The organism is Corticibacter populi, assembly GCF_004217315.1.
Lineage (GTDB): Bacteria > Pseudomonadota > Gammaproteobacteria > Burkholderiales > Burkholderiaceae_C > Lampropedia > Lampropedia populi.
Window position 1 is genome coordinate 693130 of sequence record NZ_SGWR01000002.1, and the last position, 57671, is coordinate 750800.

General features: G+C 66.2%; 48 protein-coding genes and 1 other RNA gene (2 of these 49 only partly in view). 25 read left to right on the top strand and 24 right to left on the bottom strand.

Annotation, left to right across the window (positions count from 1 at the left end):
* Window positions 1-441 carry the 5' portion of a FecR family protein gene (locus EV687_RS09300; RefSeq protein WP_162846642.1) on the bottom strand. Its footprint begins 633 nt before the window's first position, so the window shows 441 of its 1074 coding nt (coding positions 1-441); the start codon lies at window positions 439-441; its stop codon lies off the left edge, out of view.
* Window positions 442-512: 71 nt separating this feature from the next.
* Entirely contained in the window at window positions 513-1064 is a 552-nt protein-coding gene (locus EV687_RS09305) for an RNA polymerase sigma factor (protein WP_122230499.1), read from the bottom strand.
* A gap of 289 nt (window positions 1065-1353) precedes the next feature.
* On the opposite strand from EV687_RS09305, the gene EV687_RS09310 reads away from it, so the two are divergent.
* From EV687_RS09310 to EV687_RS09320, 3 genes are all read left to right on the top strand, one after another.
* The gene (locus EV687_RS09310; protein ID WP_122230497.1) at window positions 1354-2058 is read left to right on the top strand and encodes a Maf family protein; all 705 of its coding nucleotides are present in this window, start codon (window positions 1354-1356) and stop codon (window positions 2056-2058) included.
* 77 nt (window positions 2059-2135) lie between these two features.
* Window positions 2136-3677: a ribonuclease G gene (gene rng, locus EV687_RS09315; protein ID WP_122230621.1), complete on the top strand. Its 1542-nt coding sequence runs from the start codon at window positions 2136-2138 to the stop codon at window positions 3675-3677.
* 22 nt (window positions 3678-3699) lie between these two features.
* Entirely contained in the window at window positions 3700-4506 is an 807-nt protein-coding gene (locus EV687_RS09320) for a PPK2 family polyphosphate kinase (RefSeq protein ID WP_122230495.1), read from the top strand.
* A gap of 38 nt (window positions 4507-4544) precedes the next feature.
* On the opposite strand, the gene EV687_RS09325 is transcribed toward EV687_RS09320, so the two are convergent.
* Genes EV687_RS09325 through tauA form a run of 3 tightly spaced genes read right to left on the bottom strand, consistent with a single transcriptional unit; the run spans window position 4545 to window position 7364 of the window.
* The gene (locus EV687_RS09325; protein WP_122230619.1) at window positions 4545-5411 is read right to left on the bottom strand and encodes an ABC transporter permease subunit; all 867 of its coding nucleotides are present in this window, start codon (window positions 5409-5411) and stop codon (window positions 4545-4547) included.
* Window positions 5412-5451: 40 nt separating this feature from the next.
* Window positions 5452-6345, bottom strand: coding sequence for a taurine ABC transporter ATP-binding protein (locus EV687_RS09330; protein ID WP_122230493.1), 894 nt, complete (start codon window positions 6343-6345; stop codon window positions 5452-5454).
* Window positions 6342-7364 (bottom strand): taurine ABC transporter substrate-binding protein, encoded by a 1023-nt coding sequence (gene tauA / locus EV687_RS09335; RefSeq protein ID WP_122230491.1) that lies wholly within the window; start codon window positions 7362-7364, stop codon window positions 6342-6344. The genes EV687_RS09330 and tauA overlap by 4 nt, the downstream gene beginning before the upstream one ends.
* Before the next feature lie 368 nt (window positions 7365-7732).
* Between tauA and EV687_RS09340 the strand changes: the two genes are divergently transcribed.
* Entirely contained in the window at window positions 7733-11272 is a 3540-nt protein-coding gene (locus EV687_RS09340; RefSeq protein WP_122230489.1) for a hybrid sensor histidine kinase/response regulator, read from the top strand.
* Here EV687_RS09340 and EV687_RS09345 read toward each other — a convergent pair.
* Window positions 11250-11882 carry a response regulator transcription factor gene (locus EV687_RS09345; RefSeq protein ID WP_122230487.1) on the bottom strand — a complete coding sequence of 211 codons (633 nt, stop codon included), beginning with the start codon at window positions 11880-11882 and terminating at the stop codon, window positions 11250-11252. The genes EV687_RS09340 and EV687_RS09345 overlap by 23 nt on opposite strands.
* A 251-nt stretch (window positions 11883-12133) precedes the next feature.
* Between EV687_RS09345 and EV687_RS09350 the strand changes: the two genes are divergently transcribed.
* Window positions 12134-14308, top strand: coding sequence for a TonB-dependent receptor (locus EV687_RS09350; RefSeq protein ID WP_162846641.1), 2175 nt, complete (start codon window positions 12134-12136; stop codon window positions 14306-14308).
* Window positions 14309-14404: 96 nt separating this feature from the next.
* On the opposite strand, the gene acs is transcribed toward EV687_RS09350, so the two are convergent.
* From acs to EV687_RS09370, 4 genes are all read right to left on the bottom strand, one after another.
* Entirely contained in the window at window positions 14405-16351 is a 1947-nt protein-coding gene (gene acs, locus EV687_RS09355) for an acetate--CoA ligase (RefSeq protein WP_122230483.1), read from the bottom strand.
* Window positions 16352-16433: 82 nt separating this feature from the next.
* Window positions 16434-18101: a cation acetate symporter gene (locus EV687_RS09360; protein ID WP_122230481.1), complete on the bottom strand. Its 1668-nt coding sequence runs from the start codon at window positions 18099-18101 to the stop codon at window positions 16434-16436.
* On the bottom strand, window positions 18098-18409 hold the full coding sequence (locus EV687_RS09365) for a DUF485 domain-containing protein (RefSeq protein ID WP_122230479.1): 312 nt from the start codon (window positions 18407-18409) through the stop codon (window positions 18098-18100). The genes EV687_RS09360 and EV687_RS09365 overlap by 4 nt, the downstream gene beginning before the upstream one ends.
* 438 nt (window positions 18410-18847) lie before the next feature.
* Window positions 18848-20044, bottom strand: a complete 1197-nt coding sequence (locus EV687_RS09370) for a YncE family protein (RefSeq protein WP_130466481.1) — start codon at window positions 20042-20044, stop codon at window positions 18848-18850.
* A gap of 591 nt (window positions 20045-20635) precedes the next feature.
* Between EV687_RS09370 and EV687_RS09375 the strand changes: the two genes are divergently transcribed.
* Window positions 20636-21328, top strand: a complete 693-nt coding sequence (locus tag EV687_RS09375; protein ID WP_162846640.1) for a ProQ/FINO family protein — start codon at window positions 20636-20638, stop codon at window positions 21326-21328.
* A gap of 17 nt (window positions 21329-21345) precedes the next feature.
* Here EV687_RS09375 and EV687_RS09380 read toward each other — a convergent pair whose 3' ends face one another.
* Window positions 21346-22119, bottom strand: coding sequence for a LytR/AlgR family response regulator transcription factor (locus EV687_RS09380; RefSeq protein ID WP_122230473.1), 774 nt, complete (start codon window positions 22117-22119; stop codon window positions 21346-21348).
* A 26-nt stretch (window positions 22120-22145) separates the two neighbouring features.
* Window positions 22146-23264, bottom strand: coding sequence for a sensor histidine kinase (locus EV687_RS09385; protein ID WP_242612562.1), 1119 nt, complete (start codon window positions 23262-23264; stop codon window positions 22146-22148).
* A gap of 98 nt (window positions 23265-23362) precedes the next feature.
* On the opposite strand from EV687_RS09385, the gene argH reads away from it, so the two are divergent.
* Window positions 23363-24838 (top strand): argininosuccinate lyase, encoded by a 1476-nt coding sequence (gene argH / locus EV687_RS09390; protein ID WP_122230470.1) that lies wholly within the window; start codon window positions 23363-23365, stop codon window positions 24836-24838.
* Between the two features lie 219 nt (window positions 24839-25057).
* Window positions 25058-25696, top strand: coding sequence for an OmpW/AlkL family protein (locus EV687_RS09395; RefSeq protein ID WP_122230468.1), 639 nt, complete (start codon window positions 25058-25060; stop codon window positions 25694-25696).
* A gap of 49 nt (window positions 25697-25745) precedes the next feature.
* On the opposite strand, the gene EV687_RS09400 is transcribed toward EV687_RS09395, so the two are convergent.
* Both EV687_RS09400 and EV687_RS09405 read right to left on the bottom strand, forming a co-directional pair.
* Window positions 25746-26501 carry a uracil-DNA glycosylase gene (locus EV687_RS09400; RefSeq protein WP_122230466.1) on the bottom strand — a complete coding sequence of 252 codons (756 nt, stop codon included), beginning with the start codon at window positions 26499-26501 and terminating at the stop codon, window positions 25746-25748.
* 120 nt (window positions 26502-26621) lie between these two features.
* Window positions 26622-26930 (bottom strand): hypothetical protein, encoded by a 309-nt coding sequence (locus tag EV687_RS09405; protein WP_122230464.1) that lies wholly within the window; start codon window positions 26928-26930, stop codon window positions 26622-26624.
* 182 nt (window positions 26931-27112) lie between these two features.
* Here EV687_RS09405 and EV687_RS09410 point away from each other — a divergent pair, with 182 nt between their 5' ends.
* From EV687_RS09410 to EV687_RS09420, 3 genes are all read left to right on the top strand, one after another.
* Complete coding sequence (locus EV687_RS09410) at window positions 27113-28393, top strand: glutamate-5-semialdehyde dehydrogenase (RefSeq protein WP_122230462.1); 1281 nt, start codon at window positions 27113-27115, stop codon at window positions 28391-28393.
* A gap of 155 nt (window positions 28394-28548) precedes the next feature.
* The gene (gene argS, locus EV687_RS09415; protein ID WP_122230460.1) at window positions 28549-30222 is read left to right on the top strand and encodes an arginine--tRNA ligase; all 1674 of its coding nucleotides are present in this window, start codon (window positions 28549-28551) and stop codon (window positions 30220-30222) included.
* A gap of 68 nt (window positions 30223-30290) precedes the next feature.
* A complete protein-coding gene (locus EV687_RS09420) occupies window positions 30291-30944 on the top strand; it encodes an SPOR domain-containing protein (protein WP_122230458.1) in 654 nt (217 codons plus the stop codon).
* A gap of 69 nt (window positions 30945-31013) precedes the next feature.
* Here the strand turns inward: EV687_RS09420 and EV687_RS09425 are convergent, their stop codons facing one another.
* The gene (locus EV687_RS09425) at window positions 31014-32237 is read right to left on the bottom strand and encodes a serine hydrolase domain-containing protein (RefSeq protein ID WP_122230456.1); all 1224 of its coding nucleotides are present in this window, start codon (window positions 32235-32237) and stop codon (window positions 31014-31016) included.
* Between the two features lie 115 nt (window positions 32238-32352).
* Between EV687_RS09425 and EV687_RS09430 the strand changes: the two genes are divergently transcribed.
* Window positions 32353-32994 carry a TetR/AcrR family transcriptional regulator gene (locus EV687_RS09430; protein ID WP_207226419.1) on the top strand — a complete coding sequence of 214 codons (642 nt, stop codon included), beginning with the start codon at window positions 32353-32355 and terminating at the stop codon, window positions 32992-32994.
* 30 nt (window positions 32995-33024) lie between these two features.
* Here the strand turns inward: EV687_RS09430 and ruvB are convergent, their stop codons facing one another.
* Window positions 33025-34128, bottom strand: coding sequence for a Holliday junction branch migration DNA helicase RuvB (gene ruvB / locus EV687_RS09435; RefSeq protein WP_122230452.1), 1104 nt, complete (start codon window positions 34126-34128; stop codon window positions 33025-33027).
* 129 nt (window positions 34129-34257) lie between these two features.
* Between ruvB and rnpB the strand changes: the two genes are divergently transcribed.
* Window positions 34258-34586: RNase P RNA component class A (gene rnpB / locus EV687_RS09440), an RNA gene on the top strand.
* Between the two features lie 77 nt (window positions 34587-34663).
* On the opposite strand, the gene EV687_RS09445 is transcribed toward rnpB, so the two are convergent.
* Window positions 34664-36166: a helicase HerA-like C-terminal domain-containing protein gene (locus EV687_RS09445; RefSeq protein ID WP_122230450.1), complete on the bottom strand. Its 1503-nt coding sequence runs from the start codon at window positions 36164-36166 to the stop codon at window positions 34664-34666.
* A 184-nt stretch (window positions 36167-36350) separates the two neighbouring features.
* Here EV687_RS09445 and EV687_RS09450 point away from each other — a divergent pair, with 184 nt between their 5' ends.
* The 4 genes from EV687_RS09450 to rsfS all read left to right on the top strand — a co-directional run bounded on the left by EV687_RS09450 (window position 36351) and on the right by rsfS (window position 40379).
* Complete coding sequence (locus EV687_RS09450; protein WP_122230448.1) at window positions 36351-37070, top strand: YebC/PmpR family DNA-binding transcriptional regulator; 720 nt, start codon at window positions 36351-36353, stop codon at window positions 37068-37070.
* A 59-nt stretch (window positions 37071-37129) separates the two neighbouring features.
* Window positions 37130-38410 (top strand): phosphoribosylamine--glycine ligase, encoded by a 1281-nt coding sequence (gene purD, locus EV687_RS09455; protein ID WP_122230446.1) that lies wholly within the window; start codon window positions 37130-37132, stop codon window positions 38408-38410.
* Window positions 38411-38413: 3 nt separating this feature from the next.
* Window positions 38414-39412, top strand: coding sequence for an oxygen-dependent coproporphyrinogen oxidase (hemF, locus tag EV687_RS09460; protein ID WP_122230444.1), 999 nt, complete (start codon window positions 38414-38416; stop codon window positions 39410-39412).
* 193 nt (window positions 39413-39605) lie between these two features.
* A complete protein-coding gene (rsfS, locus tag EV687_RS09465; protein ID WP_122230442.1) occupies window positions 39606-40379 on the top strand; it encodes a ribosome silencing factor in 774 nt (257 codons plus the stop codon).
* 68 nt (window positions 40380-40447) lie between these two features.
* On the opposite strand, the gene EV687_RS09470 is transcribed toward rsfS, so the two are convergent.
* The gene (locus EV687_RS09470; protein WP_122230440.1) at window positions 40448-41059 is read right to left on the bottom strand and encodes a hypothetical protein; all 612 of its coding nucleotides are present in this window, start codon (window positions 41057-41059) and stop codon (window positions 40448-40450) included.
* 19 nt (window positions 41060-41078) lie between these two features.
* Window positions 41079-41552 (bottom strand): Crp/Fnr family transcriptional regulator, encoded by a 474-nt coding sequence (locus tag EV687_RS09475; protein ID WP_122230438.1) that lies wholly within the window; start codon window positions 41550-41552, stop codon window positions 41079-41081.
* Window positions 41553-41769: 217 nt separating this feature from the next.
* Here EV687_RS09475 and EV687_RS09480 point away from each other — a divergent pair, with 217 nt between their 5' ends.
* Window positions 41770-45402 (top strand): indolepyruvate ferredoxin oxidoreductase family protein, encoded by a 3633-nt coding sequence (locus tag EV687_RS09480; protein WP_122230436.1) that lies wholly within the window; start codon window positions 41770-41772, stop codon window positions 45400-45402.
* 82 nt (window positions 45403-45484) lie between these two features.
* On the opposite strand, the gene EV687_RS09485 is transcribed toward EV687_RS09480, so the two are convergent.
* The gene (locus EV687_RS09485) at window positions 45485-45922 is read right to left on the bottom strand and encodes a DUF1841 family protein (RefSeq protein ID WP_122230434.1); all 438 of its coding nucleotides are present in this window, start codon (window positions 45920-45922) and stop codon (window positions 45485-45487) included.
* Window positions 45923-46161: 239 nt separating this feature from the next.
* Here EV687_RS09485 and EV687_RS09490 point away from each other — a divergent pair, with 239 nt between their 5' ends.
* The 6 genes from EV687_RS09490 (at window position 46162) to EV687_RS09515 (ending at window position 52973) form a co-directional block, all read left to right on the top strand.
* Entirely contained in the window at window positions 46162-46668 is a 507-nt protein-coding gene (locus tag EV687_RS09490; protein WP_122230432.1) for a GspH/FimT family pseudopilin, read from the top strand.
* 8 nt (window positions 46669-46676) lie between these two features.
* Window positions 46677-47282 (top strand): type IV pilus modification protein PilV, encoded by a 606-nt coding sequence (gene pilV / locus EV687_RS09495; protein ID WP_162846639.1) that lies wholly within the window; start codon window positions 46677-46679, stop codon window positions 47280-47282.
* Between the two features lie 12 nt (window positions 47283-47294).
* Complete coding sequence (locus tag EV687_RS09500) at window positions 47295-48056, top strand: PilW family protein (RefSeq protein ID WP_122230428.1); 762 nt, start codon at window positions 47295-47297, stop codon at window positions 48054-48056.
* Between the two features lie 11 nt (window positions 48057-48067).
* On the top strand, window positions 48068-48937 hold the full coding sequence (locus EV687_RS09505) for a pilus assembly PilX family protein (RefSeq protein WP_242612563.1): 870 nt from the start codon (window positions 48068-48070) through the stop codon (window positions 48935-48937).
* A gap of 48 nt (window positions 48938-48985) precedes the next feature.
* Window positions 48986-52456, top strand: coding sequence for a PilC/PilY family type IV pilus protein (locus EV687_RS09510; protein WP_122230424.1), 3471 nt, complete (start codon window positions 48986-48988; stop codon window positions 52454-52456).
* Window positions 52457-52532: 76 nt separating this feature from the next.
* The gene (locus tag EV687_RS09515; RefSeq protein WP_122230422.1) at window positions 52533-52973 is read left to right on the top strand and encodes a type IV pilin protein; all 441 of its coding nucleotides are present in this window, start codon (window positions 52533-52535) and stop codon (window positions 52971-52973) included.
* A 45-nt stretch (window positions 52974-53018) separates the two neighbouring features.
* On the opposite strand, the gene EV687_RS09520 is transcribed toward EV687_RS09515, so the two are convergent.
* On the bottom strand, window positions 53019-53579 hold the full coding sequence (locus EV687_RS09520) for a GspH/FimT family pseudopilin (RefSeq protein ID WP_165392819.1): 561 nt from the start codon (window positions 53577-53579) through the stop codon (window positions 53019-53021).
* Window positions 53580-53790: 211 nt separating this feature from the next.
* Between EV687_RS09520 and EV687_RS09525 the strand changes: the two genes are divergently transcribed.
* Window positions 53791-54873 (top strand): homocysteine S-methyltransferase family protein, encoded by a 1083-nt coding sequence (locus EV687_RS09525; protein WP_122230418.1) that lies wholly within the window; start codon window positions 53791-53793, stop codon window positions 54871-54873.
* A 22-nt stretch (window positions 54874-54895) separates the two neighbouring features.
* Here the strand turns inward: EV687_RS09525 and EV687_RS09530 are convergent, their stop codons facing one another.
* The 3 genes in view from EV687_RS09530 to EV687_RS09540 are tightly spaced (at most 48 nt apart) and all read right to left on the bottom strand, a layout consistent with a single transcriptional unit that may run on beyond the window.
* The gene (locus EV687_RS09530) at window positions 54896-55948 is read right to left on the bottom strand and encodes an FHA domain-containing protein (protein WP_130466483.1); all 1053 of its coding nucleotides are present in this window, start codon (window positions 55946-55948) and stop codon (window positions 54896-54898) included.
* On the bottom strand, window positions 55936-57348 hold the full coding sequence (locus EV687_RS09535; RefSeq protein WP_242612565.1) for a S1 family peptidase: 1413 nt from the start codon (window positions 57346-57348) through the stop codon (window positions 55936-55938). The genes EV687_RS09530 and EV687_RS09535 overlap by 13 nt, the downstream gene beginning before the upstream one ends.
* A gap of 48 nt (window positions 57349-57396) precedes the next feature.
* A protein-coding gene (locus tag EV687_RS09540; RefSeq protein WP_207226420.1) for a hypothetical protein crosses the window boundary here: on the bottom strand, window positions 57397-57671 show its 3' end. Its footprint extends 835 nt past the window's final position; only the last 275 of its 1110 coding nucleotides appear in the window; the start codon falls outside the window, past its right edge; the stop codon is at window positions 57397-57399.

Here is a 57671-nt window from a genome sequence, read left to right on the forward strand (position 1 = left end):
GTCGGGCAGCGTCAACTCGCGCATTTCGCCACGGCCGGTCCGCAGACTGAGCCTGTCGGACGACGGCGGCCTGCCATGCAACCAGCCCAGGCTGCCGGCGGTCACTGCCACCCCGGCCACGCCCGCCAGTGCCAGGCCCCGGTGCATGAAAGCGCGGCGCGGCGCCGCTGCCATGGCCGGAGCGGCGCTGCCAGCCGCAACCCGGTCGGCCGCCACCTGGGCACGCAGCCTGTCGATGGCCGCGTCCGGCAGGGCATCCATCAGCCGCCAGTCCGCCTCCCAGCGGGCATAGAGTGCCTGGTTGCCCGCATGCGCGGCCAGCCAGCCCTCAAACGCCTGTTCGTCCTGTGCCGTCCAGCCCTGCGGCTCCTGGCGGCGCAGGAACCAGCGCACCAGTTCCTGGCGTCTCAGGGCGGCATCGTCATCGTGGGGAACGGGCATGGTGGATGGAGCGAAAGGCGGGTGTTCGGATTCTGTGCGTGACATCGGGCGCTGGAACTCAGGTGCTTGCATCAGACCCGCCTTGGCGGCACGTCAACGCAGCCAAGGCCTTCGTCCAGCTGTGCGAGCTGCTCCAGGCAAGCCTGCATGGCCACTTCCAGGTGCGTCTCCACCGTCTTGATGCCGATGCCCATGCGGGCGGCCACCTCGGCACGCCCCAGTCCCTCGATGCGATACAGCATGAAGGCCTCGCGCGGCCGCGCCGGCAAGGCGGCGATGGCGCGCTCGATCGCCTCGAGGCGCTGGCGCGCTGCGACGATGACTTCGGGCTCCTGGGTGCGGCAGCCGGGCCATTGTGCCAGTCCGTCCTCGCCCGCTTCTGCCTCGGCCGCCGGTTCGCGCAACTGCGCCTGCAGCACGCCGCGGCGGTAATGGTCGGTGAGCAGGTTGCGGGCGATCCGGTAGAGCAGCGCACGCGGGTTGCGAATGGACCGGGCCGGCTCGCGCGCCAGCGTGGCGTAGATGCGGACGTAGGTTTCCTGCGTCAGGTCGGCGGCCACGGCGCGATCGGCCACCTTGCGGCCCAGAAAATTCAGCAGCTCCCGGTAATAACGCTCAAACACGACGACGCCCAGCCCGCAGGAATGCCGGGGAACCCTCGCATTGGCATGGCGACTCCCGGCTGAAGATGGGCAGGTTGGCTATTGGCTGCTGGCTGGCCTGCGAATGCACGGCGGCCGTTATCGGCGCCCATGCGTGCGGCGCAGATTATAGGCGCCGGCTTGCGGCAGGCTGCGCCAGGCCTCCACAGCCTGCCGGGCGGCATGGATAGAATGGGTTCCTGTTGCCCATGCGCATCCATCTCATGGCTGTCGTCCCGGCCATTCCTTGCGACTTTCCCCATTCCCGACCATGCCAGGCATTTATCTCGCATCCCAGAGCCCGCGGCGCAGCCAGTTGCTGACGCAGATCGGCGTGGCGCATACCCTGCTGCTGCCAGACCCCGCCAGCGACATCGCCGAGGACCCGGAAGCGCTGGAAGACGTGCTGCCCGGCGAGTCGCCCGATGCCTATGTGCAGCGCGTGACCCTGCGCAAGCTCGACGCCGCTCAACAGCGGGCCCTGCGGCGCGCGCTGCCGCCCGCGCCCATCCTGTGCGCCGACACTACGGTGGAACTGGGCGGACAGATTCTGGGCAAGCCGGCCGATGCGACCGAGGCGCGGACCATGCTGGAGCGCCTGAGCGGCAGCACCCACCGGGTGCTGACGGCCGTGGCCGTCGCGCATGCCGGTCAGGTGCGGCAGGCGCTCTCGGTCTCCGAGGTGCGCTTTGCGCCCCTGAGCACTGCCGAGGTGCGGCATTACCTGGTTTCGGGCGAATGGCAGGGTAAGGCTGGCGGCTACGGCATCCAGGGTCTGGCGGCAGCCTTCGCCGCGCACATCAGCGGCAGCCATTCGGGCATCATGGGCCTGCCCCTGCATGAAACCTGGCAGTTGCTGCAAGCCCTGCGATGGCCGGGAACGGCGGCCGGGGTCTCCACCGACATCACCGGGACCGCCGAAGCCGCTGACACCATCGAAGCCACCGAAGCCCTCCCAACACAGGCCCTGTCATGAACCCGCAGAACGACACCCCGGCCGCCCCGGCAACATCGCCGGCCAACGATACCGACGCGATGGACGCCATGGACGCCATGGACGGGCAAGGCGCGGCCGCCGCCGCGCAGCCCCGTCATGCCCCCGAGCAGCACGACATCCTGATCAACTGGTCGCCCCAGGAGACGCGCGTGGCCGTCGTCGAGGGCGGCTCGGTGCAGGAGATCCACCTCGAGCGCACGCTCGAGCGCGGCCTGGTCGGCAACATCTACCTGGGCAAGGTCGCGCGGGTATTGCCGGGCATGCAGTCGGCCTTCATCGACATCGGCTTCGAGCGCGCGGCCTTTCTGCACGTGGCCGATGTCTGGCAACGCCAAGCCAATGGCGAGACGCTGGCGACGACGCGCCGGCTTGAGCCGGTCAAGCCCATCGAGCGGCAGGTCTTCGAGGGCCAGAGCATCCTCGTGCAGGTCATCAAGGACCCGATCGGCAAGAAAGGCGCGCGTCTGTCCACGCAGATCAGCATCGCCGGGCGCTCGCTGGTGTTCCTGCCGCAGGACGACCACATCGGCGTCTCGCAGAAGATCCCGCTCAGGGAGCGCGACGCGCTGCGCCAGCGCCTCCTGACACTGGTGCGGGCGCATACGCCGGCCCAGGAACGCACCGGCGGCTTCATCCTGCGCACCAATGGCGAGGAGGCCGGCGATGCCGAGTTGATCGAGGACATCCTCTACCTGCGCAAGACCTGGCGCAAGATCCAGGAGGCGGCGCTGACGCAGCCGGCCACCAGCCTGCTGCACCAGGACCTGGACCTGCTGCGCCGCGTGCTGCGCGACCTGACCAACGAGGCCACGCGCGCAGTGGAGATCGATTCGCGCGAGCAGTTTGCCGCGCTGCAGGGCTTTGCCCGCGAATACATGCCGGCGGCGCTGCCCAGGCTGCAGCTCTACCAGGGCGAGCGCCCCATTTTCGACCTCTTCAACGTGGACGAGGAAATCCGCCTGGCACTGGGCCGGCGCGTCGAGCTCAAATCGGGCGGCTACCTGATCATCGACCAGACCGAGGCGCTCACCACCATCGACGTCAACACCGGCGGCTATGTGGGCGCGCGCAACTTCGACGACACCATCTTCAAGACCAACCTGGAGGCCACACAGGCCATTGCCCGCCAGCTGCGGCTGCGCAACCTCGGCGGCATCATCGTGGTGGACTTCATCGACATGACGCGCGAGGAACACCAGCAGGCCGTGCTGCAGGAGTTCCGCAAGCAGCTCGCACGCGACCGCGTCAAGACCACCGCCTGCGAATTCTCGCCGCTGGGCCTGGTGGAGATGACCCGCAAGCGCACGCGCGAATCACTGGCCCACGTGCTCACCCGCCCCTGCGAGGTGTGCGGCGGCACCGGCGAAGTCAAGACGCCGCGCAGCGTCTGCTACGACATCCTGCGCGAGATCCTGCGCGAGGCGCGCCAGTTCAGCCCGCGCGAGATCAAGGTGCTGGCCGCCCCCGAGGTCATCGAGCTGTTCCTCGACGAGGAAAGCCAGTACCTCGCCAGCCTCTCGGACTTCATCGAGAAACCCATCGGCCTGGTCGCCGAGAACGCACTGGCGCCCGACCGTTACGACATCGTGCTGCTCTGAACGGCACCCTCCCTGAAAGACCATGAAAAGCTTCAAACCCTATTGCATCGGCGCCAAGCGCAGCCTCGGCGACATCAACCCGGCCGACACCTACTTCAAGCTCAAGAACAAGCAGGCAGAACTGCAGCGCCTGGAGGAGCTCGCCGTCGAGCTCGACGGCCTACAGAACATCCTGTATGCCGAACACCAGCGCAAGGTGCTGCTGGTGCTGCAGGGCCTGGACACCAGCGGCAAGGATGGCACCATCCGCTGGGTGTTCTCGCGCACCTCGCCGCTGGGCGTGCGCGTGGCGGCCTTCAAGGCCCCCAGCGAGATCGAGAAGGCGCGCGACTTCCTTTGGCGCTGCCACATGGTGGTGCCCGGCACCGGCGAACTGGCAGTGTGGAACCGCAGCCATTACGAGGACGTGCTGGTGCCCGTCGTCGAGGGCTGGATCGATGCGGCCGAAACCCAGCGCCGCTACGCCCACATCAACAACTTCGAGCGGCTGCTGGTCGAGACCGGCACCACCGTCATCAAGTGCATGCTGCACATCAGCAAGGAAGAGCAGAAAAAACGCCTGCAGGACCGCCTCGACGACCCCGACAAGCACTGGAAGTTCAGCATTGGCGACCTGCACACCCGCTCGCAGTGGGACGACTACCAGCGGGCCTATGCCGCCATGCTGCAGGCCACCTCGACCAGCCACGCGCCCTGGTACGTCATTCCGGCCGACAACAAGCGCCACCGCAACCTGATGATCGCGCAACTGCTCAACAGCCGGCTGCGCGCCATGAAGCTGCAGATGCCCAGCGCCGACCCGGCCCTCAAGGACGTGGTGATCGATTGACCGCTTGATCGAATGAGGAGCGGCGGGCCGCCGCCCTCTTAGAACCTTCCGCGCCAGGGCACCAGCCTCGCCTCCACCCAGCGCATCAGCAGATCGAAGCTCCAGGCCACCAGGCCGATCACCAGAATGCCCATGACGACGATGTCGGTGCGCAGGAAGTTCGAGGCATTGAGCACCATCTGCCCCAGGCCGACGGTGGCGGCCACCATCTCGGCGGCCACCAGCGTGGTCCAGCCAAAGCCGATGGCGATGCGCAGCCCCACCAGGATGTCCGGCAGCGCCGCCGGCACGATCACGTGGGTGATGAGCTGCCAGCGGCTCGCCCCCAGGGACAGCGCGGCATTGATCTGCTCGATGCTGGCGCTCCTGACGCCAGCCTTGGCCGCCAGCGCGATCGGCGCGAAGCAGGCCAGGTAGATCAGGATGACCTTGGAGGTCTCGTCGATGCCGAACCAGATCACGATCAGCGGCAGGTAAGCCAGCGGCGGCAGCGGCCGGTAGAACTCGATGGGCGGATCGAAAATGCCGCGCGCGATGCGGCTCGCCCCCATCGCAATGCCGATGGGCACGGCCGTGACCACTGCCAGCAGGAAAGCGCCGAAAACGCGCAATGCACTCCACTGCAAATGCACCAGCAGGCTCTGACCGCCCTGGATGTTGCCGCTCCAGGCGTTCAGAAAGGCGTTCTTGATGGCTTCCGGCGCCGGCAGAAACAGCGGTGGCACCCAGCCGCGCGCGGTGCTCAGCCACCATAGTCCCAGCAGCGCGGCGATGCAGGCCACGCTGATCGGGCGGCTCGAGCCCGCGCCCGGCAGGCGAAACTGCGGCACCGCAGGCAACGGCGCCGCGCCGTGGGCACCCTCCTCCGGGGCGCGCGTGCTCGCTGTTTCGTGAGAGACGGTCATGATGGCAATTCCTGCGGCGGTCAAAGCCTCTGATGCGTCTTCAGGCGGCCTGCGGCCATGCGCCGGCGGGAGGTGCCGACGGATCTGCCGCTGCGCCGTCCGCAGGCGGCGCAATCCAGCCCAGCACGCGCTCGCGCCAGTCGATGAATTCACGGCTGGCCTTGATGGAGCGGGCCTGGCGGCTGGCCAGATATTGGCGGCTGAAGCCGATGGCATGCTGCTCGGCAATGCGGCCCGGCCGCGGCGACATGACCACCAGTCGGCTGCCGAGGAACAAGGCCTCCTCCACATCGTGGGTGATGAAGAGGACCGTCTTGCCGGTGCGCTGCCAGAGGTCGAGCACCAGTTCCTGGATGGACTCGCGCGTGAACGCGTCGAGCGCGCCCAGCGGCTCGTCCATCAGCAGCACCTGCGGGTCGCTGGCGAGTGCACGGGCAATGCCCACGCGCTGCTGCATGCCGCCCGAGAGCTGCCAGACCGGCGCGCGGGCAAAGCCTTCGAGCCCAACCAGCGCCAGCTTCTCGGCGGCGATGCGGCGGCGTTCGGCCGCGCCCAGGCCGCGCAGGCGCAAACCCAGTGCCACGTTGTCCTGCACGTTCAGCCAGGGCAGCAAGGCGTGCTTCTGGAACACCACGCCGCGCTCGGCGCCGGGGCCCGTGACCTGGTGGCCGTCGAGCCACACGCCGCCGGCCGAAGCCGGCGTGAAGCCGGCAATGCAGTTGAGCAAGGTGGTCTTGCCGCAGCCGGAGGCCCCCAGCGCCACGACGAATTCGCCCTGCGCGATGTCCAGATCGACATGGCTGAGTGCCAGCGTGGCCGGCTGCGTGCCACTGCCGATGTAGCGCACCGAGAGGTCGCGCACCTGCAGGCCGGCAAAGCCGCCGGCGGCTGCCGGCGCACCGGATGCCGCGACGCTGGCGTGGCCTGCCGTCATTGCGCGGCCCGCTCCACCCAGCGCGGGTTGATGCCTGCCGCGTAGTCGGGCAACACCGCCTGGATGGTGCCCTGCTCCTTGAGGAACTCGGCCGTCGCCGCCAGCGACCGGGCCACCAGCGCCTCCTTGCCGCCCCCCAGCCACTGCGCGCTGGCCTGCTCGGCCGGCGGCACAAAGGCATACAGCGCCAGGCTGGCGGGCACGCTCTCGGCGGTGGCGCCACTCCACTTGGCCACCGCCCGGACCTTGTCGGAGCCGGCCGACCAGCCGGCCTTGTTGTTCACATAGTCCTGGTCGGTCTCGGCCAGCACCTTGACGAATTCGGTCAGGAAGGCGTCATGGTCCTTGGCGAAGTCCTTGCGCACGGCAATCGCATCGAAGGTCGCCTTGCCGGTCTCGCCAGCAATCTGCCCGGAGGTCACCAGCACGCTGCCGTCCTGCTTGACCTGCGCGAGCACCGGATCCCAGATGAAGGTGGCATCGATGTCCCCGCGCTGCCAGGCCGCCAGGATCTCCGGCGGGCGGAGGTTGAGGATCTGCACCTCGCCCGGCTTGATGCCTTCCTTCTCCAGCGCCACCAGCAGGTGGAAATGCGTGGTCGATGCAAACGGCAGCGCAATCTTCTTGCCCTTCAGGTCGGCGATGCTCTGCACGCCCGAATCCTTGCGCGCCACCAGCGCCTCGGCGTCGTTGATGTTGTCGAGGATCCAGAACACCTCGATGGGCACCCCCTGCGACAACGCGGCGGCAAAGGGCGAGGAGCCGGCCTCGCCAATGTCGATGGCTCCCGAGGCCAGCGCCCGCACCACCTCGGCGCCGCTGCCGATCTGGCGGTAGGTCACCTTGTAGCCGGTGCGCTCTTCCACCAGCTTGGCCTCCTGCGCATGGCGCCAGGGCACGATCATGTCCTGGTAACCGATCACCACCTCCTTCTTCTGGGCATGGGCAGCCTGGCCCAGCACGGCGGCTGCGGCCAGGGCCACGATCTGAACGAACCAGGAACGGCGGGAACGGGACATGGCGTTTTCTCCTTGAAAATCGGGAGGCGCCCGCCGGAGACGGACCCGCAGGCCCAGCCGCTCCGGCCAGCCTTCTTCCCCCTTGTTGGCTGACGCTGTTTGCACACGTTGGAAGGACACCGGAATGGTAGTGACAAAGCCCGGCATCATCGCCTCCATATTCAGATATTGTTCTTATGAATTAATTAAAAATAGAAATAAGAAATAAAGGTTGCCCGCGTTTGCGCATGCCCCACCTGCCGGAGACAAACAGTCCCCCCAAAAAAGCGTGAACAGGTTCTAAACTCGCGGGCAAATACCCGGCGGACGACCGGGCCTGCACAGTCCCCTGCCACCAACGACCGCCCCAACCCAAGGAGACGCCACAGATGCAGCCCGGCTGGGTGATTCTGGTTTCGCTGCTGTATGCCGCCATGCTGTTTGCCGTGGCCTGGCTGGGCGACCGCCATCCGCACTACGTGCAGCGCGGCTGGCTGCGTACCGGCGTCTACAGCCTGGCACTGGCGGTGTACTGCTCGTCGTGGACCTTCTACGGCGCCGTCGGCACCGCAGCCCGCTATGGGCTGGGCTACCTGCCGATCTACCTCGGGCCGCTGCTGATGTTCCTGCTGGGCTGGCGCATGATCGAGCGGCTGGCGCTGGTCGCCAAGAGCCAGAACACCGTCTCGATCGCCGACTTCATCGGCTCGCGCTTTGGCCGCTCGCCCCGCCTGGCGGCGCTGGTGACGGTGATCGCGCTGATCGCCGCCGTGCCCTATCTGGCGCTGCAGTACCGGGCCGTGGTCAGCAGCCTGAGCGTACTCACCGGCGCCGACACCAGCACCAGCCACCTGGGCGACCCGGCGCTGTACGTGGCCATCATCATGGCGCTGTTCGCCATCCTGTTCGGCACGCGCCAGGTCGATGCCACCGAGCACCGGCCCGGCCTGATGCTGGCGGTGGCGCTCGAATCGCTCGTCAAGCTGGTGGCGCTGGTGGCCATCGGCCTGCTGGCACTGCACTGGTTCGGCGGCTACGACCTGTCGGCAGTGGAGGCCTCGCGCCAGTTGCTGCGCAGCACCACACCGGTGGGCTTCACGGCGCAGACGCTGCTGGCCTTTGCCGCCATCATCTGCCTGCCGCGCCAGTTCCACGTCGCCATCGTCGAATGCGGCGAGGTCGCCGACATCCGGCGCGCGCGCTGGCTGTTCGGCCTGTACCTGGTGATCGTCAGCGCCATGGTGCTGCCCATTGCCGCCGCCGGCGTGGAACTCTTCGGCATGGAAGGCGGCGTCGCGCCCGACAGCTTCGTGCTGGCGCTGCCGCTCGCACTGAACCGCGACCTGCTGGCGCTGGGCGCCTACATCGGCGGCTTTTCGGCGGCCACCGGCATGGTCATCGTCGTCAGCGTGGCGCTCTCGAACATGGTCAGCAACGACCTGGTCATGCCGCTGCTGCTTCGGCGCGGCTGGCTCTCCGGCCCTGCCGGAACTGCCGGAACCGCCGGAACCGCCGCCGCGCCGCGCCGCGCCGGCGGCGACGCTCCGCCGCTGGCCAACATGGCACCCACCGTGCTGTGGGTGCGGCGCCTGTCCATCATGGCGCTGGCCGCGCTCGCCTACGGCTATTCGCGCGGCACCGCCAGCCACACCGAGCTGGCCAGCTTCGGCCTGATGGCCTTTGCCGCCGTGGCCCAGTTCGCCCCGGCGCTGCTGGCCGGCCTGTACTGGCACGGCGCCAGCCGCCGCGGCGTCGAGGCCGGCCTGCTGGCAGGCTTTGGCGTGTGGTGCTACACGCTGCTGCTGCCCAGCTTCGTCGAGGCCGGCTGGCTGCCCGGCGGCTGGCTGGCCACCGGCCCCTTCGGGCTGGACTGGCTGCGCCCCCACCATCTGTTCGGCAGCCGCGGCTGGGACGCGCTCACCCACGGCACCTTCTGGTCGCTGCTGCTGAACGTGCTGACACTGGTGCTGGTGTCGCTGCGCTGGCGCCCGGGCCTGACCGAGCAGATGCAGGCCCAGCCCTTTCTCGCCCCGCCGGGCCAGGAGCGGCCCCGCTCGGCCGGCACCACCACCTTCAGCCAGGCCGACCTCCGTGTGCGCGACCTGCAAACCGTGGCCGCGCACATCATCGGCGCCGGCACGGCCGAACGGGCCTTTGCCGGGCAGGCACGAACGCGTGCCATCCGGCTGGAGCCGGAGCTGCGCGCCGACCGCCGCTGGGTGCATTTCACCGAACTGCTGCTGACCGGCGCAGTGGGCGCCTCCTCGGCGCGGCTGGTGATGACGCGCGCGCTGCAGGGCTCGGGCATGGAACTGGCCGCGGTGATGGCGGTGCTCGACGAGGCCGGCCAGGAGCTGCGCTTCAACCGCAACATCCTGCTGGCCACGCTGGAGAACATCGACCCGGGCGTGAGCGTGGTCGATGCCGAGATGCGCCTGGTGGCCTGGAACCTGCGCTATCAGCAGCTCTTCGATTACCCCGACGGCATGCTCTACGTGGGTCGCCAGGTCGCCGAGCTGATCGGCCACAACCTGCAGCGCGGCCTGCTGGGCAAGGCTCCGCCGGCCAACGTGCAGGTCGAGGTGGACAAGCGCATCGCCTACATGCGTGCCGGCTCGGCCTACACCTTCGTGCGGCAGCTGCCCGACGGCCGCTTCATCGAGCTGCGCGGCCATCCGCTGCCCGACGGCGGCTATGTGACCAGCTACAGCGACATCACCGCCTTCAAGCAGGCCGAGCGCGAGTTGCGCGAAATCAACGAAACGCTGGAGCAGCGCGTGGCCGAGCGTTCGCGCGAGCTGGCCGCCGCGCACGAATCGCGCAGCCGCTACCTCACCGCCATCAGTCACGACGTGCTGCAGCCCATCCACGCGGCGCGCCTCTTCGCCTCGGCACTGCGCGAAGAGCACCAGCCGGCGCAGATGCAGCACCTGGCCGAGCACGTCGATACCGCGCTGCACGCGGCCGAGGAACTGCTCGACGGCATTCTCGACATCTCGCGGCTCGATGCCGGTGCGCTGCAACCCGACATCGCCCCCGTCAACGTGCAGCCCCTGCTGCAGGAACTGGTGGCGCAGTACACCCCGCTGGCGCAACGGCGCGGCCTGCGGCTGCGCCTGCATGCCCGGGCGCTCTGGGTGCGAAGCGATGCCCGGCTGCTGCGCCGCGTGCTGCAGAACTTCGTGGCCAATGCGCTGCGCTATACGCAAAGCGGCCGCATCGTGCTGGCCGCCCGCGTACGCGGCGCCGCCGTGCAGTTGCAGGTCTGGGACAGCGGCCCCGGCATCCCGCAGGCGCACCTGCAGAACATCTACGAGGAATTCCACCGCTATCAGCAGCATTTCGACTGGGATGGCCGCGGCCTGGGGCTGGGCCTGTCGATCTGCCAGCGCATCGCCCGGCTGCTGACGCACCGGCTCGATGCGCGCTCGGTGGTCGGGCGCGGCAGCATGTTTTCCATCGAGGTGCCGCGCTGCGCGGCTCCCGCTTCGGCAGCCACGGCCGCTACGGCCCGGGCCGCCACCAGTCCGGCCGACCTGCGCGGCATGAAGGTGCTGTGCCTGGACAACGACCCGGAAATCCTCGCCGGCATGCGCACCCTGCTGGGCCGCTGGGGGGTGCAGGCGCTGTGCGCCGCCAGCCTCGACGAGGCCCGCCAGGCCATGGCCGAAGCGCCCGACTTCCTGCTCTCGGACTTCCATCTGCATGAACAGTGCGACGGCATCGAAGCCCTCGATACGCTGCGCCGCCAGGCACCACGGCTCGCCGGCGCGCTGCTGACAGCCGATGGCAGCGACGCCCTCAAGACCCGCGCCAGGGCGCACGGCTATGCGGTCCTGACCAAGCCTGCCAAACCCGCCTCGCTGCGCAGCCTGCTGGCGGCGCAGCGGTCGTCCGCCGGCGCACTCAACGCAAACCCAGCCGATTGACGATGGCCACCGCCTGCGTGCGGTTGGATGCTCCCAGCTTGCGCAGGATCGCCGTCATGTGGGCCTTGATGGTCGCCTCCGAGATGCCCAGTTCATGGGCGATCTGCTTGTTGAGCCGGCCCGCCGCCACCATCTGCAGCACCTTGGCCTGCTGGGGCGTAAGCTCGCCGATGCGCGCGGCAATGCGCTGCTCCTCCTCGCTGGTGGCAGCACCTTGCATGGCCGCTGGCGGAAACCACGGCTCGCCATCGAGGATGCACTGCAGCGCCGCCGCCAGCGTTGCCACGTCGGAGGACTTCGGGATGAAGCCGAACGCCCCGTGGTCCATGGCGCGGCGCATCGATTGCACATCCTCGTGGGCCGAGACCACCGCCACCGGCAGCTGCGGATGGCGCGTGCGCAGCCGCGCCAGCGGATCGAAGCCGCTGCCACCGGGCATGCTCAGGTCCAGCAGCAGCAAATCGGCATCCGGGTATGCCTCCACCAGCGCATACAGGCCCTCGACATGCTCTGCCTCATGCACCACCACGTCCGGCAACAGCCGCGCCAGCGTGGCGCGCAGCGCCTCGCGAAACAGCGGGTGGTCGTCGGCAATCAGCAGGGTGGGCATACACATCGCACCGGAAGTGGCAGCACATGATAGCGGCGTGCGCCGCCGGCGCACCGCTGGCAGCCCTGCCGGACCGCGTTTTGCGGTCGGCGGCCAGCACCCGGCCACACCGCCGCGCAGCCGGAAAGCAACAAACCGGCCGGCCTGGCTGGCGGATCGGGGCGCAAACGCCATGCAGGAAAACAAATGTGAATTCCTCTCAGTTACAATCCACGTCGATTTGATCGCACTTGTCACCATAGAGGACTCCCATGCTTGTCACCCGTCGCTCCTGGCCCATGCACCGCATCGCGCTGGCCGTTTCGTCCCTGCTGGTCGGCACGGCCGCGCTGGCCCAGACCGAGGCCCCCGAGGCTGCGCAGGCCAGCGCGGCCAATGCGCAGGTTCTCCCCGAAGTCACCATCCGCAGCAAGTACGAACGCGAAGACCTGCCGTCCCGTGCGCCAGGCCTCAAGGCCGCGTCGGGTGCGCGGCTGGGCATCCTGGGCGCGACATCGATCGTCGATGCCCCGGTGCATGTCAATGCCTACACGCGCGAGCTGGCCGAGGATTGGTCGGCGCTGACGCTGCAGGACGTGCTGGAGAATGACTCCGCCGTCGTCTTCACCACCAACAAGAACCACCTGCTGCAGAACTTCAACCTGCGCGGCCTGGACATGACTGCGATGGACATCGCCACCAACGGTCTGTACGGCATCGCGCCGGCCAACTCGGTGCCGATCGAGATGTTCGAGCGCGTCGAGGTGCTGCGCGGCCCCAACGTGCTGCTCTCGGGCATGCCGCCGGGCTCCAGCGTGGCCGGCACCGTCAACATGGTGACCAAGCGCGCATTGCCGCGCCAGACCATTGCCGACCTGACGGTGAGCTACAGCAGCCACTCCTACTTCCAGGCCCATGCCGACGTGGGCAAGCGCTTCGGTGACGAGGAGCGCCTGGGCATCCGCTTCAACGGCGTCTACGGCAAGGGCGAAATGGGTGCCAAGGATGAAGACCAGAGCCGCCGCGTCGGCGCGCTGGGTCTGGATTACCTGGGTGACCGGGCCCGCTTCTCGCTGGATCTTTACAAGAGCGTCAACAAGATCGATGGCGGCAGCCCCGGCATGTTCAGCTTCGCGGGCAACGCGGCGATCGTCGGCGTTGGTTACCTCTTGTCCCCGCCCTCCGGCGACACCAACATGTTCCGTGGCACGCATGGCAAGTACGACAACAGCGGCGTGTTGGCCCGCGCCGAGCTGGATTTCAACAGCGACTGGCAAGGCTACATTGCCGCCGGCGGCTCCGAGGCCGAGGGCAAGGGCCTGCTGTTCGGCACCCGCGCCATCGTCACCGGCGCGGACGGCACCACGCGCGGCGCCATCTACAACGTGCACACCAAGTCCGAGCGCCGCACGGCCGAGGCTGGCGTGATCGGCAAGTTCGACACCGGGGCCATCCAGCACCGGCTGCAACTGTCGGCCAACATCCTCAAGCACAAGGAAGGCACCTACAACACGGCCTGCGCCTATTGCTACACCACCAACATGTACGAACCGGTGACGCCGACTTTCCCCGCCGCGCCCACCTGGGGTGGCTATACCGTCAAGAACGACTTCCGCTCACTGGCCGTGGCGGACACGCTGAGCTTTGCCGACGACAAGCTGCTGCTGACCATTGGCGGCCGGCACCAGACCGTCAAGACGCCGCTGGTCAGCAACAGATCGTCCGACTATAGCGAAAGCCGCTTCTCGCCCATGCTCGCTGCCGTGGTGCGTCCGTGGGGCGAGCAGATCTCGCTGTTCGGCAATTACACCGAGGGGCTGGAGCCGGGTCAGGTCGTCGGCACTGGCTATACCAACACGGGAGAGGCCCTGGCGCCCAAAGTCACCAAGCAGTTCGAACTGGGCGTGAAGGTGCAGGCCGGTGAACTGACCCACACCTTCAGCGCCTATCAGATCAAGCGGCCCTCGTTCATCAGCAACAACGCCTCTCCCCTTCCCACCCTGGTGGACGACGGCGAGCAGCGCCTGCGCGGGCTGGAGTGGAGCGCATTCGGAAACCTGACCAAGGACGTGTCGCTGCTGGGCGGCATCACCTACATCGAATCTGAACAGCGCAACACCAACCTGGACACCTACGGTACGCCCGATTGGCGCGCCCGTATCGGCATGGACTGGACAACTCCAGTACAGGGCCTGAAGGTCGGTGGCCGGGTGATCTACACTGGCAAGCAGTGGTTGAACTCTGCCAACACGATCCGTCTGCCATCATGGAATCGTCTGGACCTGAACGCCAGCTATGCGACCAAACTCGGCAACATTCCGGTGCGCTTCAACGGCAGCGTCGAGAACGTCACCGACAAGAACTACTGGATCGGCACCTTCTCCGACGGCTTCGCGATGCCTGGCGCCCCGCGCACCTTCAAGCTGTCGGCCACCGTGTCGTTCTGATCGCGGCGGCAGCGGTGCCGCTGCCGTCCATGCAAAAAAATCCGTGCATCGACTGCACGGATTTTTTCATGGGCCGGCGACCGCCTCCTCATGCCCTCAGGTATTGAGGCGCTCCTGCACCAGCGTCTCGACCACCGCCGGATCGGCCAGGGTGCTGGTGTCGCCGAGCTGATCGGGGGCGTTCTCGGCGATCTTGCGCAGGATGCGGCGCATGATCTTGCCCGAGCGCGTCTTCGGCAGCGCCGAAGCCCACTGCAGGAAATCGGGCGTGGCGATCGGGCCGATCTCCTTGCGCACGTGCGCCACCAGTTCCTTGCGCAGCGCGTCGCTGGGCTCCTCGCCGGCCACCAGCGTGACATAGACGTAGATGCCCTGGCCCTTGAGGTCGTGGTTGAAACCCACCGCCGCGGCCTCGGCGACCTTCTCGTGCAGCACCAGCGCGCTCTCGAGTTCGGCGGTGCCGATGCGGTGGCCGCTGACGTTGATCACGTCATCGACACGGCCGGTGATCCAGTAGTAGCCGTCGGCATCGCGGCGGCAGCCATCGCCGGTGAAGTACAGGCCCGGATAGGCCTTGAAATAGGTGTCGATGAAGCGCTGGTGGTCACCGTAGACGCTGCGCGCCTGGCCGGGCCAGGAGTCGGTGATGACCAGATTGCCCTCGCCCGCGCCCTCGATGAAGTGGCCCTCGGCATCGACCAGCGCCGGCTGCACGCCGAAGAAGGGCTTGGTGGCCGAGCCGGGTTTGAGCGGCGTGGCGCCCGGCAGTGGCGCAATCAGAATGCCGCCGGTCTCGGTCTGCCACCAGGTATCGACGATGGGCAGCTTGCCATTGCCGACCACCTCGTGGTACCAGCGCCAGGCCTCGGGGTTGATCGGCTCGCCCACCGAGCCGAGCAGCCGCAGCGACTGGCGCGAGCTTTTCTTGACCAGTTCGTCGCCGTCACGCATCAGCGCGCGGATGGCCGTGGGCGCGGTGTAGAAGATGGTCACGCGGTGCTTGTCCACCACCTGCCAGAAGCGCGAGTTGTCCGGGTAGCTGGGCACGCCCTCGAAGATCAGCGTGGTGGCGCCATTGGCGAGCGGGCCATAGACGATGTAGCTGTGGCCGGTGACCCAGCCGACATCGGCAGTGCACCAGTAGATATCGTCGTCGCGCAGGTCGAACACCGCCTCGTGACTGTAGCTGGCGTGCACCAGGTAGCCGCCGGTGGTGTGCACCACGCCTTTGGGCTTGCCGGTCGAGCCGCTGGTATAGAGGATGAAGAGCGGGTCTTCGGCATTCATGCGCTCGGGTTCGCACTCGGCGGGCTCGCCGGCGGTGATCTCGTGCAGCCACAAATCGCGGCCGGCCTGCATGCCGACCTGCCCGCCGGTGTGGCGCAGCACGATGACCTGCTCGACACTGCCGGTGCCATCGAGCTTGAGGGCAGCGTCGACATTGCCCTTGAGCGGCACGCGCCGGCCGGCGCGCAGACCCTCGTCGGCGGTGATGACGAGCCTGGCGCCGCTGTCGCGCACCCGGTCGGCCACCGAGGTCGGCGAAAAGCCGCCGAACACCACGTTGTGGATGGCGCCGATGCGCGCGCAGGCCAGCAGCGCCACGGCGGCATCGGGCACCATCGGCAGGTAGACGGTGACCCGGTCGCCCTTTTGCACCCCCAGGCGCCGCATGGCATTGGCCAGCTTGCAGACGCGCTCATACAGCTCGCGGTAGCTGATCTTTTGCGCCGGCGCGTCCGGATCGTCTGGCTCCCACAGGATGGCGGTCTTGTCGCCGCGCGTGGCCAGGTGCCGGTCCAGGCAGTTGACGCTGGCGTTGAGCTCGCCATCGGCGAACCAGCGGATACGGAAGTCGGCGGTGTCGAAGCTGGTGTCCTTGATCCGGGTCGGCTCCTTGAACCACTGCAGGCGCCTGGCCACCCGGCCCCAGAAGGCCTGCGGATCGTTCACCGATTCCTGGTAAAGCTTCTCATAGGTGGGCTCGTCGATGGTATGGGGGCCGGCAAATCCTGCCGGAACGGGGAATACGTCTTGGGTCATGGCACATGCCTCCTGTTCTTGGATTGTGGGTCTACGGATGGATGGGCGCCAGGCGGACGGCCCGCCTGGCCACGCATGGCAATCAGTGATCGCTGGCCGCCGAAGCGCCGATGCCGGTCTGGCTGCGCACCGTCAGGGCATCGAAGGCGGCCCGCTCGCGCGCGGCGCGTGGGCTGCGGTCGGTCACCGAGAAGAACCATATCGCGACAAAAGCCAGCGGGATAGAGAGAATGCCCGGATTCGGGAACGGCGTGACGGGCGCGGCGAAGCCGAACACATCCACCCACACGGTCTTGCTCAGCACCACCCACAGGGTCGCCACCAGGAGGCCCGTGAAACCGCCGATGGTCGCGCCGCGCGTGGTGCAGCCGCGCCAGCCGATCGACAGCAGCAGCACCGGGAAGTTCGCGCTGGCGGCGATCGCGAAGGCCAGTCCCACCATGAAGGCCACGTTCTGGTTCTCGAAGATGATGCCCAGCAGGATCGCCACGACGCCCAGCGAGATGGTGGAGATCTTGGAGATGCGCATCTGCTTTTTCTCGGTGGCGCGACCCCGGGCGAACACGTTGGCGTATAGATCGTGCGAGATCGCCGCGGCGCCAGCCAGCGCCAGTCCGGCCACCACCGCGACGATGGTGGCGAAGGTCACGGCCGCCAGAAAACCCAGCAGCAGGCTGCCGCCCACGGCATTGGCCAGGTGCACCGCCACCATGTTGGTGCCGCCGATCAGGCCCTTGATCATGTCGAAGCTGCCGTCGGCGGCCGCGGTGTAGTACTCCGGGTGCCGCACCAGCAGCGCGATGGCGCCGAAGCCGATGATGAAGGTGAGGATGTAGAAATAGCCGATGAAGGTGCTCGCGTAGATCACCGACTTGCGCGCCTCCTTGGCGTTCGAGACCGTGAAGAAGCGCATCAGGATGTGTGGCAGGCCGGCCGTGCCGAAGGCCAGCCCCAAGCCCAGCGAGAGCGCATTGAGCGGATTGCTGATGAGCGACTGGCCCGGTGCCAGGATGGCATTGCCCGAGGGGTGCACGCGGCTGGCCTCGGCCAGCATCGCGTCGGGGCTGAACTTGAAGGCCGCCAGCACCAGGATCGTCATCAGCGTGGCGCCAAACAGCATCAGCACCGCCTTGATGATCTGCACCCAGGTAGTGGCCGTCATGCCGCCGAAAGTCACGTAGACCATCATCAGGCTGCCGACGATGATCACCGCCCACTGGTACTGGATGCCGAACAGCAGCTCGATCAGCTTGCCCGCGCCCACCATCTGTGCAATCAGATACAGCGCGATGATGGTCAGCGAGGCGCTGGCCGCCAGCACGCGGATCGGTGTCTGCGAGAGGCGGAACGAGGTCACGTCGGCGAAGTTGTACTTGCCCAGGTTGCGCAGCCGCTCGGCGATCAGGAACATCACCACCGGCCAGCCGAACAGGAAACCGATGGCATAGACCATGCCGTCGAAGCCGCTGACGTACACCATGCCGGCAATGCCCAGGAACGAGGCTGCCGAGAGGTAATCTCCGGCAATCGCCAGGCCATTCTGGAAGCCGGTGATGCCGCCCCCGCCGGTGTAGAAGTCGGACGTGGTCTTGGTCTTGCGTGCGGCCCACCAGGTAATGCCCATGGTGCCGGCAATGAACACCAGGAACATCACGATGGCCGGCACATTGGCCTTGCCGGGCTCGGCTGCGTGCGCGGCGCCGGCGGCGGCCAGCAGGCCGCCCAGGACGAGAAGGGTCTTCTTGTTCATTGCACGTCCTTCAGCACCGCCGCGAGCAGCGGGTCGAAAACCTTGTTCGAGATGTACACATAGGCGGCAATCAGGATCACCGCGCTCAGGCACACCAGAACGGCGCCAAACACCCCCACCGTCATCGTCATCGCGCCCACCGGCCGCGCCATCAGCGCGGGGTTGTAGGCCAGCGTCAGGATGTAGCCGGCGTAGATCACCCAGGTGACCACGAAGAAGGCCATGCTGATGCGCCCGCGGCGCTTGAGAAGTTCCTGGTAGCGCGGGTGGTTCACCACCTTGGCCACCACATCGGATGAGGTACTCATGAACAGTCTCCTTTTGTTGCTGCGCATGTCCGCCGGCGTATGCGTCGGCGGGCATGCGGCACCCTGGAACAGGCCCTGGCCGGGCCGAACAGTTTCCGGGCGCAGGTTTTATCGGACGATTCAATGTAGCGATTGCCCTGGCGGTCGACCAGACGACTTTGGTCTTAAGGGTGTTCCCTTTGAGGGTGATCCCTGAAAGGGAACACCCTCATCTTGCGGGGAAAGCAACAGTCCCGCATGAACCGGCGGAGACGATCCGCGGCTGTCTCACTGCACAGATCGACGGGTGCAGCAGGTTCGGCGCCAACAGCATTGCCCATCACGGCCTGCCCAGCGATCGCCACGGCGCACATCGCCGGCCCCGCATGGCACGCAGCACCTCATCCGCAGCGCTTGGAGGAGGAAAGCATCACAGGCTGGCCACAAGACGGCCTGCCATCAAGGCAAGCTGTTCAGGTCGATACGAACGACGCTCTCTGGCTTGCCTGCCTTGGTGCGATTGCCGTCGTTCTTCACCGAGACATACAGCACATTGTTCTCGCCATCGAAAGCCATGCTGTTGGGGTGTGGCGGCAGTGCCACGACATGCAGCAATGCGTAGCTCTCGCTGTCGAAGACCGTCAGCGTGCCCTTGCCTTCGGCAACGCGAATGCCGTTGAAGTTCGTCACGTAAAGGCGTTTGCGTTCGGCATCGAGCAAGACGTTCAACGGGTTCTGATCGGTGCGGATACGGGCCAGGCTGCGGCCGGATACCGGCTCCAGCACCACCACCTGGTGGCCCTTGCTGCGCGGTGGCATGTCTCGCCCCAGGCCCTTGTTGCGCCACGCCGAACGAAAGCCGATACCCTGGTCAACGGCAAAAATGCGCTCGCCCTGGCCGTCGTAGACGATGTTGATGGGCTGGTCGACCTCGATCTCGGCGGTATGCACCGGTACCAGTGCCTGCGTATCGATGGTGATCAGCTGGGCCTGCAGATTGGAGACGAACAAGCGGTTGTGCGCGGCATCGAGCGCCGCGCCGGTGGATTCGAAACCCAGACCCGGCACGGTTTTCTCCAGCGTCAGCGATTCCGTATCCACAACATACAGCAGGCTGTCGGGCTGGCCGCCATTGGCCAATGCGGGCAAATACAGGCGCTGGCGGGCCGGATCGACCAGCAGCTGCCGCAGGCTGTGCGCATAGGGCCGGCGAGCCGTGGAGTCCTCGATTTTCGGCACCAGCGCCAGCGTCGCCACCACCCGGTTGCTTTCGATGTCCACGACGCTGACGGCGCCATCGAAGCCATGGCCCACATACACGCGCCCCTTGGCATCATCCAGTGCCAGGCCAAAGCCCCGGTGCGGCAGCTCGATGTCCGCCTGCACGGCTAATGTGTCCGGATGCAGGCGCAACAGCCGCGAAGCGCCACGCGCGGCGGCGTCCTCGGTGACATCCGGTGCCGCCACGAACACGGCATGCTGCCTGGCGCTGTATACCAACTCGTACACGCTGGGCGCCACCTCGGCACGCACCACGGCGCCTGCCAGTTGCGCCTCGTCCACGGTCGGGGCCAGCGTTCTTTGCGCACAGCCAGCCAGTACCAGTGCCGCCAAAGCGACCGCCAGACCGGTGCCGATGTTCTTCAGATTCTTCATGGTGTTCTCCATTCCGGGCCCGGCTGCAATATCCGTTGTCTCACGCGCTGCCGCCGCATTCATAGAGCGGCATGGTACACGGTCCGGCCATCATCAGGAATGATTCTCAAGAAAAGTGCATCACTCGGGTATCCATTGGCAGGCGCCAACTGCTGCCTGACAATGCCTCCATTGCGCCTCCGATGAAAACAATACATGGCCTGCATATCCCACCCCACGGGGAGCGGCCCATAACAAAAACATAAAAACAAAGCCTGCAGGTCCCCCCTGCAGGCTTTTTTCATCTGCCACACCGCACATCCAGCGACATGCCCTGAGCGCGTGGACGCATGGCGATCGTTGGGCATTCCCCACCAATCGGGCATCGCCGGTTGTCGGCAAGGCTGCAGCGGTGGCATGATGGCGGGTTTCCGGTTTTTCTTCCGTCGCCTCATGACCACGACCACTCCCCTCTCCGGCGCTGCAGACGCTTCGCAGCCAGATGCATCGCCTGCAGTTCCCTCCCCCAAGGGCGGGTCCGCCCCCAGGCGTGGACGCGGCGGCAGGACGCAGCCAACCCGGACACGCGCGGCGGCACGCCCACGGCATCCCGTGCTCGAGCAACTGGCAACGCGACATCCGAAGCTGTTCGGCGCTGCGCCGCTGCCGCTCAAGCGCGGCATCTTCCAGAATCTGCGCACGGCCCTTCCGGAACTCGGCGAGGAGGATCTCAAGGAAGCGCTGGCCGAGCACACCCGTTCGACCCGCTATCTGCAAGCCGTCGCCGCAGGTCAGTCGAGGCGCGATCTGGACCTGCAGGTGGTCGAGCCGATGGCTGCCGAACATGTCTTTCACGCGCTGGTGGAACTGTTCCGCCGCAAGCAGCGCAAGGCCGCGCGCAGCCCCGAGGCCGAGCGGGCCACACTGCAGGACGAAGCCAGGCAATGGCTGGGCCGGCGCCTGCAGCAGCACATCGAGACCACCGGCCTGAGTGCCGCAGACTATGCCGGCACCATGCGCACGCGCGATGGCGAGGTGCAGGCCTTGCTGCAGGAGCTGGTGGCCCAGGCCAGCGCACAGTCCGCACGTGACGAGGCGATGCTGCGCGCCTTCGAGGCCAGTGGCGCGAGTGTGGCGGCGTTTGCCGAGATGTACGGCTTGAGCGTGCAGGAAGCGGGGCTGATCCTGGCACGTGCGCGGCTGCACCAGCAGCCGGCGCCGGACGAACCCAGCCACCCCGCTGACGAGGCCGCTCCCGCCGTCGCCGGCAACGACGCGGCAGACGACGCCGGCAAGACCTCGTAGGAACCTCGAGTATCCCCTCAGGGAGCCCGGCCGAGCAGTTCGGCGCGTACCAGTGGCAACTGACGGCGCGAAACCTGCAGGGCTTCCTGCGTGCCATGCAGTTCGAGCAGCCAGTGCTCGCCGTCCTGCTCCGAGCAGGCCTTGACCAGGCCGCGCATGGCCTGGCGGGCTGCCAGTGCATTGCGGTGCACGCGCAGAAAGCGCATGCCAAAGCGCGTCTCCAGCTCATTGAGCGAACCGTCGTACAGGTATTGGCGCTCCAGCGTCTGCACCGTCACGTACTTCTGTTCGGCGCGGCAGAACAGAATGTGCGAGACCGGCACGCGCTCGGTGCGGTGGCGCTCGTTGACGATGATGAAGTCAGCGTCCGCCGCTGACTGTGGTGCGGTGGCTGGTGCTGGCGCCGGCGGCGCTGCGCCCTGCAGCAGCAGGGCCCGCCGGAGCGCCTGGCGCAGGCGCTCCAGCCGCACCGGCTTGGTCAGGTAGTCCGCCGCGTCCAGGTCGAAGGCCTGGCTGGCGTGCTCGGCATGCGCCGTCACGAAGATGACGGCAGGTGCGCATGCCTGCTGGCGCAGCTGCCGCGCCAGGGCCACGCCATCCATGCCCGGCATCTGGATATCCAGCAGCAACACGTCGATGGCTTGCTTGTCGCGGGTGCGCTGCAGAATGTCCAGCGCCTGGCTGACGGCGGCGGCCTCGATGACCTGGCACGACAGTTCCGGCATGTCGGCCAGCAGCACGCGCAGGCGCTGGCGTGCCAAGGCTTCATCATCGACGATCAGAATGTTCATGGTGCGGTGGTGCAATCTCTGCGCATTCATCGGCTAACCCCGGGCGTGGCGGGCAGCGGCTTGGCCGGCAGCACCATGCCCACCTCGTAGCGGCCATCGCGCAGGCGCTGCCTGAAGTCGGCATCCATGTCGTGCAGCAGGTGCAGACGCGCCCGTACATTCTGCAGCGCAATGCCATTGCCGGCCGTGCTGGTCACTGCTGCGCCAGGCCCGGCGACCGGCGGCACGGTGTTGCTGATGCGCACATACACCCGTGCGCCCTTGCGGCGCACCAGCACATGGATTTCGCCGCCCTGCGCGCTGGGCTCGATACCGTGCTTGATGGCATTTTCCACCAGTGGCTGCAGCAGCAGCGGCGGCACGCTGGCGCCCAGCGCATCGTCATCGACGCTCCAGCGCACGCGCAGGCGCTCGCCAAAGCGGATGCCCTCGATGCGCAGGTACTGGCGCGCGATCTCGAGTTCCTTTTCGAGGCTGGATTCGCTGCCCGGGTCCTTGAGCGCATGATGGAACAGGTCGCTCAGGTCCTCAAGCATGCGCTCGGCGGCGGGCGGGTCCTGGCGCACCAGCGCGATCGCGCTGTTGAGCGTGTTGAAGAGGAAGTGCGGGCGGATACGCGACTGCAGCTCCGCCAGCCGGGCCACCGTGGCCGCTGGCTGGCGCGCGCGCTGGCGCAACGCCAGCATTTGCGTGAGCACGGCCGCCAGGACAATGCCCGAGAAGCCGGCAGCCAGCCAAACGCCGGGCCCGGCCGGCAAGCCCAGATACGCGGCCAGAGCTGCGGCCAGCATACCGCACAGCCAGCCCAGCAGCACGGCAAAAGCCCATTGCACCGAGGCAGCCTGCCGACCCATCCAGTGGCGCAGGCTGCAGGCCACCAGCAGCCAGGCCAGCAGCGCAGGCAAGGCCACGCCGGTAGCCAGCGCAAAGGCGGCCAGCCAATCGGCCGCGCTGGCCGCACCGAACAATGCGATCAATGCCAGCGGCAGTTCCACCAGCACGATGGCGCGCAGCACCACGCCGATCTGGCAGGCATCGAACAGCAGGGCCTGCGACGGCTGCGCGGCCCAGGCAACGGCCGCGCCGTGCCGGCGCCGGCCCGCTAGAATCGGCTCTTTCGCCTGTTTGGATTCGCTCCCACGCATTTATCTTGTTCTGTCGTCCATTGCAGCCGTGCGGGCCCAGTCGGCCGCCGGCCATTGCGATGCCCATGACTGGCAACCCGACCATTATCCCGAGTTCCATGCCTGAAAACCACACCCCGCAGCCTTCCGCCAACCAGCTCGCCGCCAAAAGCGAAGGCTGGTCGGCCCTGTTCACCGAGCCGATGAGCGATCTGGTCAAGCGCTACACCGCCAGCGTGTTCTTCGACCAGCGCCTGTGGCAGGCCGACATCGCCGGCAGCCGCGCCCACGCCCGGATGCTGCACGCAGTGGGCATCCTGTCGGCCGAGGACGAGACGGCCATCCAGCGCGGACTGGACCAGATCAGCGAGGAAATCGCGTCCGGCCGGTTCGAATGGCAGCTCGACCTGGAGGACGTACACCTGAACATCGAGGCGCGTCTGACGGCGCTGGTGGGTGATGCCGGCAAGCGCCTGCACACCGGCCGCAGCCGCAACGACCAGGTGGCCACCGACGTGCGCCTGTGGCTGCGCGGCGAGATCGACGGCATCCACGCGCTGCTGCTGGACGTGCAGCGCGCCCTCGTTGGCGTGGCAGAACAGAACATCGAGGTGATCCTGCCGGGCTTCACCCACCTACAGGTGGCGCAGCCGGTGAGCTTTGCGCACCACCTGCTGGCATACGTGGAGATGTTCAAGCGCGACGCCGAGCGCCTCTCGGACGTGCGCCGCCGCACCAATGTGCTGCCGCTGGGCGCGGCCGCGCTGGCGGGCACCAGCTACCCGCTCGACCGCGCCATGGTGGCGCGCGAGCTGGGCATGGTCGATGCCGATGGCCAGCCGCAGATCTGCCAGAACAGCCTGGATGCGGTAAGCGATCGCGACTTCGCCATCGAATTCTCCGCCGCCGCAGCGCTGGTGATGGTGCACGTCAGCCGCCTGTCTGAAGAGCTGATCGTCTGGATGAGCCAGAACTTCGGCTTCATCCGCATTGCCGACCGCTTCACCACCGGCAGCTCCATCATGCCGCAGAAGAAGAATCCGGACGTGCCCGAGCTCGCACGCGGCAAGACCGGCCGCGTGGTGGGCCACCTGATGGGTCTCATCACGCTGATGAAGGGCCAACCGTTGGCCTACAACAAGGACAACCAGGAAGACAAGGAGCCGCTGTTCGACACCGTCGATACGCTGCGCGACACGCTGCGCATCTTCGCCGAGATGATCGGCGGCCAGCTCAACCCGGCCACCGGTGCGCGCGAGGGCGGCATTACCGTCAACGCCGCGGCGATGCGGCAGGCCGCGCTGCGCGGCTATGCCACCGCCACCGACCTGGCCGACTACCTCGTCAAGAAGGGTCTGCCGTTCCGCGACGCGCACGAAACCGTCGCGCACGCGGTGCGCATCGCCATCGAACGCGGCGTGGACCTGGGCGAACTCCAGCTCGAAGACCTGCAGGCCTTCAATCCGGCCATTGCCGCCGACGTGTTCGAGGCCCTCAGCCTCGAAGGCTCGCTGGGCGCCCGCAACACGCTGGGAGGCACCGCGCCGGCGCAGATTCGCCAGCAACTGGCCACCCACCAGCGACGACTGACCTAAGAACCTGTTCACGATCTTTTCATGGGCGGCGCTGCCCGCCTTGCCCTCTGCATTCTTGGCGTCCTGCATCACCCACGAAAAATCGTGAACAGCTTCTAATACCCCGCCCCTTTTCAGTGCACTGCTGACCCAGGTCAAAGATCGACTCCGCAGTCAAGGCACACACTGCGCGTGTTACAGATTTATTAACCTGCGATAAGCATTGAAGGGAGAAGCACCATGGCCGCTCGCCATTTCGCCACCTGTTGTCTGATTGCCACCGGCATGCTCGCCGCCAGCCCGGTGCTGGCGCACCAAACCGGCGACGTCCTGCTGAAATTCGGGCTGACGCACGTCAAGCCCAAGTCCGACAATGGCTCGGTGGCCGGCAACAGCATCGACCTGGATGTCGGCAGCAGCACGCGCCCGAGCTTCAGCCTGACCTACCTGGCCACCGACAACATCGGCATCGAACTGCTGGGTGCGCTGCCCTTCAAGCACAGCGTGCATGGCAGCACGGCCGCAGGCGCGCTCGGCCAGATCGGCGAGACCAAGCAACTGCCCCCCACCCTGAGTCTGCAGTGGCACTTCCTGCCGCAATCCACCATCCAGCCCTACGTCGGCCTGGGCGTGAACTACACGCGCTTCTTCAGCACCAAGGCACGCGGCCCGCTGGCCGGCTCGCGCCTGAAGCTCGATGACTCCTGGGGCCTGGCGGGCCAGCTGGGCGTCGACATCAAGATCGACGACAAATGGTTCTTCACCACCGACGTGCGCTACATCGACATCTCGTCCGATGTGAAGCTCAATGGCGAGAAGATCGGCAAGGCCAAGATCGACCCGTGGACCCTGTCGGTCGGCGTCGGCTACCGCTTCTGACCCCCCGATTCACACCATTGACAAAGTGACAAAGGCCGAGGCGCCAAGCTCATGCGGAGCCTGGCGCCTCGGCCTTTGTTTCCACCTTTGCTTCGGTCTTTTCCTGTTGCTGGCGAAAGGCCTTGGCGGCGCTGAAATGCCCGCAGCCGATGAAAGGCCGGGGCGGACGCAACGCCGACAGTGGCGAAGGGTGATTGGCCAGCAGCACGAGGTGACCGTGGTCCTTCGGGATCAGCGCCTGCTTGGACTGCGCATGCGAGCCCCACAGCATGAACACCACGGGCCTGGGGCCGTTGGCGACCTGGGCGATGATGGCATCCGTCAGCACCTCCCAGCCCTTGCCGGCATGGCTGGCAGCCTGGCCTTCCTCGACCGTCAGGCAGGTGTTGAGCAGCAGCACGCCATGGCGGGCCCACTGCACCAGGCTGCCGCCAGGGCTGGGAAACGGCGGTGGCGGCGTGCCCAGATCACGCTCGATTTCCTTGAAGATGTTGCGCAGCGAAGGCGGCAGCGGCACACCCGGTGCCACCGAGAAGGCCAGCCCCTCGGCCTGGCCGCGGCCGTGGTAGGGGTCCTGACCGAGGATCACCACCCGCACCGCCTCAGGCGGCGTCAGCTCCAGTGCCCGCAGCGGCTGCGGTGGAAAAATGCGTGCGCCGGCATCAAGCCGCTGCTGCAGAAAGTGCAGCAGGCGCTGACCGGTTGAGCTGCCGAAGAACGCATCGACGGTGGACATCCAGCCGGGTGCGACCGGCCAGTCCACCGGGTCGGCGCTGACAAGTTGATCGGTATGATCCGGATGCATTGGGGCGGCACTCCTGGGTTCGAAGGCGACATTCGGCGGGCGCCGGGGCAGCACCCGCACCGAACTGCGTAGTGTAGAGGCTGACCGGCCGCCATGGCAAAGGCGCCAGCCACGCTCCACTCAGGGCCCTGCCGGCGCCTCCAGAACCTGACACGCCTTGTCGAGCCACAGCTGCAGGCTTTCGTGCAACTCGCTCTGGCTGAACGAGCAGCTTTCCTCGCGGAAAGATGCTCCGGCCTCGAGCCGGTTGAGCAGGTCACGCAGCACCTGCTCGTATCTGGAAGGCAGCGCCGTGAAGAGCCCGGCCTGCTCGAGCGCCCAGGCGCTGAACGCGTGGGCCGTCAACTGATGGCCGCGCAACTGTTCGAGACGCTCCTGCATCTGCGCGAGCACAAACAGGGCCTGGATCGGGAGCTGGGGCGAGGTCATGGTCTGTCTCCTGCCGGATCGTGGGATTGCCAGGATAGCGTTCTACGTTCTATCCGCGTGACAGTGTGCCAGCATGGCTGGCACATCCGCATCGAGACTTGCCCGGCACCGCCTGATGCAGCTAGAACGGGCACGCAGACGACACGCAAACGCGCAGGCGGCGGCTTTGGCACAATAGCGCCATGAACACCCTCCCGATCGACGACATCATGCACGCCATCGGCGTGCAGGCACGCCGCGCCAGTGCCCGCATGGCGACCGCCAGCACCAGCGAAAAGGCGCTGGCACTCCAAACCCTGGCCGATCTGCTGCGCCAGCAGGCCCCGGCATTGCAGGCAGAGAACGCCAAGGACGTCGAGCGTGCCCGCACCGGAGGGCTGGCCGAACCCATGGTGGACCGCCTCAAGCTCACCGCGAAAGTGCTGGAAACCGCCGCCCAGGGCTGCGAGCAACTCGCCAAGATGCCCGACATCATTGGCGAGATCATCGGCCTGCGCCAGCAGCCCAGCGGCATCCGCGTCGGCCAGATGCGCGTGCCCATCGGCGTGTTCGGCATGATCTACGAGAGCCGCCCCAACGTCACCATCGAGGCCGCCAGCCTGGCCATCAAGAGCGGCAATGCGGCCATTCTGCGCGGCGGCTCCGAGGCCATCGAATCGAACAAGGCGCTGGCCGCGCTGGTGCGCCAGGCGCTGGCCGCCGCCGGCCTGCCCGAAGACGGCGTGCAGCTCGTGCCCACCACCGACCGCGAGGCGGTGGGCCGGCTGATTGCCATGCCCGAGTACGTGGATGTGATCATCCCGCGCGGCGGCCGCGGCCTGATCGAGCGCATCAGCGCAGGCGCCAAGGTGCCGGTCATCAAACACCTCGACGGCATCTGCCACACCTACGTCGATGATCCGTGCGACATCGCCATGGCCGTGACCATTGCCGACAATGCCAAGACGCAGAAGTATAGCCCCTGCAACGCCACCGAGACGCTGCTGGTGGCGCGCGGCGTGTCCGAGGCTTTCCTGCCCGAAATCGCCGCGATCTACGCCGCCAAAGGCGTGCAGATGCGCGTGACGCCCGAGGGACGACCGCTGGTCAGCCGCGTCGATGGCGCCGAAGTGCAGGACGCCACCGAGGAAGACTGGCGCACCGAGTACCTGGCGCCCATCATCAGCATCAAGATCGTCGAGGGCCTTGACGAGGCCATCGCCCACATCAACACCTACGGCAGCCATCACACGGACGCCATCGTCACCAATGACCACCGCCACGCGCAGCGCTTCCTGCGCGAGGTCGACTCGGCCAGCGTGATGGTCAACGCCAGCACGCGCTTTGCCGATGGCTTCGAATATGGGCTGGGTGCCGAGATCGGCATCAGCACCGACAAGTTCCACGCCCGCGGGCCGGTGGGCGTCGAAGGCCTGACCTCGCTGAAGTACGTGGTGCTCGGCGACGGCGAAATTCGCCGGTAAGCCAGAGTTTTCCCCACAAGTTGCGACAGGGCAGCCGCAAAAATGCCATTCGCGGCCCGGCCGGAACCACCGCCAGGCAAAGGCTGCGGCATGGCGCATTGACGCTGGCCCTTTCATCCACCGCAGCACGACCGCGCCCGCCTAAAATCACGCCCATGCTGAAAATCAAACAAGACCTGCTGGATGGCCTCGCCAGCACCCTGGAATCCCTCTCCCCTGGTGCCGGTGCCAAGGCCACCTTCGAGCAGCCGCGCCAGCCCGAGCACGGCGATCTGGCCGTCACCGCCGCCATGCAACTGGCCAAGCCGCTCAAGGCCAATCCGCGCCAGCTGGGCGAACAGATCAAGAACGCGCTGGAGGCCCTGCCCGCCTACCGGCAATGGGTCGCGGCCGTCGAGATCGCCGGCCCCGGCTTTCTGAACCTCCGCCTCAAGCCCGAGGCCAAGCAGCAACTGGTGCGCGAGGTGCTGTCCGCCGGCTCGCAGTTCGGCCTGCAGCCCGCCCGTGCGGACAAGGTCATCGTCGAATTCGTCTCGGCCAACCCTACCGGCCCGCTGCACGTGGGCCACGGCCGCCAGGCCGCGCTGGGCGATGCCATCTGCAAGCTGCTGGCCTCGCAGGGCCTGCAGGTGCACCGCGAGTTCTATTACAACGATGCGGGCGTGCAGATCGACACTCTCACCAAAAGTACGCAACTTCGTGCAAAAGGCATCAAACCCGGCGATTCGGGCTGGCCCGAGGCCGCCTACAACGGGGACTACATCCAGGACATTGCCGACGATTTCCTGGCCAAAAAGTCCGTGAAGGCCGACGATCGCGAATTCAGCGCCAATGGCAACCCGGATGACTACGAGAACGTCCGCCAGTTCGCGGTGGCCTACCTGCGTAATGAGCAGGACAAGGACCTGCAGGCCTTCAACCTGAAGTTCGACGAGTACTTCCTCGAATCCAGCCTCTACGGCAGTGGCCGGGTGGAACAGACCGTGCAGCGCCTGATCGACCACGGCAAGACCTACGAGCAGGACGGCGCACTGTGGCTCAGGACCACCGACTACGGTGACGACAAGGACCGCGTGATGCGCAAGCAGGACGGCACATACACCTACTTCGTGCCGGACGTGGCTTACCACATCGCCAAATGGGAGCGCGGCTACCACCGGGCCATCAACATCCAGGGCACCGATCACCACGGCACCATCGCGCGTGTGCGCGCCGGGCTGCAGGCCGCGGACGTGGGCATTCCACAGGGCTACCCGGACTACGTGCTGCACACCATGGTGCGCGTGGTGCGTGGCGGCGAGGAAGTCAAGATCAGCAAGCGCGCCGGCAGCTACGTAACGCTGCGCGACCTGATCGAATGGACCAGCAAGGACGCTGTGCGCTTCTTCCTGCTCAGCCGCAAGCCCGACACCGAGTACACCTTCGACGTCGATCTGGCCGTGGCACAGAATAACGACAACCCGGTCTACTATGTGCAGTATGCCCACGCACGCATCAACAAGATCCTGCGCGACTGGGGTGGCGACGTGGCCGCGCTCGGCAGCGTGCCGCTGGCCGCGCTCGATACCGCGCCGGCGCTGGCGCTGCTGCTGCAGCTCGCCCGATACCCCGACGTGCTGACCGGCGCGGCGCGCGATTTCGCCCCGCACGACGTCAGTTTCTACCTGCGCGAGCTGGCTGCAAGCTATCACAGCTATTACGATGCCGAGCGCATCCTCGTCGAGGACGAAGCGGTTAAACTGGCGCGTCTGGCGCTGATCGCAGCCACCGCGCAGGTGCTGCGCAACGGCCTGGCGATGCTGGGCGTCAGTGCGCCCGAACGCATGTAATGTGTGATGTGATGCATGAGATGTGAGGCGTGCGAGTCAACGCGCATGTCAAGGAACTGAGACGGACTATGAAGAAAAAGCAGCGCGGCGGCACCATCGCCGGCATTCTGATCGGGCTGGTCATCGGTCTGGGCATTGCCATCGCCGTGGCGCTGGTGGTCTCGAAGATGCCCGTGCCCTTCATCAACACCAACGCCCACACGCGCCCCTCGTCGCTGGATTCGACCGAGGATGAGCGCAACCGCAACTGGAACCCCAATGCCGCGCTCGGCGGCGGCAATGCCGGCAGCGGCACGCCCCCACGCAGCGTGACGCCGGTCGACCAGCCACCGGTGCAGCCCGAGCCGCCTTCCGAAGTGGTGGCCGTGGCACCCGAATCGACACCTGGCTCCGACCCGCTGGGCGAACTGGCCGCACAACTGGGCAACCGCTCCGCCCCGGCAACAGCGGCTGCGCCCGCCGTGCCGCCGCCAGCGGCCACCGACGCCTACCAGTACTTCGTGCAAGCCGGCGCGTTCCGCTCGCAAGGCGATGCCGACTCGCAGCGCGCGCGCCTGGCCATGAACGGCTGGGACGCCCGCATCACCAGCCGCGAGCAGCAGGGCCAGACCGTCTATCGCGTACGCGTAGGCCCGTTCAGCAAGAGCGAGGATGCCGCCAACCTCAAGCGCCAGCTCGACCAGCAGGGCATCGACTCGGCCGTGGTGCGCCAGGCGCGCTGACGACCGATTGGCACCGACGCCCCAGACAAGCCGCCCGCATCCACCGATGCCGGCGGCTTTTTCACGAGCTCATGGTGCCGCCACGGGCAGTAGCGCCGCATAAACGGCATCGCGCACATCCTGTGCGAATGCCCCCGACATGCCTTCGATCGCCGTGTTGGTGAAGGCAAGCACCGCCAGGTCATGCACAGGATCGACAAACCAGCTGTGGCCATAGACGCCGCCCCACTGGATGGTTCCCTTCCCCTGCGGCGTGCCAGCCAGCGCCGGATCGACGAGCACCGACCATCCATAGCCGAAGCCCCAGCCCGGCCCCTGGGTCTGCGCCTGAACTCCGGCATGGTCGCGCAACATCAGGGCCACCGTCTCGGGCTTCAGGAGCCGGGACATGGCGCCCGGCCGCAGGCTCAGCAGGAACTGCATGAAGTCCGGCGCCGTTCCGACCATCCCCGCGCCGCCGGACGGATAGGCGCCAGCGTCCCACACGCGATCCGGCGCGAAGCGGATGCGGCCCTCGCCGAACGGCACCTGCGCCTGTGGCGCCATCCGCTGCGGTTCTGCGCCGCCATCCTGGGCATCCTGGTAGGGCGTTGCCAGGCGGGCGCCATCAACCACGCGAAACCCCGTATCTGGCATGTGCAGCGGGCCGGTGACGTGCTGCCGCAGCAGCAGCGACAAGTCCGATCCGGTGGCCGCCTCCATCACGGCGCCCAGCACATCCAGCGCCACCGAATAGCGCCAACCCTGGCCTGGCGGGTAGGCCAATGGCACGCCGGCGATGCGGCGCAGGTTTTCCTCCAGCGTGATGCCGGCATCATCCAGTCCGTCGGAGATCCCAGCGCGGCGATAGGGGCCATCGGCCGGCTCCAGCAACCCGTAGCTCAGTCCCGCCGTGTGCGTGAGCAACTGATGGAGGGTGATCACCGGCATGCTGCCATCGGGCATCTGCGGCCGGAAATCCGGCAGCCACCGGGTCACCGGCGCCTGCAGATCAAGCCGGCCCTGCTCGACCAGCCGCAGCGCGGCGGCCGAGACCATCGGCTTGGTGACGGAGGACAGGCGGAAGATGGCGTCCTCACGCATCGGCCGGCGCTGCTCGCGGTCGGCCAGGCCGGCCGCGCGGCGGTAGACGACCTGCCCGCCGTGCGCGACCAGCACGACGGCGCCGACGATGCGTTGCTGGGCGATGGCCCGGTCGATGGCGGCATCGAGCGCAGCGAAGGATGGCGGCTGCGCATCGGCCAGCGGCACGGCAGCCGCCAGCGCGGCCGCCATCAGCAAAGGCTTGGACATGGTTTCGATCCGGTTGATGAGAACGAGGGATTGGGGAAAGAGCATCGGTAGAATAACCACAACGACCGTTCCACAAATCTACACCGGTTCCCACCAATTTTCAATAGTGATCGATGTGATAAATAAAAACAGCCAGCCACGCCGCCGTGGCCGGCCACCGAGTTTCGATCGCGGCACCGTGCTGGAGCGTGCCATGCTCGCGTTCTGGAAGCTGGGCTACGAAGGCGCGTCCATCGCCGACCTGACGGCGGCCATGGGCATCACCGCGCAAAGCCTGTATGCGGCCTTCGGCTCCAAATCCGCGCTGTATCACGAGGTCCTGGAGCACTATCAGCAGACCACCGGCGCCTTCTCGGCGCGCGCGCTGGAAGAGGAGCCCGGCGCCATCGCCGGCTTCGCGCGCCTGCTGCGGGAATCGGCCGCGCAATTCTGCCGGGCCGACCGGCCGCGGGGTTGCATGGTATCGACGGCGGTGCTGGCCTGCGCAGCCGAAAACCAGGAGCAGGTCCGCTACGCCGCGCAGCTGCGCGAAGCGGCCATCGCGGCATTCAGGCACCGGATCGATCGCGCCATCGACACCGGCGAATTCAGGCCCACGACGGACAGTGCGGCGCTGGCGCGCTACCTGGGCGCCATCATCCAGGGCATGTCCATCCAGGCGCAGGATGGCGCGACGGAACCGGAACTGCGGGGCATCGCCGAACGGGCCATCGAGACGTTGCGGCCATTCGCCGCCCCCATCGGTGGTTCGGCATGAGCACCTGTCGGAATAGCCCCGCTTGCCGGTTCAATCGAACAGATCGCCCGCCTTGCGCTCGGGCACGAGCAGCCCGAAGTGCCGATAGGCTGCCTGCGTGGCAATGCGCCCGCGCGGCGTGCGCTGCAGGAAACCCTGCTGGATCAGATAGGGCTCGATCACGTCCTCGATGGTGTCGCGCTCCTCGCCGATGCTGGCCGCCACATTGTCCAGTCCCACCGGACCGCCATCAAAACGGTGCAGCACGGCTTCGAGCAGCTTGCGGTCCATCACATCGAAGCCCAACGGGTCCACATCCAGCATGGCCAGGGCCTTCTGCGCCATCTCCAGCGTGATGCGGCCGTTGCCCTTGACGTCGGCATAGTCGCGAATGCGGCGCAGCAGCCGGTTGGCAATGCGCGGCGTGCCGCGCGAACGGCGCGCCACTTCCAGGCTGGCCTCGGCATCGATGGGCACGGAGAGCAGGCCGGCGCTGCGGCTGACGATGCGCGCGAGCTCCTCGGCGGTGTAGAACTCCAGCCGCGCGACGATGCCGAAGCGGTCGCGCAGCGGGTTGGTCAGCATGCCCGCGCGCGTGGTGGCCCCGACCAGCGTGAAGGGCTGCAGATCCAGCTTGATCGAGCGCGCCGCCGGTCCTTCACCAATCATGATGTCGATCTGGTAGTCCTCCAGCGCCGGGTAGAGGATTTCCTCGACGACCGGCGAGAGGCGGTGGATCTCGTCGATGAACAGCACATCGCCCTGCTCCAGATTGGTCAGCAGCGCCGCCAGGTCGCGCGGTTTCTCCAGCACCGGACCGCTGGTCTGGTGCAGGTGCACGCCCAGCTCGGCGGCGATGATGTGCGAGAGCGTGGTCTTGCCCAGGCCCGGCGGACCGAACAGCAGTACGTGGTCGAGCGCCTCGCGGCGCTTTCTGGCCGCCCCGATGAAGATCTCCAGCTGCTCGCGCGCCTTGGCCTGACCCACGTATTCCTGCAGCAGCTTGGGCCGCAGGGCGCGCTCGAGCGCCTCCTCGCGGCCGGAGACGGGCGCGGCACTGATCGCCGGGCTGCGGCCACCGCGGGCCGCGCCACCGGCGTCCGTGCGATCCGCGCCCGGAAGGTCGCTGGCCCAGCTGTCGGTCTGAATGCTCATAGGATTTGCCTGGAAAAGTCGTCTGCCCGCCATGCCCCCGGAGAAATCCGGACACCGCGGCAGGCGCTCGATTCTGCCACGGCACGAAATCCGGCCACGCCAGCGCACATCGCCGATAATACGCGCCGTGAAGCAGGCCAGACCGCCGCTGGTGCAAGCGTGGAAACACGGCACTGGAGGAACGTCCGGACTGCACAGGGCAGCGTAGCAGGTAACACCTGCCCACCGCGAGGTGAGGATCAGAGCAACAGAGACGAGTCGCCGGGCTTTCGGGCCTGGCGGGTGAAACGGGCAATCTCTACGCGCAGCAATACCAAATAGGCATGCGATGACCCGGCCCGGTGAGCATGCGGGTAGGTAGCACCGAGCCGTCCGGGCGACCGGCGGCCCAGATTAATGGTGGTCACATGGCCGGCAACGGCCATGCACAGAATCCGGCGTATCGGCCTGCTTCACACTTTTCTTCCCGGCACCTGATCAAAGCCCCTTCATGGGTGGCACAGGCGATCAGTGTCTCCCCGTCGCCAGCACTCCGTCACTTGCGGCTCTTGCCGCCGCCCATCAGGCCGCCGAGCACGCCGCGCAGCAGTTCTCGGCCGAGCCGGTTGGCCTGGGTGCGCACGGTGGACTTGACGACCGACTGCACCAGCCCGTCCTTCTTGCCACCGCGCGGGCCGGTGCTGCCGAACAGGAAGTCGTTGATCACGCCGCCGATACCCGTGGTCTGGCCGCTGGCGGCCTCGGCCTCCTGCACGCTGGCCTGGGCGCGCTGGGCCAGTATTTCATAGGCCGATTCACGGTCCACCGTCTTTTCATAGACGCCAGCCACCAGCGAGCCGGCGATGAGCTGCTGGCGCTGCGCCTCGGTGATGGGGCCGATCTGGCTGCCGGGCGGAATCACGAAGGCGCGCTCGGTGATGCCGGGCGTACCCTTGGCATCCAGAAAGCTCACCAGCGCTTCGCCCACGGCCAGTTCGGTGATGGCCTCCTCGATGTCCAGCCCCGGCTTGGGCCGCATGGTCTGCGCGGTGGCCTTGACGGCCTTCTGGTCGCGCGGCGTGAAGGCGCGCAGCGCATGCTGCACGCGGTTGCCCAGCTGCGCGAGCACGGTATCGGGAATATCGGTCGGGTTCTGGGTGACGAAGTACACGCCCACGCCCTTGGAGCGGATCAGCCGCACCACCAGCTCGATGCGTTCGAGCAGGACCTTGGGCGCGTCGTTGAAGAGCAGGTGCGCCTCGTCGAAGAAGAACACCAGCTTGGGCTTGTCGAGGTCGCCCACCTCGGGCAGGTGCTCGAACAGTTCCGAGAGCATCCACAGCAGGAAGGTGGCATAGAGGCGCGGGGCGTTCATGAGCTGCTCGGCCGCCAGGATGTTGACGAGGCCCTGGCCCTTGGCATCGGTCTGCATGAAGTCGGCGATGTCCAGCATGGGCTCGCCGAAAAACCGGTCGGCGCCCTGCTCCTCGATCTGCAGCAGCGCGCGCTGGATCGCCCCGACGCTGGCGGCGCTGATGTTGCCATAGGTGGTGCGGTACTCGGCCGCCTTGTCCGCCACGTGCTGGAGCATGGCGCGCAGGTCCTTGAGGTCGAGCAGCAGCATGCCCTGGTCGTCGGCCACCTTGAAGACGATGGAGAGAATGCCCGACTGCGTGTCGTTGAGGCCCAGCATGCGCGCCAGCAGCAGCGGCCCCATGTCGGAGATGGTGGCTCGCACCGGATGGCCGCTCTGGCCGAACACGTCCCACAAGGTGGTGGGCGCCGCCCAGGGCTCGGGCAGCGCAATGCCGCGCTGCTCCAGCGTGGCGGCGAGCTTGGCACCGATGCTGCCGGGCTGGCTGATGCCCGAGAGATCGCCCTTGACGTCGGCCAGGAAGACCGGCACGCCGATCTTCGAGAACTGCTCGGCCATGGCCTGCAGCGTGACGGTCTTGCCGGTGCCGGTGGCGCCGGTGATCAGGCCATGGCGATTGGCCAGCGCCGGCAGCAGCAGGCATTCGGTCTGGGCATTCTTGGCGATCAGCAGGGGTTCAGGCATGGTTGCTCCGGAGTTGGGCGGGTAAAAGTAAAATGGCGTCTTTCGTCGACCGACAGAACCAGACAATTCAACAGGACTTGCGCAAACGGGGGTGCGCCGACGACACCCCATGGGGCATGGCATCGCGCCTGCACCCGCGTTGCGCAAGCCGTATTCAAACCATCGAGGACTGGCAGGCACTACTATGGCAGGGCACAGCAAATGGGCGAACATCCAGCATCGCAAGGGCCGGCAGGATGAGAAGCGCGGCCGCATCTGGACACGCTTGATACGCGAGATTATCGTCGCGGCGCGCGCCGGCGGGGGCGACCCGGCGGCCAATCCGCGCCTGCGCCTGGCCGTCGACAAGGCCAAGGCCGCCAACATGCCGGCCGACAACATCAAGCGCAACATCGACAAGGCCACCGGCAACCTCGAGGGCGTGAGCTACGAGGAAATCCGCTACGAGGGCTACGGCATCGGCGGCGCGGCCATCATCGTCGACACCATGACGGACAACCGCCAGCGCACCGTTGCCGAAGTGCGCCACGCCTTCAGCAAGTGGGGCGGCAACATGGGCACCGAAGGCTCGGTGGCCTTCCAGTTCCAGCGCGTGGGCCAGTTCATCTTCGCGCCCGGTACCGACGAGGACAAAGTCATGGAAGTCGCGCTCGAAGCCGGTGCCGACGATGTCATCGCCGACGATGATGGCGCCGTCGAGGTGCTGACCTCGCCGGCCGACTTCGAGGCCGTGCAAGCAGCGCTGGAGGCCGCCGGCCTCCACGCCGAGGTGGCCGAAGTCACCATGCGTGCCGACAACACCATCAGCCTCGAGGGCGATGACGCCGAACGCATGCAGAAATTGCTGGACGTGATCGAAGACCTCGATGACGTGCAAGAGGTCTACCACAACGCCGAGCTGTAAGAGAGCAGCATGCCATCGGCCCGCACCACGCAGACACAGAACAACTCCGAACCCTTGCTATGAAAACCCTTGTGATTGGTGGCGGCGGCCGTGAACACGCGCTGGCCTGGAAACTGGCGCAATCGCCCCGCGTCACCCAGTTGTTCGTCGCCCCCGGCAATGGCGGCACGGCCCTGAATCCACGCTTTCAGAGCCTGCCCATCACCGATGTCGAGGAACTGGCCGACTGGGCCGTGCAGGAGAAGATCGCCCTGACGGTGGTTGGCCCCGAGGCGCCGCTGGCCGCCGGAGTGGTCGACGCCTTCCGCGCCCGCGGGCTGCGCATCTTCGGGCCCACCCGCGCCGCCGCGCAACTCGAGAGCTCCAAGGCCTTTTCCAAGGCCTTCATGCAGCGCCACGGCATCCCCACCGCCGCGTTCGAGACCTTCACCGACCCGGTCGCCGCCAAGGCTTTCATCCACAAGCTGGGCGCGCCCATCGTCGTCAAGGCCGATGGCCTGGCCGCCGGCAAGGGCGTGGTGGTGGCCGAAACCGTCGAGCAGGCCTGCGAGGCTGTCGACGACATGCTGCTGGACAACCGCTATGGCGCCACGCACAACGCCGGTGAAGCGCGCGTGGTGATCGAGGAATTCCTCGCCGGCGAGGAAGCGAGCTTCATCGTGCTCTCCGACGGCAAGAACGTGCTCGCACTGGCCACCAGCCAGGACCACAAGCGCCTGCTCGATGGCGACCAGGGGCCCAACACCGGCGGCATGGGCGCCTATTCGCCCGCGCCGGTGGTCACTGCCGACGTGCATGCCCGCGCCATGCGCGAGATCATCCTGCCCACGGTGCGCGGCATGGAACGCGACGGCATTCCCTACACCGGCTTTCTGTACGCCGGTCTGATGATCGACGCCAAGGGCCAACCCAAGACGCTGGAATTCAACTGCCGCATGGGCGATCCGGAGACACAGCCGATCCTCATGCGCCTCAAGAGCGACCTGTATGAAGTGCTGGGCGCCGCCATCGACGGCCGGCTCGACGAAGTCGAGCTGGAATGGGACCGGCGCGTCGCACTCGGTGTGGTGATGGCCGCGCACGGCTATCCGGAACACCCGCGCAAGGGCGATGCCATCACCGGCATCCCGCCCGAGGCGGATGACGCCGTGGTGTTCCACGCCGGCACCTCGCTCGATGGCGAGACGCTCAAGACCAGCGGCGGGCGCGTGCTGTGCGTGACCGCGCTGGGCGACAACGTGCGGCTGGCCCAGCAGCGCGCCTATGAAGTGGCCAGCCGGGTGCACTTCGATGGCGAGCAGTACCGCAAGGACATCGGCCACCGCGCCGTCAAGGCCTGACGCATGACATCCAGCAGCATTCCAGACCTCGGCGCGCACACGCAGGCCGCAGCCGATGCGGGCACCGGGGCCCAGCTCGCGGCCGTGCGCAACTACCTGCTGGGCCTGCAGCAATCGATCATCGACGCGCTCGAAGCCATCGAACGGGAAGCCGGCAGCGGCAAACGCTTCGTGCGCGACGCCTGGCGCAAGGAGGCTGGCCAAGCCCTGCAGGGCGACGGCATCACCCGCATCATCGAGGATGGCACGGTGTTCGAGCGCGCCGGCTGCGGCTTCTCGCACGTGCGCGGCCCGGCGCTGCCGCCCTCGGCCACCCAGCACCGGCCGGAACTCGCCGGCGCGCCCTTCGAGGCCATGGGCGTCTCGCTGGTGTTCCATCCGCGCAATCCCCATGTGCCCACCGTGCACATGAACGTGCGCATGATCAGCGCCCGGCCGGCTCAGCCCGCCGGCGGCGCCGCCGTGCAGTGGTTCGGCGGCGGCATGGACCTGACGCCATACTATGGCTTCGAGGAAGACGCCCGGCACTTCCACCAGGTCTGCCAGAGCAGCCTGCAGCCTTTCGGCGCCGACAAGTACCCGCGTTTCAAGCAATGGTGCGACGAGTACTTCCACCTCAAGCACCGTCAGGAGCAGCGCGGCATCGGCGGCATCTTCTACGATGATTTCTCCGAGCTGGGCTTTGGCGGCGGCTTTGCCATGATGCAGTCGGTCGGCGACCACTTCCTCCAGGCCTACCTGCCCATCGTCGCGCGCCGCAAAGACCAGCCGTGGGGCGAGCGCGAGCGCGAGTTTCAGCGCTACCGGCGCGGCCGCTACGTGGAGTTCAATCTGGTGTTCGACCGCGGCACGCACTTCGGCCTGCAATCGGGCGGCCGCACCGAATCCATCCTGCTCTCGATGCCTCCCCATGCCAGTTGGGCCTACCAGCGCCAGGACCCGCCCGGCTCGCCCGAGGCCGAACTGACCGAAAAATTCCTGGTCCGGCGCGACTGGCTCTGAAAAACTGATCAAAGGCACCGAGAAAGCCACGCCCAACGCCATCCCCGCCGCTCCAGCAACCATCAAACTTGGCAAGCATCCTGAGGCTGGTTAAGATGCGGCGCGGGCCATTCAGGCCCGGATGCCGCACCCCATTGCCCTCTTGCCCCATCTCCCCGCCTCCCCCACCGACCACCATAGCAGCCACCAGCGAATGACCACCCTCAGCGATACCGCCGCCAAGCGCCAACTGTCCCAACTGCAAAAAGCCATCATCGACGGTCTGGAAGACATCAAGGCCCAGAACATCGCGGCGTTCGACACCACCCACCTCTCGCCGCTGTTCGAACGCGTCATCGTGGCCTCGGCCACCTCCTCGCGCCAGACCAAGGCGCTGGCCGCCAGCGTGCGCGACAAGCTGCGCGAGGCCGGCTTCGACAAGCCCCGCACCGAAGGCGAGGAAAACGGCGAGTGGATCATCGTCGACTGCGGCCCTGCCGTGGTGCATATCATGCAGCCGGGTATCCGCGACTATTACCGCATCGAGGAAATCTGGGGCGAGAAGCCGGTCAAGGCCAGCGCGGCGACCAAGAAGGCCGCGTCACGCACCGCCGATGCGGCCGCCCCAAAGCCGAAGCAGCCGAAGAAGGCGGCTCCCGCCAAGGCCGCTGACACCGAAACCGAAGCCCCCACAGCCAAGGCTGCCAGGACCAAGCCCAAAACCGCCGTGAAAAAGACTGCGGTCAAGTCACCCCCCCGGGCCACGACGAAAACCGCCGCCAAAAACACGACCAAGGCAGCTGCCAAAACCGCAGCCAAAACCGGCAACAAGCCTGCCGCCAGAAAGACGGCCGTGAAGAAGAGCACCGCCAAGCCGGCAGCAGCCAAGACGTCCGCCCGAACAGCAACCAGGAAACCGAAGGCGACGGCCAAAACCGCCACCCAAGGCGCGGCCCGCAAGACCCGCACCACCCCCTCGGCAGACTGACGCCTGTCAGGGCCACGGGCCGCGCAGCCTGGCTGATCCACGACCCGCCACAATCTGCCGCGAATGGATCAAGTGCCGGGGCGGCCGCTCAAAGCCCCACGGCTCCACGCCCTGGTGGGGGCAAATGCCGTCTGCTCACCGGCATCGCCCGCCAACGGCGCTGCATCGTTCCCGACATCTCCTGCTGGGGCGTCCGCCTCGTCAGCGGACGCTTCGTCCTGGGGCGGCACTGGCGGCGGCAGGCCCAGGTCCCAGGTCACCGCGGACGGATCGACCATGCGCCGGCTGCCTATCCAGACCACGTTCTGCACCTCGATGCCTTGCTGGCCGGCCGCCAGCACCAGATGATCCTCGACCTCGGCCTGCCGCTCGGCACTGTGCTCGAGCGACTTGTCGAGCCGCACCAGCACGATCACCCGGTTGCCCGCATCGCCCTGCATCACCACATGCGACTTGTACTGGCCGGAGAGCACGCCGGCACGGATCATCGCCTCGCCCAGCAAGGCCCGCACCTGCTCCTGGCGCTCGCGGCTGCGTTGCCCCAGCTGCGGGCCGCCTCTCTCGCGATGGGGCACGATCTGGCCATTGCGATCGATGTAGGCGGCGGGTTGCACGGCCTGGTCCTGCCGGCCGCTCAGCCAGGCCTGCAGCTTGTCCGAAAGGCTTCTTTTCCAGATCATGGTTGGCGGCCCGGCATCATCATGCAATGGCGATTCGCCGCTTGCGATCGCAGCTGCGCTTGGCCAGCACGGTGGCGGCCAGCTGGGTCAGCGTCAGCGCCAGTTCGGGATGGCGGTTGCACAACTCGCCGAACTTGACCGGCCCCAGCGTCCAGACCTTGCCCACATTGGCGACCTGCGCAGTGGCCTGGCGCGACATGCGGCCCAGAAAGCTCGCCTCGCCGAACATGTTGCCCGGCGAAATCGTGGCCATGCGCAGCTTGCCAAGCGAATTCTCGTAATGGATCACCACCCGCCCGCTCTCGAGCAGGTAGAGGCTGCGCTCCTGCCCGCCGCGCTGGAACAGAAAGCTGCTCTCGACCATGTTGACCAGCGTCAGATGGCCTTCCATGACACGCCAGTGCTCCAGCGGCAGGGCGAGACGGACCGCTTCGGCATCCTGCGGCGATTGAAAGGCCTCGATCAGACCCGCGAGTCGGCTGGCTGAATACATGGCAAGGTCTCCATTCACAAAGTCGCACAGTTCATAGTTGCGTAATTTTATGTTGCTTTATTTGTATTAAGTAACATTTGAGGGTGATCACGAAGGGTGCCGCCAGCGTGTCATCCGCATTCTTGCATGGGGTCTTCCCCAAGTGTGTCCAACCGTCAACGGCAGAAGAATGAACCAGCAGCAGCATGGCATGCAGGTTTCACGGAGACAACACACGATGAACGCCCCACTTCCACCAGAGCAGTTGCGCCGCCTGCAGGCGGCCTCCATCGACGACAAGTATGCACTGCCGCATGGCCTTGCCTTCATGAGTGGCGTGCAGGCGCTGGTGCGGCTGCCCATGCTGCAGCAGCGCCGCGACGCCCTTGCCGGCCTGGATACGGCCGGCTTTATCAGCGGCTACCGGGGCAGCCCGCTGGGCGGCTACGACCAGGCGCTGGTCGCCGCCAGGCCCCACCTGCAGCGGCACCAGGTGGTCTTCCAGCCCGGTGTCAACGAGGAGTTGGCGGCCACCGCCGTCTGGGGCTCGCAGCAGCTGGACCTCTTTGCCCAGCAGCGCCGCCATGACGGCGTCTTCGGCATCTGGTACGGCAAGGGGCCGGGGGTGGATCGCTCGGTCGATGTCTTCAAGCACGCCAACATGGCCGGCACCGCACGCCATGGCGGCGTGCTGGCGCTCGCCGGCGATGACCACGTGGCCAAGAGCTCCACGGCCGCGCACCAGAGCGACCAGATCTTCATCGCCTGCGGCCTGCCGGTGTTTTTCCCCGGCAGCGTGCAGGACATCCTCGACATGGGCCTGCACGCCTTTGCGCTGAGCCGCTACAGCGGCCTTTGGGCCGGAATGAAGACGATCCAGGAGGTCGTCGAATCCTCGGCCTCGGTCTGCGTCGATGCCGAACGGGTGGAAATCGCCTTCCCGGAGGATTTCGAAATGCCAGACGGCGGCCTGCACATCCGCTGGCCGGACGCCCCGCTGGCGCAGGAGGAACGGCTGATGAGCCACAAGTGGGATGCCGCACTCGCCTATGTGCGCGCCAACCGGCTCAACCACAGCGTCATCGCCGGGCCACAGGATCGCTTCGGCCTGATGGCCAGCGGCAAGGCCTACAGCGACACACGCCAGGCGCTGGCCGACCTGGGCCTGGATGCCGCCATCTGTCGGCAACTGGGCATCCGGCTGCACAAGGTCAATGTGGTCTGGCCGCTCGAACCCGTGCTCGCGCGCGAGTTCGCCAGCGGCCTGCAGGAAGTGCTGGTGGTCGAGGAAAAGCGCCCGCTCATCGAATCCCAGCTCAAGGAGCTGCTCTACCACTGGCCCGATGCACAGCGCCCGCGCGTGCTGGGCAAGGCAGACGCCGCAACTCCGGCGCCAGCCCCCCGGCTGCTGCGCCCTCATGCCGACCTGACTCCGGGGCTGATTGCCCGCGCCATCGCCGTGCGGCTGCTGCAGTTGGGCATGCCCGCCGAACTGGCCGCGCGCCTGCAGGCCCACCTGGCCATGCTCGATGCACGCGAGCAGGCGCTGGCGGCCATTGGCGACAAGCCGGCCGACCGCATTCCCTGGTTCTGCAGCGGCTGCCCGCACAACACCAGCACCCGCGTGCCCGAAGGCTCGCGCGCGCTGGCCGGCATCGGCTGCCACTACATGGCCAACTGGATGCCCGACCGCCACACCTCGACCTTCTCGCAAATGGGGGGCGAGGGCGTGGCCTGGGTCGGCCAGCAGCCTTTCACCAAGGAGCGCCACGTGTTCGCCAACCTGGGCGACGGCACCTACTTCCACAGCGGCCTGCTGGCGATCCGCCAAAGCATCGCCGCCGACGTCAACATCACCTACAAGATCCTCTACAACAACGCCGTGGCCATGACCGGCGGCCAGCAGATCGGCGAGCGGCCCGAAGGTCATTCGGTGCTGCAGATCATGGCCAGCGTGCTGGCCGAGGGCGCAGCCAAGGTGGTCATCGTCACCGACGAGCCCGACAAGTACGCGGGCGCACCGCTGGCACCAGGCGTGGCCGTGCACCACCGCAACCGGCTCGATGCCATTCAGCGGGAACTGCGCGAGGTGGCCGGCACCAGCGTGCTGATCTACGACCAGACCTGCGCGACCGAAAAGCGCCGCCGCCGCAAGCGCGGCACGCTGGCCGACCCGCCGCAGCGCGTGTTCATCAACGAGCGGGTCTGCGAGGGCTGCGGCGACTGCTCGGTGCAGTCGAACTGCCTCTCGGTCGAGCCGCTGGAGACCGAATTCGGTCGCAAGCGGCGCATCAACCAGAGCAGTTGCAACAAGGATTTCTCCTGCGTCAAGGGCTTTTGCCCGAGCTTCGTCACTATCGAAGGCGGCCAGCTCAGGCGCAAAACCGGCAGCTCCGGCCATCCCGCCGCTGCAACCACCGCCGAAGCCGCGGCCGCAACGCCCGCGCTGGCCAAGCTGCCGACCCTGGCTCAGCCACAGCTGCCACCATTGGCGCAGAGCGCCTGGGCCATCGTCGTCGCCGGCGTAGGCGGCACCGGCGTCATCACCATCGGACAACTGCTGGGCATGGCCGCGCACCTCGACGGCAAAGGCGTGGTCACGCAAGATGCAGGTGGTCTGGCGCAAAAGGGTGGCGCCACCTGGAGCCATGTGCAGATCGCCCGCGCGCCCGAGTTCATCCACAGCACACGCGTCGATGCCGGCCATGCCGACCTGGTGATCGGCTGCGACGCCATCGTCGCCGCCAGCGCCGCCACGTTGGCGGTCATGCAGACCGGCCGCACCCAGGTGGTCCTGAACCGGCATGGCACGCCGACCGCCGCCTTCGTGCACGATCCCGGCTGGCGCTTTCCCGCTGCGGCGGCCGAAGCCGCCATCGGCCAGGCTATCGGCAAAGACGGCCTGAATGGCATCGACGCCGAGGAACTGGCCACCGGCCTGTTGGGCGACAGCATCTACACCAACCCGCTGCTGCTTGGATTTGCCTGGCAATCGGGGCTGGTGCCGCTCTCGCATGCGGCGCTGATGCGCGCCATCGAACTCAACGCCGTGCAGGTCGAGAAGAACCAGGCCGCCTTCGAATGGGGCCGCCACGCCGCGGCCCACCGACCGGCCGTGCAGGCGCTGCTGACAGAGGTGGCACAGGCGGCGCAGCCGGCACCCACCTCGGCCCGGGTCATCCCGCTGGTGCGCCAATCCGCGCTGCAAAGCCTGATCGAGCAGCGCGCCGCCTTTCTGACGGACTATCAGAATGCCGCCTATGCGCAGCGCTACCGGGACATGCTGGCGCGCGTACGCGCCATCGAAGGCCAAACCGATCGACTGACCAGCGCCGTGGCCCGCAACCTCTTCAAACTGATGGCCTACAAGGACGAATACGAAGTGGCCCGGCTCTACACCGATGGTCAGTTTGCCCGGCAGGTGGCGGCGCAGTTCGAAGGCGACTACCGGCTGCACTACCACCTGGCGCCGCCGCTGATGGGCCGCAGGAGCGCTCAGGGCCAGCCGGTCAAGCAGCGTTTCGGCCCGTGGCTGCGGCCCGCTCTGGCGGTGCTCGCGCGGCTGCGCTTCCTGCGCGGCAGCCGGCTCGACCCGTTCGGCCACACCGCCGAGCGGCGCCAGGAACGCGCGCTCATCGTCCAATACATCGGCATGGTCGAGACGCTGCTGCAAGGCCTGGCTGCCACCGCCCACCAACCCATGCCCGGTGCGGCGCGTTGGGCGCTGGCGGTGCGCATCGCCAGCGTGCCCGAGCAGATCCGTGGCTACGGTCACGTCAAGGCCGCGGCGCTGGAGCGCGCACAGGCCCTGTGGCAGGAGCTCTGGGGCGAGTGGCAGGCCGCCGAGCAAACACCCAGCAAGGTCGCCTGAAGGGGACGCGCAGTCTTTCAGAACCTGTTTGCGATCTTCTCGTGGGCCACCTTGAAACAGCGCAGGGCGCCAGCGCGCAGGGTCAATCCCGAGTGGCGCGGCGCTGCACACAGGCCACGTACGACGCGCCATCGGGCGGGCGCTGGTTCACCTGGCTTTGCCACAGCATGTCCTGCAGGCACTCCATCGCGGCATGGTGCGCCTCGTGCAGCGAATCCAGCCGATTCGTCAGCAGTTCGACCGCCTGGCGGATGCCCGGCGGCTGGTCGATGCTGCACTGCTCGCTGATCGACAAATGCATCGAGAGGTGCAGGAACGGATTGCTGCGCCCATCCCGCGAGGCATCGTAATTACGCGCCACCGCCGCCTCGACATCGGCGAGATCGGCATGGTACTCGGGATGCTCGGCAATCCACAGGCTCGCCAGCGTCTCGATGGCCTCCATCGGCGCGCCCGCCTGTGCCTTGGCATGGACGCTGCAAAAGAAACGGCGCACGTCTTCCTGGGAGGGGGCGAACATGAAAACGAAACTCCTGATTCAAATGAGGGCCGAATCCGGCCAGCGCATGTCAACGCCGCAAACCTCCTCGACTCCGGCAAGTGTATGCGAACCATGCCTCTCCCAGCATTGCCAGCAAACGTCAAGCCGATGTCACTCAGCCACACAATGGGCCACGCTTTGCATCGTCTGGCGGACCGATGGCACCGTTCATCGCGCATTGGATGCATTGATTGCACTAGGTTGCAAGAATTTACTTCATGCAAAACCGCACCTCATCTCGCCCCATGCTGCCTGCACACGCACCGCCACGCACTCCCAGCCATCGGCCGATAGGCGGTTTCACCCTCATCGAAGTGCTGGTCACCGTTGCCATTCTTGGCATCCTGGCCGGCTTGGCAGCACCTTCCTTCAAGGCCCTGATTGAGCGCTATCAGGTGCGGACTGCGCGGGAAGACCTCGTCGCATCCATTTATCTGGCCCGCTCAGAAGCCATCAGGCGCGGTGGCGATGTCACCCTGGAAGCCTGCGATGACGATGCGGATTGCGCCTGGGAAATCGCCGCGGGAGGAAACAGCATCCAGCAAAGCCAGAAACTCCACGCCATCTCCGTCACCATTCCGGACGATGTGGTGTTCGACCGCTGGGGTCTAGCCAGCAGTTGCCATGTCTTCAAGATCGAGCACGACAGGAACAACACCATTGAACAGGAGTTCCACATCATCCGTACTGGCACGCTCGGTGACGGGGCTTGCCCAACAACATGAGGACCGCCATGAAACAGCCTTCTCATCGGCCCCATGCCGGCCACGCAGCGCCGGCTACACAGCACGGCCTGACGCTGATCGAGTCACTGGTGGCCATCATCATCCTCGGCCTTGGCGTGCTGGCTCTGCTGGGCGTGCAGCTCTCGACACTGGCCGAAACCCAGAACAGCACCCGCCGCGCCCACGCCATCCGCATCATGGAAGACCTCTCCGAGCGCATCAAAAGCAATCCGGGAGGCTTCGCGCAGCTGGGCAGCTATGTGCTGACCGACTGGGTGGAGGACGAAGACGACCTGCCCACGGCAACCACCTCCTGCGCAGCAGCCAACAGCAGTGCTCGCCCCTGCAGCGCCAGCCAACTGGCCGCTTGGGACCTGCGCGACTGGGCCGAGGCCGCGCGGCTCTCGCTGCCCGCCGGCACGCAACTGCGCACCTTCCTCTCCAGCACCGAAAGCGATGCCAGCAACCGGCGCCAGCTCGGCATCATGATCGGCTGGCCGTTGCTGGAGCGCACCGGCGAGGCCACCTCCGACCTCGACCGCGCGAACGTCAAGGCCAGCGACATCGCCTGCCCGGATGGCCTGTTGTGCCATGTGATCTACGTCCAACCCTGAACCGTGCACCCCATGCGCAACATGCAAACACACCGCACCATCAGCCCGTTCAGCATGCAACGGCAGCAAGGCTTCACCCTTCTGGAGCTGATCGTCGGCATGGTCATCGGACTGCTCATCATCGCCGCTGCGCTGGGTACGCTGATGCTCACTCGCAGCACCTCCGCCACTACCAGCGACCTGACGCAACTGCAGCAACAGGCCGCTTACGCACTGCGCGTCATCGGGCTGCAAATCCGGCAAGGCGGGGCCTATGAGCCAGTTGAATCCGGCAATACCTCCGAGGCCATCACCTTCGCCGACTACGCCAATGTCAGCATTCTCGTCAACAACGACACCGACGACCGCCTGACGATCCTGACGCAGACGCCCAATGCCGAGTTCCTGCGCCGCGACTGCCTGGGCAATGACGTCAGTACCAGCGAGTTGACCAGCATCTTCGACCTCAACAACGGCAGCCTGCGCTGCGGCAATAGCGCTGACACGCTCCAGCCCGTCATCGGCGGCGTGACCGACTTTCAAGTGCGCTACCGCAACTACAGCGTCAACGCAGCTGGCCAGTACAGCTTCGGCATCAGCGACACACCAGCGACCACCACCGACACCACCGGCGTGGCCGCCATCGAGATCTGCCTTGAACTGGAAGGCGCCGAACGCATGCCGGAGTCACAGGCCACCTACACCAATTGCGAAGGCGAGGACGACGCCGAAATGGGCGACCGCATTCGCCGTGTCTTCCGCAATGTCTACAGCCTGCGCGTGCGCGGTGCCTGAGGAACAGAGCGATGCATACCACTGAACCCACACCCACCCCGAAGGCCCCCCAGGCTATGGCCCGGCAGTATCGCGCTCTGCGGTACCCACAGCGCGGCATTGCTCTTTTCATCGTCATGGTGCTGGTGCTGCTGACCTCCCTGCTGGTGTTGTGGGCCACCCGCAGCGCCCTGCTCAATGAAATGGTCACCGGCAACGATGCCGACTACCAGCGCGCCTTCGAGGCCGCCCAGGCCATGCTGCGCGACGCCGAACTCGACATCATGGGCGTACGCGCCAATGGCACCACCACCATTCCACGCTGCGGGGAAACCGGCGCCAGCGCCAGCTGCCGCCCCGCCGCACTGCCTGCGAACATCGTCGTCACCGGTAATGCCCCCACGCTGTACTTCCCATCCAGCTACAGCCTGGACGACGACGATGGCGGCGACCTGGTCGTGCTCGAAGGCCTGATGCCCAGGTTCAAAGAGTTCCCCAATGGCGGATGCCTTGCTGCCATCTGTACCGGTGGTGTCACACGCATCGACAACCCTGGCGGCACCGAGAACACCTTCTGGGCAAACGCAGACCTTCTCGAGGAAATGAAGGCCAGTGCAGCGTCCTACGGCCAGTACACCGGCGCCCAGATCGGCGATGAGGACAAAAACGGCGCGAACCCGCTCCTTCGCGACAGCGCCTGGTACTGGGTCGAGCCGCTGCTCTACGAAGCCAGCCTCTCCGCCGATGCCGCCAGCCGTTTCGCACCACGCGGCGGCGGCACGGGCAATACCACCGGCATCGTCTACCGCATCACCGCCTATGCCGAGGGCCGCAAACCCGGCACCCGGATCGTGCTGCAGAACATCTTCGTCAAGCAGGCCGTGGCACCGGCCGACTCCTGAACACTCGAAACCCATTTTTCATGCGCCTGACCCCAGAGGGAATCCAAAATGAAAAACCATCCAACAGCCACATTTGCCCGGACCATCATCGGCATGGCGATCATCGCCGCCTGGATGCCAAACGCCTGGGCCGATGATCTGAATTTCAGCTATGCCCCGGCATCGAATACGCACAAGCCACCTGCGCCGAACGTGATCATTTCGGTAGATGATTCGGGGAGTATGGCTACCAAAGATTCTGGCAGCAGCAAAACGAGAATGCAGGTTTTGAAAGATGCGCTGAACGAGACATTCACCGCAGACAATGTGCCTAATGATGCCATACGCATTGGCTGGATGAGCATGAATGCCAAAACGACCTCAGGCAGAACAACCACCTATCCCGGCACGGAACCCACCATCAAGATTCTTGACTCAACGGTTCGGACGGAGTTTTTCAATTGGATCACGGGACTGACTCCAGAAGGAGGAACACCCGCGCACCGCATGCTATACCGCGCTGGTGAATACCTGAAAAACAATACGGCCGCCTGGGCCTCATATCCGAGTGGGAGTGTTCCAGCAGGGAAAAACCAGCAATATCTCGGATGCCGCCGTTCATACAATGTATTCCTGACGGACGGCTCATGGAACTTTCCAGACATGGCAGATGGCACCAATCTGACCACATATGGCCCAAGCTGGCTGAGACAAGTGGCAAGCCTTGCGAATTTGACTGATATTGGAAATGCCGATGGAAAAGAAAACCAGATTTTTCCAGATGGGACTGCGTATGATCCCTCTTCCGATCAAACAAAAATATACAGCGACAAGTATGGTGCTGTTTCTGCCACCGTTTCATACAACGGCGCGGTCACTGCACTTACGGACTGGTCAGCCACACGAATCAGCAAGCCGTCCAGTGCCAGTAACTATGAAAATCAGAGCGATAGTTATGGCCCTCTCTACTCCTGCCAAGAGGAAAACAATGGGAGAAGCGGCACCAGGCGGCAATACAGATGGACTTGCATCGCCCGTGGGGCCCCAACAGCATTCAGCAGCTATCCGACCCTGTCGGACTTGGCATTCTATTATTGGGCTACAGACCTTCAGCCCCAAATTGCTGCTGCCAACGGGGGTGAATATACCCTTGACCCCCAAATCAGGCACAGCGGGGTGGAAAACATTGGCGGGTCTGGCAAAACGCTCGCTTTGCAAGAGTATTGGAACCCAAAGAACAACCCGGCAACCTGGCCTCATATGACCATGTTTACCGTCGGTTTCGGGCCAGGCGCCCAAATCGACAAGCCCGATTTTGGTTCGGACACTTGGACAGGCGGCGATTATCAAAACCTACTGCTGGGCAATTCCACGACTGCGGACGACAAAAAATGGGGGGATCCTGAGCTTTCCGTGAGTACCAGCGGAGGTCACGATGGAGTGGGTCGGCGGGCCGAATTGTGGCATGCCGCCATCAACAGCCGCGGCACCTTCGTTCCCGTCACGCAAGCTGACCAACTGGTCACGGCATTCAAGACCATCCTGAACCAGATCATCTCAGACAACACCAAACCGATGACCTCGGTCACGCTGACGGCCAACACGCTGCGGCTGGATTCGAACATGTACGTCAGCAGCTACGACCCGGCCAACTGGACGGGCACCGTAACGGCCTACGCCGTCGATGCCGGCACCGGTGCCGTCAACAATGCATCGGTGTGGAGCAGTGCGGCAAAGATGGATGCAAGTACGAACTTCCACAGTTCCCGCAAGGTCTTCTCGCACAATGGCAGCCAAGGTATCGAGTTCAAATGGAACAGTCTCAGCCAGGCCCAGAAGAACACGCTGAAGGGTGGCAGCAACGCCAGCGACACCGTTGGACAAGACCGGTTGAACTACCTGCGGGGCCAGAATGTCAGCAGCCTGCGTCAGCGCAACTCGATCCATGGCGACATCGTCAATTCGAGGATCTGGTACTACAACGGCGATGCCGCCTATCTGAAGAAGCAGAACAAGACAACGGTTGCCGCCGAGCAGCGCAAGATGCTTTATGTGGGTGCCAACGACGGCATGCTGCACGGCTTCAACCCCAATACCGGCGCCGAGGTGCTGGCCTACGTGCCGCGCGGGCTCTATGACAAGCTGCCGGCACTGACCACGACCGACTACGTGCACCAGTACTACGTCGATGGCTCGCCGTTCGTCGCTGAAGTCGACACCACGCCCTCGGCGGCCGCCAAGGACAAGGTCTGGAAGGACTATCTCGTCGGCACCCTGGGAGCAGGCGGCAAGGGCTACTTCATCCTGGACGTAACCGACCCGGCATCGTTCGCCCCTGGCAACGTCAAACTGGACGTGACCGACACGGCGGATGCGGACATCGGCTACATCTTCAGCGAGCCCGTGGCCGAGCAGGCCAGCGCCACCCGCGCCACGCAGTTGACCCGCCTCAATGATGGCCGCTGGGCTTTCGTGACTGGCAATGGATACAACAGCACCAACCAGAATTCGGTCCTGCTGATCCAGTATCTGGATGGCACACTGATGAAGCTGACCGCAACACCCGCCAGCAAAACCGCCGGCAATGGCCTTTCGGCACCGCGGCTGATCGATCTCACGGGCGATGGCGTTCCGGACGTGGCCTACGCCGGCGACCTGAGCGGCAATCTCTGGAAGTTCAACCTGAGCTGCGCGGCAGACAAAATGGGCGGCGAGAGCTGCGCCGGTGATTTTGGCGTGTCCCTGGGCGGCCAGCCACTCTTCACCACCAAGGACAACCAGCCCATCACGACGGCACCGGCCTTCATCCAACACAGCAGCGCGCCCGGCCTGATGCTGACCTTCGGCACGGGTCAGAACCTGACCAACGAGGATCGCACCACAACCTACCAGCAGACCTTGTACGGCATCCATGACCGCGCCAAATGGAAAGCGGTTTCCGGTGGTGCCCTGCAATGGCAGGAATGGCAGGAGAGCGATGCCGAGTACCAGTACCAGACCAGCACCTACCCCATTGCGCTGAGTGAGCTGCAGGCCATGACATTGACGGCCAACCAAGCGGCAACGGCCTGGACGGTCACGGGTGACGTGGACTATGTCAACCGCACCACGGTGAATGATGACGGGGAGTCGGTCGAAATACCGGGCACCTTCAAGAAAGGCTGGTACCTCGATCTTCCTGTCACCAAGTCCCGGGTGCTGCGCGACATCGAATGGATTCAGGGCAACTGGTTCCGGGTCCGGTTCACTGTGCCGGCGGAAGGCGGCGCGGGCGGCACGACCGATCTGGAAGAAACCTGCGAGCCGGTGTACAGCAGCAAGGAGGACTATGTCGGCATCTTCAGCGCGATATCAGGGCGCTCACTCAACCTCAACGACGAGGGCGGCTTCCGCGAAGACCCATCCCAGGGCCTGTCGATTTATGTCAGTGATGGCGAAGGAGGCCAGAAGCCCGTCACACCACCGGACATTCCAAAGGATGAGGACTTCCCAAGCACCGGCTCGACCGGTCTGACGCCAACCTGGCGGCAGATTCAATAACCAAGAGACGGGCCCATGCACTGCCCAAAACGGAGGTGCATGGGCCTGTTGGGCCGCAGCCCTGAAAAAGAAAACCATGACCATCCCACCCAAATCCGTCCGCACGCATGCCCATGGCTTCACATTGATCGAAGTCATGATCGTCGTGGCCATCATCGGCATCCTGGCCGCCATTGCCATTCCCAATTACCAGGAATATGTACGCAAGAGCCGCCGTGCTGAAGCCCGCGCCGCTCTGATGAAAGCCGCCCAATGGCTGGAACAGGGCATGACGGCCACAGGCTCATACTCCGCCACGGCCGATTTCCCCGCGCCGCTCAAATCCGTCGAATCAGAGGGCTATGCCATCTCCTACGTGCAGCAAAATGCGGGCAGAAGCTACACCCTGACAGCCACGCGTCAGAATGCCCAGGCAACGGACAAGTGCGGCAACCTGACCTTGACCAATGCAGGTGTCAAAGGCATTGCCAACAAGCCTTCCGGTTCGACTGCCACGACCACCGAATGCTGGAGCTGACCAAGGCGCCAGCCGTCCATACCTCGGGAATCCCATTCAGGCCCATCATGCACAAGGCGGCGCCTGCCCTTTGACAACGCGTAACCGGCCACCGGCACTCATACACAGCAGCATCGCATTGGCATGGTGGGGCGGCTGCGCCTGAGCATCCTGCCGGGGCCAGACCAGAAAATTGAATGTTCCCAGCCCTGCGACGTGGCCCCATTGGTTGAAGGCCTTGACATTGGTGGCCGGGCCCCGTGTGATCACCACGTCGGCTTGCAAACCAACCTCATGCAACAGCACCTCGTCAGCATCGAGAATCGAGTTGCCGTTGGCATCGACAAACAACTGCCAGCCACACTCCCACCGCCCCGCGACCAACGCGCCCGGGCAACCCGGCAAGGCTGTTTTGCGCATCACGACACGGCCGCTTCGCTTGATGGCCTCCGAACGCGCCAGATAGAGCGAGGAAGACAAGGCCTCTGCGGCCACCCGCACCCGATAGCGCTTGATGATCTCCTGAAAGAGCGGCGCCGCCAACCCCAGCAAGATCGACAGGATGGCAAGCACCACCATGCATTCGATCAAGGTCACGCCCCGCTGCATTGACATGTCACGCAGCATGTTGTCATGCCGCCGTGTCGGGAATACCCCATGCAAGCCTGTCATACGCTGTCCCTCGACATCACGATTCACATGCGACACAGTGCCTCACCGGCGCCGGGGCATCTCCAGGACTCCTGCGCAGAATCCTATCCTCCCCTCACGCTGCAAAGCTCGTGCGCAAATGGTACGGCCAAGGCCATCGAGCTGTCCAGAACATACAATCGGCGCCATGCCGCAACCCCGCTACACCCGCGCCCAGGCGCTGCCCGACATCCTCCAGCGCCGCATCGCCATCCTTGATGGCGCGATGGGTACCATGATCCAGCGCTTCAAGCTCAGCGAGGCGCAGTACCGTGGCGCGGGTTACGCCGGTGCCGATGCCGCCGGGGCGCGTTTTGCCGACTTTCCCCGTGACGTCAAGGGCAACAACGAGCTGCTCTCGATCACGCGCCCGGATGTGATCAGCAGCATCCATGAAGGCTACCTCGCCGCCGGTGCCGATCTGGTCGAGACCAACACCTTCGGCGCCACCACAGTGGCGCAGGAAGACTATGGCATGGCCGAGCTGGCCACCGAGATGAACCTGAAGTCGGCCCGGCTGGCACGTGCGGCCTGCGACAAATTCAGCACGCCCGAGCAGCCCCGCTTCGTGGCCGGCGCGTTAGGCCCGACGCCCAAGACCGCCAGTATCAGCCCGGATGTCAACGACCCCGGCGCACGCAACGTCGATTTCGAGACGCTGCGCCAGGCCTACCTTGAGCAGACGCTGGCACTGATCGAAGGGGGCTCGGACGTGATCCTGGTCGAGACGATTTTCGACACGCTCAACGCCAAGGCCGCGTTGTTCGCGGTGGAAGAGGCCTTCGACCAGACTGGCGAGTGCCTGCCCATCATCATCAGCGGCACCGTAACCGATGCCTCCGGGCGCATTCTCTCGGGCCAGACGGTCACCGCCTTCTGGCACAGCGTGCGGCATGTGCAGCCGCTGGCGGTGGGCCTGAACTGCGCGCTGGGCGCGGCGTTGATGCGCCCCTACATCCAGGAGCTGGCGCAGGCCGCGCGCGACACCTTCATCAGCTGCTACCCGAATGCGGGCCTGCCCAATCCGATGAGCGAGACGGGCTTCGACGAGACCCCGGAAGTCACCAGCCGCCTGGTGCACGAATTCGCCATCGAGGGTCTGGTCAACATCGTCGGAGGCTGCTGCGGCACCACGCCCGACCACATCGCCGCCATCGCCAGTGCCGTCGCCCCGGAGCGCGCCCGCGGCCTGGCCGGTCCAGGGCGGTTTGGCGCCTACCGGCAGGCGTGAGCGGCAGGCTCAGCTGCGCTGCTCATTCGCCGTCATCGTCCCATTCTTCGTCCTCATCCTCGGGGAAATCCGCCGCTTCCGCCTGCCGCAGGCGTTGCTGCAGCACGGGCTGCAAGCCCTGGGTCTCATTGACGAACTGATCGATGCCAACCGGTTCGACCATGCGCAGCCATGGCGGCCCCAGCGTGCCGCCATAGAGCGGCTCCCACCACTGGCCGCTGTCGTGGTGGCGCAGCCCCAGCATGGCGGCCAGCAGGCCCAGGGTGAGCACGCCGATGGCGGCGGCCGTCAGGCGCCATTGGCGCCCCGCCGACAGCACCAGCCGCAAATGGGCACAGACGGCGCCAGCCAGCAGCAGCCAGCCCACATCGGGACGGATCTTGTAGAGCCAGGGCTGCGACCACGCAAACGACAGGCCAGCCAATGCATAGTCGAACAACAGCATCAGCACCAGGGCCCAGGCGGCAACGCCCACATGGCGCCAGTACTGCATGCGGTGACGGAAGATTTTGCTGGCCACCGCCCATACCAGTGCCCAGACGCCGATGCCCAGAACCAGTGGCAGCAATTGCCGCAACGCGCGCCCCAAAAAGGGCTGGGCATCGCTGTCCAGATACGTCTCCAGCACCGCCGTGCCCAACAGCAGCAGCAGCGCCAGCACCACGCCGGCGAGCGCTCGCGCCGAAGGTGGCTGCAGCCGCAGCTCCATCGCCACCGGAGCCGCTGCCAAACGCAGGCGCAGCCGCGTGGCACCAGCCGTCCATTCCGTGCCACTGTCCAGCGGCACGGTGCTGCCGGCGCCGTGGTGGCGCCGGCCCAGCCACACGCCATTGATGGTCTGGCTGGCCACCTGCATCTCGATGCGCGGCGAGGCGGGCGATTCCTCCTGGCCGGCGCCATCGCCCACCACAGGGGTGGCTCCCAGTTGGAAGTGCCGGGCAGCAACGTGCGGGTCATCGAGCACCAGATCGTTGTCAAGGCCGCGCCCTACGGTCACCGGCCAGCCGTGAATGCCATGCACCAGGCGCGCGCGGCCATCGCGGTCGAGCACCTCCAGAACGGCTAGCCTTTCCATGCGAAGCCCTCCAGGAAGTGGTGCATCAGGCGCATGGCGTTGTCATAGCTGACGGCGCTGACGCTGAAGACGCTTTGCACGCCTTGCTCGGGCTGGTTGACCGAAGCCACCAGCAGCCGCAGATCGTAAAGCCCTTCGAGTTTCTTGTAGGCATCCAGGCAGGCCACCACGCGCATCGTCAGCCCCGCCTGTTCCACGAAGCGCTCATGGCACTGGCGCGGCGTCTCGCCGCGCTGGCCAAAGCGCCACGAACTGAAGATCTGCCCTTCGAAGCGTTCGGAATACTGCTGCGCGAAGCGCCAGGGGCCGATCAGGCGGCCGTCGAACCAGCGGTGCTGCATGCGGATGCCGCCGAGCCGGTTGCGCTCGCTGATGAAGATCTGCGTGTCCATGCTGCAGTCCGAACGCCGCACGCGCATGCCCTTGTCTTCGTCGGACGTCGAGCGGCCCCAGCAACGCATGAAGATCTCCTGCGGCACCGGCACGGCATAGCCCTGATCTGGCGACGGCAGCCAGGGCTGCGCCATGAAACGTTCGGTCAGGGCCTGCTGGTGTTCCATCAACTGGCGGGTGATCTCCGGGTACACATCCTCGCCAACCGGTTCGGCTTCGGCGTGCTGCGCCAGCAACTGCCGGGCAAACTCGGCCGGCACCAGGAAGCTGATTTGTTCGCCATCGCGCCGCGTGGCCACGTTGACGCCGATGACCTGCCCGGCCTCGTCCAGCGCCGGTCCGCCGCTCATGCCGCCGCTGAGCGAGCCACCAAAGAAAATGTTGGGGTAGAAAGAGCGCTCGACCAGGCCGTTGTAATGGCCTTCCATCACCGCGAAGCCCACGTCGAGCGGATTGCCCAGCGAGAAGATGCGCTCGCCGCGCGCCAGGGGCCGCTCGGCGCCGCGCATCACCAGTGGTGCCACCTCGGCCAGTCCGCCATCGCCCACGCGCACCAGCGCCAGGTCATGCACCACGTCGAAGGCGATCAGCTCCAGAGGCCCCTCCTGCCCGCTGGCGGTGGTGTAGACCAGCCGGTAGCGCTGCGGCTGCAGCGCCACGGTGCTGACCACGTGGTAATTGGTGAGCAGCAGGCCGCGCGCATCGACCAGAAAGCCCGAGCCGACGGTGGCCTGGCTGCTGTCGCCCTGCAGGAGGGTGCGCACTTGCACCAGTTGCTCGCGGGCCCCGGCATAGATGCGCTGGGCCGAGACCGATGGCGTGGGCGCGCCGCCGGCCTCCGTGCCCGTTCCCGCGGCGGGCATCGGCAGCGCAGGTGCCGCCGCAACCGCGGGGGAACGCGGCCCGTCCCGCCCTGGAAGCACCGGTTGCGCCATCACCATACCAGTCAGGCCGGCCAGCATCACGGCCAGCATGCGGCAGCGACAACGCATCAAGGATTCGATCATGCGGCGATTGTAGGGGCGCGCCGCCAACGCTTCTGGAGGAGCCGGTTCTCAAAAATGCATTTCGAGGCCGAAATCGACCGCCCAGGCATCGCGACGGTTGTCCTCGACCTTGTCCCGGGGCCAGAAATGTCCCACCGTCAGCTTGCCGAACAGCCAGTCCTTGTAGAGCGGCTGGCGCCAGGCCGAGCGGATGCCGTAGTTGGAGACATCCACCGAGCCGGTGCGTCCCTGCACCAGCGCCTCCACCGAGGCCGTGCGCAGGCCGGTGTAGTCCTTGAAGAAGCCGACGCTGCTCTGCCACTCGAAGCCATCGCTGCGCCGGG

What these genes read in the sequence shown, in the direction of transcription:
- EV687_RS09365 (WP_122230479.1), bottom strand. Translation starts at nt 18,409, where the DNA reads ATGAGTACCTCATCCGATGTGGTGGCCAAGGTGGTGAACCACCCGCGC.
- EV687_RS09480 (WP_122230436.1), top strand. Translation starts at nt 41,770, where the DNA reads ATGAACGCCCCACTTCCACCAGAGCAGTTGCGCCGCCTGCAGGCGGCC.
- purD (WP_122230446.1), top strand. Translation starts at nt 37,130, where the DNA reads ATGAAAACCCTTGTGATTGGTGGCGGCGGCCGTGAACACGCGCTGGCC.
- EV687_RS09350 (WP_162846641.1), top strand. Translation starts at nt 12,134, where the DNA reads ATGCTTGTCACCCGTCGCTCCTGGCCCATGCACCGCATCGCGCTGGCC.
- EV687_RS09310 (WP_122230497.1), top strand. Translation starts at nt 1,354, where the DNA reads ATGCCAGGCATTTATCTCGCATCCCAGAGCCCGCGGCGCAGCCAGTTG.
- EV687_RS09500 (WP_122230428.1), top strand. Translation starts at nt 47,295, where the DNA reads ATGCGCAACATGCAAACACACCGCACCATCAGCCCGTTCAGCATGCAA.
- EV687_RS09515 (WP_122230422.1), top strand. Translation starts at nt 52,533, where the DNA reads ATGACCATCCCACCCAAATCCGTCCGCACGCATGCCCATGGCTTCACA.
- rsfS (WP_122230442.1), top strand. Translation starts at nt 39,606, where the DNA reads ATGACCACCCTCAGCGATACCGCCGCCAAGCGCCAACTGTCCCAACTG.
- EV687_RS09380 (WP_122230473.1), bottom strand. Translation starts at nt 22,119, where the DNA reads ATGAACATTCTGATCGTCGATGATGAAGCCTTGGCACGCCAGCGCCTG.
- acs (WP_122230483.1), bottom strand. Translation starts at nt 16,351, where the DNA reads ATGACCCAAGACGTATTCCCCGTTCCGGCAGGATTTGCCGGCCCCCAT.
- EV687_RS09425 (WP_122230456.1), bottom strand. Translation starts at nt 32,237, where the DNA reads ATGTCCAAGCCTTTGCTGATGGCGGCCGCGCTGGCGGCTGCCGTGCCG.
- EV687_RS09530 (WP_130466483.1), bottom strand. Translation starts at nt 55,948, where the DNA reads ATGGAAAGGCTAGCCGTTCTGGAGGTGCTCGACCGCGATGGCCGCGCG.
- rng (WP_122230621.1), top strand. Translation starts at nt 2,136, where the DNA reads ATGGACGGGCAAGGCGCGGCCGCCGCCGCGCAGCCCCGTCATGCCCCC.
- EV687_RS09340 (WP_122230489.1), top strand. Translation starts at nt 7,733, where the DNA reads ATGCAGCCCGGCTGGGTGATTCTGGTTTCGCTGCTGTATGCCGCCATG.
- argH (WP_122230470.1), top strand. Translation starts at nt 23,363, where the DNA reads ATGCCTGAAAACCACACCCCGCAGCCTTCCGCCAACCAGCTCGCCGCC.
- tauA (WP_122230491.1), bottom strand. Translation starts at nt 7,364, where the DNA reads ATGTCCCGTTCCCGCCGTTCCTGGTTCGTTCAGATCGTGGCCCTGGCC.
- EV687_RS09345 (WP_122230487.1), bottom strand. Translation starts at nt 11,882, where the DNA reads ATGCCCACCCTGCTGATTGCCGACGACCACCCGCTGTTTCGCGAGGCG.
- pilV (WP_162846639.1), top strand. Translation starts at nt 46,677, where the DNA reads ATGAAACAGCCTTCTCATCGGCCCCATGCCGGCCACGCAGCGCCGGCT.
- EV687_RS09410 (WP_122230462.1), top strand. Translation starts at nt 27,113, where the DNA reads ATGAACACCCTCCCGATCGACGACATCATGCACGCCATCGGCGTGCAG.
- EV687_RS09405 (WP_122230464.1), bottom strand. Translation starts at nt 26,930, where the DNA reads ATGACCTCGCCCCAGCTCCCGATCCAGGCCCTGTTTGTGCTCGCGCAG.
- EV687_RS09320 (WP_122230495.1), top strand. Translation starts at nt 3,700, where the DNA reads ATGAAAAGCTTCAAACCCTATTGCATCGGCGCCAAGCGCAGCCTCGGC.
- EV687_RS09475 (WP_122230438.1), bottom strand. Translation starts at nt 41,552, where the DNA reads ATGTATTCAGCCAGCCGACTCGCGGGTCTGATCGAGGCCTTTCAATCG.
- EV687_RS09330 (WP_122230493.1), bottom strand. Translation starts at nt 6,345, where the DNA reads ATGACGGCAGGCCACGCCAGCGTCGCGGCATCCGGTGCGCCGGCAGCC.
- EV687_RS09395 (WP_122230468.1), top strand. Translation starts at nt 25,058, where the DNA reads ATGGCCGCTCGCCATTTCGCCACCTGTTGTCTGATTGCCACCGGCATG.
- ruvB (WP_122230452.1), bottom strand. Translation starts at nt 34,128, where the DNA reads ATGAGCATTCAGACCGACAGCTGGGCCAGCGACCTTCCGGGCGCGGAT.
- EV687_RS09360 (WP_122230481.1), bottom strand. Translation starts at nt 18,101, where the DNA reads ATGAACAAGAAGACCCTTCTCGTCCTGGGCGGCCTGCTGGCCGCCGCC.
- EV687_RS09470 (WP_122230440.1), bottom strand. Translation starts at nt 41,059, where the DNA reads ATGATCTGGAAAAGAAGCCTTTCGGACAAGCTGCAGGCCTGGCTGAGC.
- EV687_RS09370 (WP_130466481.1), bottom strand. Translation starts at nt 20,044, where the DNA reads ATGAAGAATCTGAAGAACATCGGCACCGGTCTGGCGGTCGCTTTGGCG.
- EV687_RS09400 (WP_122230466.1), bottom strand. Translation starts at nt 26,501, where the DNA reads ATGCATCCGGATCATACCGATCAACTTGTCAGCGCCGACCCGGTGGAC.
- EV687_RS09420 (WP_122230458.1), top strand. Translation starts at nt 30,291, where the DNA reads ATGAAGAAAAAGCAGCGCGGCGGCACCATCGCCGGCATTCTGATCGGG.
- EV687_RS09525 (WP_122230418.1), top strand. Translation starts at nt 53,791, where the DNA reads ATGCCGCAACCCCGCTACACCCGCGCCCAGGCGCTGCCCGACATCCTC.
- EV687_RS09325 (WP_122230619.1), bottom strand. Translation starts at nt 5,411, where the DNA reads ATGACCGTCTCTCACGAAACAGCGAGCACGCGCGCCCCGGAGGAGGGT.
- EV687_RS09485 (WP_122230434.1), bottom strand. Translation starts at nt 45,922, where the DNA reads ATGTTCGCCCCCTCCCAGGAAGACGTGCGCCGTTTCTTTTGCAGCGTC.
- EV687_RS09490 (WP_122230432.1), top strand. Translation starts at nt 46,162, where the DNA reads ATGCAAAACCGCACCTCATCTCGCCCCATGCTGCCTGCACACGCACCG.
- EV687_RS09505 (WP_242612563.1), top strand. Translation starts at nt 48,068, where the DNA reads ATGCATACCACTGAACCCACACCCACCCCGAAGGCCCCCCAGGCTATG.
- EV687_RS09520 (WP_165392819.1), bottom strand. Translation starts at nt 53,579, where the DNA reads ATGCTGCGTGACATGTCAATGCAGCGGGGCGTGACCTTGATCGAATGC.
- EV687_RS09535 (WP_242612565.1), bottom strand. Translation starts at nt 57,348, where the DNA reads ATGATCGAATCCTTGATGCGTTGTCGCTGCCGCATGCTGGCCGTGATG.
- EV687_RS09385 (WP_242612562.1), bottom strand. Translation starts at nt 23,264, where the DNA reads ATGCGTGGGAGCGAATCCAAACAGGCGAAAGAGCCGATTCTAGCGGGC.
- hemF (WP_122230444.1), top strand. Translation starts at nt 38,414, where the DNA reads ATGACATCCAGCAGCATTCCAGACCTCGGCGCGCACACGCAGGCCGCA.
- argS (WP_122230460.1), top strand. Translation starts at nt 28,549, where the DNA reads ATGCTGAAAATCAAACAAGACCTGCTGGATGGCCTCGCCAGCACCCTG.
- EV687_RS09445 (WP_122230450.1), bottom strand. Translation starts at nt 36,166, where the DNA reads ATGCCTGAACCCCTGCTGATCGCCAAGAATGCCCAGACCGAATGCCTG.
- EV687_RS09450 (WP_122230448.1), top strand. Translation starts at nt 36,351, where the DNA reads ATGGCAGGGCACAGCAAATGGGCGAACATCCAGCATCGCAAGGGCCGG.
- EV687_RS09510 (WP_122230424.1), top strand. Translation starts at nt 48,986, where the DNA reads ATGAAAAACCATCCAACAGCCACATTTGCCCGGACCATCATCGGCATG.